Below are 57,671 nucleotides of genomic sequence, written 5' to 3'. Positions count from 1 at the left end.
GTCGCAGGCCATAAAAAAGGCCGCAAATGCGGCCTTCACTTTTAACGCTCCTTCCCCACAGCGCTATACCAGTTACTGTCTGGGTAGCGCTTGAGCCGCTTCTCGACTTCACTGCGGATCTTCTTCTCCAGCTTCACACTTTGCTCGCTGGGGTAATTCCCCACATAGGCCAGCACTGGCTCCTCAATCATTTCGAGAGCCTTGCGCGACCCTGAAGCTTCAATGCCGTCCAGCAACGCATTGATCAGCGCCTGCCAATATCTGGCAAAAGCAGCTGGGAACCGATGCTCAACGCTAGCGTTTTTTTACCGTAAAAAATGTTCCCACTCGCTGCCGATATTCGTCATACCTTGGCCCGATACTCTGACGAAGATCTTTCTCCTCAAAGTAAACACCGATGGCGATATACACCGTCAAACCCACCGCCAGCATCAACGCAGACGCCGTCATCATGGGCGTGAACCAGAGTCCAACCAACACACCCAGCATGATGGGGTGGCGGCTATAGCGATACATCCAGTTTTCCTTGAACGGCACAGGCGTGTACTCCTGGCCATGGGCGGCCAACCAGGCCTGACGCAGGCCAAACAGGTCAAAATGATTGATCGCAAAGGTCGCTGCCAACAGGTAGCTCCACCCCGCAAGGAACATCAGCCAGAACGGCACCGCAAGCCCACCCTGAACATGCCAGGCTATCCCGCTCAACGGCTGCCAGAGAAGCACAACCAAAAGCAGGGCCACACCGCTCATCAACACATAATTACTGCGCTCAAGTGCCACGGGGAAATGCCGATTTAGCTTCGACTTGAACGCGGGCCTCGCCATGATGGAATGCTGCAGCCCCCACACGCCGAGCAGCAGCACATTCAGCAAGGCCGCCACCAGATTACTGCCTGTGACGGGAGCAACATTGCCAAGCGGCAACAGCCCCGCCATGGCGAATACCAAAGCCGCCAGCCCTGTGACTCCAACGACATAGGCAAAGGCGCTATAGATGATTAACCCATAGGCATGGGAATGATGTTCATTGATATCTGACTGCTTGGCACTGGTCGCCATGACAAAGCCCTCCATGGTATGTCCTGACTATGAGTGTGTGCCTATCACGCAAGTGCATCCCGGAACAGGTCGACAAAACCAACCAGAGGCCAAAACAGCAGACTTCAGGCCTTTTCATACTTTCGACAAGTAAATCAGAGCCTTGCCCAGGAAGGCGTCAGTCAACGGCAAATCCCGGTGCCATTTGTAATTATGCCAAAGCTGGCTATATTCATTCCTGCAACGGAACGACTCTAAAAGGAAAAGGTGGGGAGATTCACCGAATCTGCCCATCATTATCACAAGGACAACAGGATGAAATGCCCCAAATGCGGCCATGAGCAGGAGGGCACTGAAAAGTGTGATGCCTGCGATATTTACTTCGCCAAGTACCAAGCGATTCAGGAGCGCCTGAAAAACCCGCCGCCCTCCAACCGGCGCAAACCACGAGAGCGTGAGCCCGAAAGCAGCTCAAAACTGCCTTTGGTAGCAGCAGCGGCATTGATCATCGGGGGAGGTGTGTACTTCCTTGGTGACGATGAGCCGGTAGAACAGGTTCCCACGGCAACAAATGAGGAAGCCCCACCCCCGGCTCCGCATGGCATCATGGCCCAGCTGGCAGAATCTCACCCTCCCGGCAATGCGATTGAAGCCGCACGTAATGCTACTGTCTTCATTGAAACGCCATGGGGATCTCTGGGCTCAGGGTTTATCGTCCGCAGCGATTGCACCATTGTGACCAACCGCCATGTCGTCGATTTCAACGAAGACCTCTATCGTGCGGCCATTTACAGTAACCAGTCACTACAACAGACAGTTCGCAGTGAAGCCATGGAGAGGCAGGCAAGGTTCTACGAATTGTCGCGCATCCATTCAGCCATGCTAGCTTCTGGCGCCCCACGGGAGGACATCGAGGCAGTGCGCGATGAGCTTAGCGCCCTCGGCGACAGTCTTAACTCACTTCCAGGTGAGTTGACTGACGCTGTTGATGAACAAGTACAAGACATGGCCATACAAGCCAGGACCCAGCCGATTGTGGCATCTCTTGTAGACGGTACCGAATTCGAGATACACCAGGTTCGCCGCTCCGAGACTCTGGATCTCGCCAGCTTCCAACTGCCGGCAGAAAACTGCCCTTTCATCACTTTGGCAACATCCAGCGACCTCAGACAGGGCGACAGGCTATACACCATCGGCAGCCCTTCAGGGCTGACCTACACAGTTACCTCGGGTATTTTTTCCGGCAACAGGGATATGGAAAGCTTTACCGCCCTGCAAACCGATGCGCCCATCAACCCAGGAAACAGTGGCGGCCCACTGATTCGGGAAGATGGCTCGGTCATTGGCATCAATACCGCCATTTTGAGGGGCACTTCTGGAATCGGGTTTGCCATTCCCATTGAGCTCGCGAAGGATGAGTTCAACTTGTAGTTGTTGATCCAGAACACCTTGCCATCTGATGGACGGCCCACTGCTTCTGCCTAACCTGGCGAAATCCTGCCTGTAAGGTGAAGCATGGTGCCGTCCTCCTCAGTCCCCGACTTGGGTACTGATTCCCTGTTGTCACAACCTGAGGATTTTGACGACAGGGACAATCGAAACCATATGGCGGATTGGTGCGCAACAGCGGCAGCCTCATTCTCCCCCGCCGCCACCGGCCCGCTAGAAGATATTCACCCGGGTCATGTAATCCACCTCCCGGGCATCCGCCCTTTCCAGCGGCCCTTCGGTACCTGGCGCGGTGGTATTACGGCCTTCACCGGCCGCAACGTTGCTGGTCGGGCATGCCATGCCGAGGCCACACTGGTCTATCCGGCTCAGATATAACGCGGCTTCGAGAAAACTGTACTTCTTGTCTTTGTAGATAATTCGGAGTTCTTGAATTCTGCCCGTCTGGTTGGGCAGGATGACAAACCGGACTTTCTCCAGAATATCGAACATGAACTCCTTGTGGGGTTCCGTTTCCGGCGTCACCTTTAAAATCTTCTGGCAGGCTAAAGTTCGCGCCCCCACCAGCCGGGATAACTTTGCTTGATTGACTTATCCTATGATAAAACTCTTGCAGCAACAGACAAGATGCCTCCTCTCAACAAATTCACCCGCTGTCGCTGAACGGCCAAAAACCTTTGGCAGAACGAAGAGCTTATTATTATTGTCAAAGCTGGTTAATCTTAGAACTCACCCGATACTGCTTGAGGCAATACGACCTTTGATCGTCAGACATGGATTGTTCGCCACGATAGTGGGACTTCTGCTCACCACGTTGATCATTGCACCCACACAAGACATATTTCGGTCTCTTACGTGGATGGATCAACAACGCATCTTTCAGATTCTATCGCTTCTGCTGTCAGCCATTGGACTATTTATAATTGGCAGGAGTGCACCTCTCCCACCTATTGACAAAAAACTTGAGCGAATTCTAATCATTCTGCTTCTTCTAGGAGTGCTCAGCAGTCTCACCGCATCGTCAGGAGAGTGGGCATTCATTGAATTAGCATTATGGGTCGGACTCTGGGGCTTGATGCAATTTTCTGCGCTAAGCTGCCTTCGCGAACCCAAGGTCATGATTTTGTATCATGTATCTGCCGTAATCGTTGCCGGGTTACTACTTGTTAACTTCTTTCTATCCCTCATGTCTGCTTTTGTATCAGGAAAAGATCTTATTGCAAAAGATCTGCTCAGCGGATTCGAGAATCTCCGCTGGCTTGGTCAGTTTCAGGCTCTCAGCATTCCCATGATTGGCGGCACATGGATGATCACCCAAAAGCCCCTATGGCGGCGGCTGATCTATGTTTTGCTAGTTTTCTGGTGGACCACTATTTGGGTCGGCGAGAGCCGCGGAGCATGGCTCGCGCTAACCGCGGCATTAGGCTTTTCACTGGTTCTCAGACTGGGCCCTCGCCAGTATTACCAAGTGCTTGGCAGTTCGGCTATCTTGGGACTTATCATCTACGTAGGCCTGTTCCATTGGCTTGCACCCTGGCTTGGCATGAACAATGATGCCCGCACGCTTGAAAATCTAGCCTCCAGTTCGTCACTGAGAGGCGAAATGTGGCTGGCAACCCTCACGCACATCCCAGATCACCCATGGTTGGGCTGGGGGGGAATGGCCTTTGCCGGGTCTGAGAGCTTTATCTCAGGACACCCGCATAATGCCTTTCTCCAAATTGCCTATGAATGGGGCCTTCCCGCATTGGCATGCATTTTGGCGGTAATAGTCGCGGCATCCAGCAAACTTTGGCCAATAATCCGACAACTCAGGTTTGAATATCCGGAACAGCTGCTGACGCTATCGACGCTGCAAAGCCTCGCAGTTATGCTTGCGCATTCAATGGTCAGCGGTGTCATCGTAATGCCCTACACCCAAGTTTGGCTTGCATTGATGGCCGGTGCTGCATGGTCGATCGCCGCCAAGAGCGCCTCCCTACCTCGCTCTATTTCACGTATTCCCATGACGCTAGCGACTTATTTGATGGTTCTAATAGCGAGCACCTGGCTAGTCAACGTAGCAATTCGGGACTACCCAAGACTGACTCATTTCGAGGAGAGAGAAGGTTATGGCCATGATGCGCCTCGATTCTGGTTACGTGGCGGCATCAAACTGACGACAGATGAATCGCCTTAGCGCTGTCGGAATTTGCTCAGGACCCCGCCTTCCAACCCTTCCCATTCTCACCGAGAATGCAAGCAAGCACTTTCCATCATGCTGCCCGTTGGGGGCACCAGCCTGGCAGGGATACGGTCATGAAATTCCATAAGCAAAGCACCTATCCATACCCTTTAGATATTGTTCTCAAACTCTTTTCCGACAAGGATTACTTCCTCGAAAAGTACGCTCTCACGGGAGCCCAGCACATTACCCTGCTGGATTATCACTGCGACAAAAATACGAGCAGGATAACCGTTAGCCGCGACGTTTCCCTGGAGATCCCCCTGCCCCATTTCGCCCGCAAGTTCCTCTCCGATAACGTCACCCTGATTCAGACCGACATCTGGGATCTGGACAACAGGACAGGTCGCCTGGACATCAAGATGAAAGGCTCACCAGCCCATGTCACCTGCGATATGCGGCTGAGTGAGCAGTCCGGTCAGACCTTACTGGATCTCGACTTCGACATTGAAGTGAACGTGCCCATTGTGGGCCAGAAAATCGCCGCACTGATGGCACGGGATCTGGACAAGAAGTTTGTCCGCGATGACGAAAAGGGAAAAACCGTGATGGCACGACTGGCCTCGCGCCACGAGGCCGCCAAATCATAAAGCGCTCACGCAGTGAACCGGGAGGTCGCAGAAGCAGAAACCACGGAGACCCCGTTAAGGTCTCCGTCTCGATGGTTCAGGGTGCTACAGGTTTCAGAAGCCCTTTTCTCAGGGTCATCCCATCACCGAATTTTTCAGCAAACTCTTTTCGGGCCTGAGTGTATTCATCCAGCACATCTATAGCGGTAATTTCGTAGAAATCATTTCGGCGATAGCGGATGGTACCGAGGTAAACCGCCTGGTCCTCAGCAGTGACGCTGAACTGCAACCCGCCCGGAAAATATATCTGCTCCATATCCTCAAGGAAAATCGTCGCCCCGGAGATTTGCCCCTTGTCGAAGGGCGCGATCGTAAAAAATGACGCCCCCAACGGCGCCTTGATGGCTTTCTGGTAATGCCCATAGCGGACATTATTGGGATCAATCATGACTTCCCGGTCGCTGGTAAACAGGTTAATCAGATTCTCCTGTGAGCCCCAGGACACGTTCTGCTCACCTTCCTGAAGCGGCGGATCAAGCACCACCTTTCCAACCAGAACCACCTCTCCGGGATAGACATCATGCGGGGAGTCCACCATCGGCAAGCCATACTGGCAGCCCACCAGCAATGCCATCAGTGTAAGCAGCAGGATTCGTATCATCATCACCGTTACCCCTGCTCACCCAGAACGGATTCCAGGCGCTGCATCTGATCCGGAAAACGGTACTGCAGCTTTTCATGGATCGCTTTCAGCATGGCCTCCTGTGAAGGCGGATCCTTATCTTCTTCAATTTCGAATTTCCCCGCCTCGAAGAAGCCGGTTTTGACGCGCTTGTACTTCAGCGCCCCCAGGTAATAGGCTCCGGACTTGCCCACCACAATACCTCCAGTGCTGCCCTGCCTCGGCATGTCGTAGATAGTGCCGGCATCGCACATAAAGAAGGGATTAATCAGGCAACTGTGCCCGGTAAAATTGGACAGCTTGAAGGTGCCCTCGGGCATACCGATATGGTAAACGATGTAGCCTTTTTCCTGCCGGATAATCCCCATTGTGTAATATTTTTTCTTGGTCACCGGTTTGAGCTGTTCGAAAACCACCCGATCAAGCCGGTCACCGGATTCGCTCATGTCCAGCCAGCCAAACACGATGGAGCGATCATCATAGTTGGCGATTTTCTTGCCGCCACTATCCTTGAAGACCAACGAGCAACCGGAAGCCATGCCCGCTACCAGCACCAGAAAAAACAGTCGTATCATCTGTCGGCACGCCATGATCAGCACACCTCCGTGACAGCAACAGGGACAACCCGTGCCTCACCATCACGGGTACCCGCATCTTTACCCCCCACATAGAAGGTGCAGCCCGATAGCAAAGCCACAACGCCAAACAACAGGCAAGCCTTACCGCCCCGCTGAAACGCAGCGATGAAATTTTGAACAGACATGAAACCCCCGGCTCTTGTTAACAATCATCAGAAAACGCAGACAGGCAGGATGCCCGCAACATCAGACACACTGATGATGCCGCTGCTGGGCACAAGACGGACCTGCCCCATGGCGCCCAGCCTCCGGCAAACAGCAGCCCTCCCCCTTCTACGTAATTTTTCGTATCATTCTAAAAAAATAAAGAAGTACCAAATACCTGCATTTATGCCAACATCTTCGTATTAGCGAGGCATATTATGTGACGCAAGTCACGCTGCAGACTTGGCAATACCGGAGCCCCGGGGCTGGTATGGCCAACCCATAGCGCCCCGCAGGACAGCGGGTTGACCGGCAGACCGGACAGATAATTAGCCGGAATTGATGCTAGTCTGACTTATCACAACAACGAATAAATGATTCATCATGCAACTACTCACTGGCTTCAGTCTTGGCTGTCTTGCTGTCGTTTTTCTTGTTGTGCTGCGCGACTTCAGGCAGCTGCTGGTCGGCAAGGTTTTTCTCTGGGTACTCATTGCCGCTGCGGCATTTCTGCTAAGCCGTGTCGTCGGCCAGGAATATCAATGGCTACTCGGCGATGTGATGACCACTCTGCCTGCGGCGTTCTGGCTTCTGTGCATGCTCGCGTTTTCCCCCAAGCCCAGAGCAAATCCGATCTGGATCGCCATCGCGCTATACAGCTTTGTTCCTCCCGCCTTGAGCCGTCCGTTTGGCGGCGCCGATCCTGAGGCCGCCTGGTGGCTCCACGGGCTGGGGTTCAAGATCCCCCAGTATGCCGAGTACATGCTGATCGTCAGCGGATTATGGATTACGGCAGTCCACTGGCGTGATGACCTTGTTGAAGGTCGGAGAAAGCTGAGGGTCGCCTTGCTGGTGTCCTTGGGCGCCACCATGCTGTGTGTGACCATTTCCCTGAATCATGGACTGGACACACGCCAGTTGGTGGCCGGGATGGTAGGCATCACCACCCTGCTGGTCGGATTTCTACTGCTCAGAGGGCAGGAGGGCGTATTGCTTGATGTGCAGCAACCGTCCCCGGTATCCAGGGACAACGATGTGGAGCCTCAGCCTGCCATTATCGAAATCGAGCAGACACCAGACGAAACTTCTGAGATCGAGGCCCAGCTCAGACACCTGATGAAAGAAGAACACTTCTATCGCACCGAAAAGTTAACGCTGAAAAAACTGGCGGCCAGAATGTCTCTCCCCGAGTATCGGGTGCGAGCCATCATCAACGTGACCTTCAACTATCGCAACTTCAACGACTATGTGAATCAGATGCGAATCGAGGAGGCCTGTGACCGGCTGGTCAACGAACCCGAGACCCCGATTCAGAACATCGCACTGGATATCGGCTACCGCACACTGAGTTCGTTCAATCGCGCCTTCAAAGAAATCAAACAGCAAACCCCTACCGAGTACCGTCAATCCAGCCAAGCGGACTGACAACGCTTCTCAATGCCTTGAACTCGCCCTGCCCTCGTTCCCCCCCTGATGCAGCCGCTACAGGTGTGGCACACCGGCCACACCGCAGCCCCTCCTTGGCAAAACCAATAAACACCTAAAAATCAGTAGGTTGAAGGATTTAACCAGTCCCATTTCAGCTTTTGCACAGCGCCTTTGAGGTATTGCACAGCGCTTTTCAGGTTTGCACAGCGCTTCTCTTTGAGTCTCTCTCCGCAGGTCTTGTAGGTTGTTTTTTCTAGTACTAAAGCCTTAGCGCCGTCCACGGCTATCAGGCTTGAAAACAACAACAACTCGGGAGAGAACACCATGAAGAAGAACCGGATAAGCCGTAAAACATTACCGGCATTCGCGCTCGGTCTGTTATCCAGCTCACTGATACTGTCGGGCTGTGTTGAAGTGAACGATGGTGACGAAGTTACCTATACAAAGAGCAGTGGAAGTTCTCCAAGCTCGGGAAACTCCGGCACAAGCGAGACCTGTGACGCCGGCGCAAGCACCTCCGGCTATGTGTTCCCCTGCGACGCCATCTTCGTCGCGCCCGATGCACAAAATGGTGACGACATCACCGAAGCACTACTGGTGGCGTTGTTCGAGTTGCCGGAAAACGCTGTTGTGGTCTTGCCCCAAGGCGAGTTTACGGTGTCGGAAACCATCACCGTCACCAGCGCCAGCGGCGTAGTGCTGACTGGTTATGGCATCAACGACACCAAGCTGGACTTCAGCAACTCCACCGGCGACGACTCCATCCGCTTTGAAGGTGGCACCAACCTGACCATCCGCGATTTTGGCGTGTATGAGTCCAACAAGAACGCCATCAAGGTCACCAACGCCAGCGGCGTGCACTTCGCCTACACCGCCACCGTATGGGAAGGACCGCTGGAATCGGACAATGGCGCCTATGGTCTCTATCCACTGCAATCCCAGAATGTACTGCTGGAGCACAACTATGCGGCGGGCTCTGCGGACGCCGGCATTTATGTGGGGCAGTCTCGCAATGTGGTAATCCGTGACAATGTGGCGGTGCGGAATGTGGCGGGCATCGAAGTCGAAAACACCCTGAATGCGGATGTCTATAACAACATGGCCACCGGCAATACGGCGGGCATTCTGGTTTTTGACCTGCCGGGCCTGACCAATGCCTATGGCGGCAACATTCGGGTCTTCAGCAACCGGGCCTACGCCAACAATGCCCCGAACGTGGGCGCTGGCGCGGTCGGCATTGCGCCCCCGGGCACCGGCATCCTCGTGTTCGCCACCAGCGACGTGGAAATCTACAACAACGACATCACCGATAACGAAACCACCGCCCTGGCGATTGCCAGTTATCTGCTGGCTGACGATGACCTGGCCAACTACCCCAGCAAATACGGCCAGGCCATGACCAACGGCTGGACCCCGCTGGTTCGCAACGTCTACGCGCACAATAACTTTATCGCCCGTAACGGTAGCAACCCTCAAGGCACCCTGCTGGTTGATATCATCAACGGCTATACTTCCCCGTACAACGACAGCGGCATGCCGCAGGTATTCCCCGCCATTCTCTATGATGGTGTCGGTGAACTGCTGGCCAACGCGGGCCTGCTGGCTGACTTCCAGGCGTTCATTCCCGAGGGCTCTCAGGCGGAAGCGGACGGGGTGAGCTACCTGCCCTATGGCCAGGAAGACCAGATCTGCGCCAACAACAATGTCAACGGCAACCCATCCCCGAGCTACGACGATGTCAACACGGGACAGGTTTACGGCACTGATGCCAACGATCCGGAAAACTGGAATGCTGACTTCACCGCTCCGGCACCCCGCTTGCTGATCGAACCCATGATTGGCTCCTCACTCTTGAACTGTGCGCACAATCGTCTCCCGCCATCCACTGCCAGCATCAATGGCGTGGCTTTCGGATGTACTGGCGATGATCTGTCCGAAGCGGCATGCGCCCTTTAATCGAGTTGGCATGTACAAGAGGCGAACCACTGTTCGCCTTTCACCACCCCAACATGCCGCAACAAGAATTCATCGAGTGAGTGGTTATCATGAACAACTCAACATTTAGCAAGCTTGCGCTCAACAGCTCGTTATTGGCGTTAGCAATGTCAGCGCTCACGGCCTGTGACATCGACCTGGGCAAAGACGGGCTCACGATTAATAAAGATGACAAAGTGGAGGTGAACTATACCTCCGACAACACCGGTCGCCCCGCAGAAACAGACGATTGCGGTGGCACGACATCTGGTGTGAACTGGGGCGCGCTGCTCAACGAAAATTGCCCAAAGCTGTCGGATTACAATTTGTTTGCTGACCGCACCGACCCCACCCGCAACCCGAACTCTGGCGGGATACCCTACGACCTGTCTACACAGTTATTCACCGACTACGCCTCCAAATATCGGTTTGTTTTTATCCCGGAAGGCGAGAAAGCCACTTACAGCGAGCACGAAGTACTCGAGTTTCCCGTTGGCTCAGTGCTGGTAAAGACGTTTGCCATGCCGGCAGACACGGCCAATCGTGGCCAGAACGAGCTGCTCATCGAAACGCGTCTGCTGATCCATCGCGAAGACGGCTGGGTCGCACGTCCGTATTACTGGGACACGGAAGCGGACGCCACACTGGCCATTGCCGGCAAAAGCATTGATAACATGACAACGATGCATGATGGTCAAACGCTCACCTTTACCTATGCTGTCCCCAAAGCATCGTCTTGCACATCCTGTCACTCGGTTGTCCCTCTGTTGCAGGGCCCCGAGGATCAACGTCAGCCGATCTTCAAGCCCATTGGGCCGAAAGCGCGCTTCCTGAATAAAGATTTCAACTATGAAGGTTATACCAGGAATCAGCTGAGTTACTGGGAAGAACAGGGGGTGTTGGCAGGATTGCCTGACGCACTGAGCGACGTGTCAAAAGCGCCTGTTTTCAATGACGCGGTTGATCCGGCAATGCTGACGCCTGCTGAGCTGCATGATTCAGCCAAAGCCTACCTGGATATCAACTGTGCGCATTGCCACCGATCCGAGCTGACACTGCCAGAGCCGATGTATGCTGGCCCTGCAGGCAGCAGCGGCCTACAGGTTGAATACAACCGGAATTACGAAGATGACCCGACCCGATTCGGCACCTGCAAAACGCCGGTGGCCGGTGGCAGCCCGGATTACCCATTAGGCGATGTGGTTCCCGGTGCGGCAGACATGTCTTACCTGGTGTTCCGGATGAGCACCACCGACCCACGCCACAAGATGCCGGAACTCGGACGAAGCACAGTCCATGCAGAAGGCGTTGCCTTGATCAGTGAATGGATCAATCAACTGCCTGACGCATCGTGTTCGCCGTGAGCATCCAAGAGAGGACGCGCCTTGCGCGTCCTCGCTTTCATATCTCAAGAGACGGGTCAAAAAAGCAGACGGATGTCAGGCTGCCACCAGGCATCTTTGCAGTACAGCACCTGGTCGAAGCGTGTCGCCAGCGAATTACCCCTTGAATGTACTCATTCCATAATCGCCAAACGGTTCATCTCGCTGTCGCACCGCCTCCTTGAACCCTTCTCTCATGGCAAGCTGCTGGAAGTCATAACCTTCCTGGGTATGACGTGTAATGCCATCCAGAATCGTGCCCAGCATTTGGGTGGTGTTAAGGCCCTGATTCAAGAGGGTTTGATTGGTCAGCAACTTCATCATCACCAGCTGATTTACCGGCATCCGCGCAATACGTTCCAGCAAGCACTCAAATCGCTCATCCAGCGATGATGCCGGAGCGGATTCAACAGCCAGGCCCCACTCCACCGCTTCCTTGCCACTGAGGCAATCGCCGGTAAACAGCAGGCGCTTGGCTTTCTCGATGCCAAGCCGGTATACCCACATCGACGTGGTCGGTGATCCCCATACCCGCGCCGGCGGATAACCAATTTTGGCGTCATCCGCGATCACAAGCAGATCAGAGCAAAGCGCCATATCGGTCCCTCCTGCCACACAAAACCCATGCACCTTGCAGACAACGGGTTTTTCGCTGTGAAACAGACTCATAAAGCCCTTCACATTGCGACTCATCATCGCGTAATCGACCATGGGGTCCCAATTGCTATTGGGTTGGTGGTTCTTCATTTGCACTAGCGGGTCCAACACGGTGCCAGCGGGCCTGCGGGGGTCTTCGCCGCCCTCCATCAACGCCTCTGCGCTCTCGACAAGATCATAGCCACCGCAAAATCCGGAGCCGTTACCCGAAAGGGCGATGACGTGGACGGACTGATCCTGATTGGCTCTTTCTACACACGCTTTTAGCTCAATGGGCAGATCCATCGTTATGCCGTTCCCACGACTGGGTCTATTCAGGGTGATCCTGGCAATGCGGCCAGTTACTTCGTAGGTCATCGTTGAAAGGGTATTCACAGGACGGGCTCTCCACTCGATCATTACACAATATTAAATATATTGACTTCATGTGTTATATTACACATATAATTACCTGTCGACATTTTATGTAATGTTTACTGGTTGGCACCAAACCCGATCCTGACAAGCAAGGCACGCGAATCTGCAGGCGAAGCTGAGCCACCCAATTGGCGTTAAAGAACTGTTTTTATGCGCTCAATATCCGCTCGTGCTGCCTATGAGCGATCATCATTCCCTTACCAGATAGTGTGAAATTGATTATGACGTCACGTAATGCGCTAAAGCCCAAGCGGCTAATACTGAATTTTTTTATGGCGTTTATGCAGTCGATCAGTGTCAAGGAAATGATCGAGGCCTGCGCCCTCTTTGGCATTAAAGAGACCACCGTCCGGGTCACCCTGGCCCGCCTCTCCGCAGAAGGGCTCATTCAAGCGTGCGGCCGAGGGCAGTACGAACTCAGCCATCAAGCCAGCGAACTGGCATACGGGATCAGCAAGTGGCGTACCGTAGAACAACGCCTCAAAGCCTGGGATGGTCATTGGCTCGCCGTGCATTGCGCCGGGTTAGGCCGCTCTGATCGCGCCGCATTACGGCTTCGCGAACGGGCTCTGGCCATGAATGGTTTTCGCGAGCTTGAAAAAGATCTGTTCATTCGCCCCAACAACCTGAATGAAACGGGCAATGCATTACGCCAGCGTCTCTATTCTCAGGGACTTGAAGCAGAAGCTCCGGTCTTTGAAATCAGCAGCCTTGATGATGAACGAGACCAGCGGGCACGCCGCCTCTGGAGCGGCGAAGCGTTGACTGAAATGTATCGGGATACTCGCCTGCGGCTGGAGGAATGGCTATCGCGACACAAGGAACTGGACATCGAGGAAGCCGCCCGGGAGTCGTTCGTGATTGGCGATGCGGCCATTCGAAAACTGGTGTTCGATCCACTGTTACCCGACGAGCTGGTCGACAGCCTTGAGCGGCATAAATTCATTGAATCCGTTCTTCAATTTGACCAGGCCGGGCAAGCCATTTGGCTATCTCTATATAAACAGGTCAGAAACGACAGTGCCTCAAATGGCGAAGAGACGAGGGCGCATTAAGATGAGCAAGACCATGCACGAAATCAATAGCGATGCTGTTTATCAAAACAGTCCTGAAACCCGCCAGAAAGTGACCGACATCTTTTCCCGTCAGGAAATTGCCATGCTGACAAAACGGTCTGACCTGATGGGTGCCTGGGCTATTGTCATGACCTGGGGCGGAGTTGCTCTGATATTCACCTTGATGGCCTGGGTCAGCCAACAATCAATATGGCTTGCTGTACCCGGCATCATTGTCGGCATGCTGTTTCTGGCGGGACGTCAGCTGTCGTTGTCGATCATCGTGCATGATGCATCCCACGGCACCCTGTTTAAAACCAAGTGGCTTAACCAACGCCTTACAGATTGGCTTTGCGCTCGCCCGCTTTGGAATGATCTCTCCAAGTATCGTGATTACCATTTTATTCATCACACCCGTACCGGTACGGATGATGACCCCGACCTGATTCTGCGTAATGGCTACCCTACCTCACCTCAATCCCTGGCCCGCAAATTCGCCCGTGACTTGAGTGGCCTGATCGGAATCAAGTTTCTGCTGGGCCGGGTTCTGATGGACGCAGGAATACTGAACTGGACCGTGACCGGTGAAGTGAAGTGGCTGCCTCAAAACGAACGGCGCTGGTATCAGCCCATCATCAGCCTTATCACGGAATCCACACCGATGCTGCTCACCAATATTCTGTTATTCGGTGCTTTATACCTGGCTGGGCATGCTTGGCTATACCTGTGTTGGGTGGTGGCCCATCTCACCTTTTTCATGGCGTTTATGCGCATTCGCTCCATGGCAGAGCATGCTGCCTGCGCCCGCAACCTGAACATGTTCGAGAATACCCGAACGGTAAAAGCCGGCTGGCTGGCGCGCGCGCTGGTTGCACCGATTGGCGTCAACTATCACATGGAGCACCACATCGTCGCGTCCTGTCCGTGGTTTCGCCTTGCTACCGCCCACAAGATGCTGCAAGAACGGGGAGCCGTCCCTGTTCCTCCCACGTATTGGCAAGTACTGAAAATCATGGGCAGTGGCGCCCAGCGCCCTTCGGTGAATCCTGCCTGAAAGGACTTGCGGAGATAACGACATGAACAATGATGCGGTTTATAAGCACAGTCCGGAGACCCGGAGAAAAATCACCGACATACTGAACCGGGATGAAATACGCCTACTGACAGCGCGCTCAGATCTGACTGGCGCCTGGGCCATCATATCCACCTGGGTATTGATTGCGAGTTCCTTTGCGTTGATCGGTTGGGCCATGGCTCAACCGTTACCCCTGGCTATTCCGATGATCATCGCAGGGATTGCCCTGCTCGGCGGTCGACAACTTGCGCTTGCGATCATTACCCACGAAGCAACCCACAAAACCCTGTTCAAAACCCAGTGGGCCAACAACGGACTAACCGACTGGCTATGCGCACGGCCCATTGGACTGGACCTTGCCAAATATCGCGCGCACCACTTTATCCACCACACTCGCACCGGTACGGATGAAGACAGCGATATTTCGCTGATCACAGGGCTGCCCACCACGCGGGCCTCCCTGCTGAGAAAACTCCTGCGTGACATGTGCGGAATGACCGGGCTGAAATTCCTGACGGGGCGCCTGCTGATGGATGCCGGCATCCTGAAATGGACCGTCGCCACCAATGTGGAACGCCTGCCCTATCAAGGCCAGCCTTTTCATCTGGCCCTGTTGGTCCGCAATGCTTCGCCGACCATTATCACCAATCTGGTGTTATTCGCCGTGCTTGCTCTATGTGGCTACCCGGAACTGTATCTGGCCTGGCTGGTTGCCTATCTGATTCCTTACCCACTGTTTATCCGCATTCGCGCCCTGGCCGAACACGCCTGTACTGAACACAGCACCGATATGTTCAAAAACACCCGAACCACCCGGGCGGGCTGGATCGCCAGAACCTTTGTGGCGCCTTTGAACGTGAACTACCACATTGAGCATCACGCCATGGCATCAGTGCCGTGGTTCCGCTTGAAAACCATGCATCACATGTTGCGAGAACGGCAGGTAGCGCCCGCCCCACCCAGTTATTGGCAGGTAATGCGCATTGTTTCTTCTGCTTAAAGAAGAACTTACGAAAACGGAATGCCGAAATGAACAACATTGAGACCGAAACACCGCAAATTCGCGGCCACCGTGTGACCGACTTCCTGAATCGTGAGGAACTCAAGCACTTTACCGCTCGCTCTGATCTGCGAGGCCTCTGGGCTATCGTGTCGGTCTGGTCTGTCATCGCTCTGGCCTTCGCCGCTATGGCGCTAGCCAGCACGCTTCCTTTGTACGCAGGCCTGCCTCTGTTCCTGATTGGGTTCATTGTCCTTGGCGGTCGTCACCTGGCTCTAGCCATCCTTATGCATGAGGCAGCACACAACACGTTGTTTAAGTCTCGCTGGGGAAACGATGTTCTGACTGACTGGCTAGCAGCAAAACCGATATGGAATTCGGTAGCAAAATTTCGAGCGCACCATATGGTTCACCATACAAACACCACCGCAGATTATGATCCGGATCGCCCCCTATACAGCGCTTATCCAGTTACTCCGGGTTCACTGGCACGGAAATTCCTGCGCGACATTCTTGGCATTACCGGTATCAAATTCATGTTGGGTCGGGTACTGATGAGCGCTGGCGTGCTGAAATGGTCCGACGCTATCGGCGAGCCTGAGCCACAATCCAGGAGCCTGCGCTGGTGGGAATTTGTGGTGCGATTTTTTAAAGATTCCTGGGCAACGATACTTACCAACGCGCTTCTGTACCTGGCACTGGCTGCCTCCGGCTATGGCTGGCTCTACGCGTGCTGGGTGTTTGCCTACATGAGCCCTTTCTCAGTAATCGTTCGCTTGCGCGCAATGGCCGAACATGCCTGTTTGCAAGACGTTCCCGACACAGTGAAAAATACCCGGACGACCTATGCCGGCCTACTCGGGCGGTTAACGGTGGCACCACTGCGCGTCAACTATCATCTTGAACATCACCTGATCGCCAGCACGCCTTACTACCGCTTACCCGCCCTGCACTCCCACTTGCTCAAACAAGCCAAGGTGCCCCCCGGCTGGACATACGGCGGCGTAATCAGAGCCTGTTCGCAACTCGATAAATAAAAGCCAACCTTGCCATAACAAAAGAGGGAATCGCATGAGCGCTCTGCAACTGCTACACCTGTCGGCAGTCATGTTCTGGATCGGCTGCGTAGCAACAGAAATAATTGTGGAGCAATACGGTGGGCGTCACCCGCGTTGGAAACTGGCCGTGCCCGACCTGCATCGCATGATTGACCGCTGGGTCGAAATCCCCGCGTTCGTCACCGTTCTGATCACGGGAGCATTACTGTTCGACCATCAACGTTTTTTGACCGAAGGGTTGTACCAATTAAAGATAAGCGCAGGGCTGGCCGCCGTGTTCGCCAACCTTTTCTGCCTGTATCCGGTACGGCAGCGTTACCTCGCAACAGAAGCCGGGCAGGAGCAGTCTGCCAGGCGCTACGGACACTGGATCGATGCCAGTGCCCTACTTGGGATGCCATTCGGTGCTATCGCCCTGGGCATCGGTATCTACTGGTTACTGCAACACTAATCGTTACTTTACCGGGAGTATCATGAAGCAATAGCATTCACAAATTGATGCGTGCCCCCGATTATTTGCACGTTTATTCTTTTAAAAATGGCTCTACGTCATTTTTTATGAACAGATCAATTTTTTCGATGTCACGCATATTTTTATAGCGTTTTAACACCTCCCATCCTTGCGCTTTAGCTTTTTCTGTCAACCCTTCCATTTTGTATATCTGATATTTGGCAACGCAGTCTTCATCTGAAAGCTTATCAGCATAGATCTCAGGAGAAACCACCGAATCTAAAAATGGAATAATTTCAGACTCTAAAACCTGTACAAACTTATTCAAGAATGAAGGGTCTTTCTTCACTAAAAACACTGGAAACTCCCTCACCCGGTCAGACAAACTCGCACCGGTGTAGAATTTGGCCAGCAATGCACCATCTGGCGGTGCCGACAAGTCAGCATCCGCATCATTGAAAGGGTAGTTAACCCCGACTATGACCCTGAACTTAGCATCAAATGGATCGAAAGATATCAAATCTCTAAAAACACCAGACCTTTCTCTATAGAAATCACCTTCATTCCAAGAGAAACCATAACCTGACATCACCTCTGAAAGTGCCGTATAAACATAGCTAAAAAAATCAGATCCCTTCATAAAAATCATTTAACCTAAATCTCTTCTATATCCGGAAGCCCGAATCTAACTCTCAAATCGTTGAGGGGTAAACTTGGGGAAACTTGGTGACACGCATAAATTCAACCAGCCATAACAAAAGCTTACCACCCAACCAGGCTTTGTCCCGAGATCCACTTCCTACCAGTCACTTCAGCGTATTCTTTCAGCTTATGCACTGCTCCCAGAGCAACAGGTCTTCGCCGTTTCGTTGGCCTCATATGTGCCAACCAGGTCTTCTCATCGATACCTAATCGACCCAGCACCCCCACCGCCTGAACGGAAATCGCGCCACGCTTATCGTCCCGAACAACTCGCCCCGTGCTATCAACCAGCTCTAGATAGTCCATCAGCCTGAATCGGCAAATCGTGTCTTCATGCTCACTATTGATGGTATCGGCATCAACCAAGGCGAGTAACTTGGGCTGGTTGGTTTTCTCCAGCTTTTTCTGTGTCTTCAGCGCGCGTTGCTGAATCGAGGTGTAATCGGATTGTTCAGGTGTAGCTGCCATATCTGCCCTGACCGGATTCAGGTCAACATAGGCCATGCACTGCAGCACGGCCTGCTCATCCAGCAAGGCCTGACACTTGTAGCGGCTTTCCCAGAAGCGCCCTTTGCAGCAATCCTCTTCATTGGCCTGTCTGGCAAGGTGCTCATTCAGGCATTTCATGAACCAGCCCAGATCATAAAGCCTCTCACGCCATTGAGAGACGATCTCCTCTGCTTTGAGGGATTCCGCATCCTCGGCCTCCCCTTTCAGCCAGCGCTTGACGATCAGAGGGCCGCTGAAAAGCTGCATCCAGCGCTTAGCCACTTCTCGATCCGACCAGGACAAGGCTTTCTGCTGGTGGATACGAAGCACAAGGTGGTAGTGATTGGACATCACCGCATAGGCACACAGATCAATGGCAAAGACCTCCGCCAACACTGCCAGCCGATCCACTACTCACTGGCGACGGTGCTCATAATCCTGCCCGGAATAGTGATCATTGCCACAAAGAAAGGCCCGCCGCACACAGCGGCAGACACAGTGATAGTAAGGGGTCGAATCCAGGGATACCTGAGTATAACGAGCGCGAGTCATGGTCAGCCTCCTTGCCTATCCATGACCTAATAATACTGATCAAAAGAACAGCAAAGTATCAGAATGTGACGATTCTTCGCGTAAGATTTTGTCCAATTTATGGGTGTCCCAGATTAGGGGAGGAATGGACCATGATTCCCACTCCCAATCGCTATATCATGGCCGACTTGATCTGAAATCCGTTGAATCCCCCGGAGGTAAAGTGAGCGCGGACCTGAGCCAACATACGCCGATGATGCATGGGTGTGCTTATGGCTTATTTACTGGCGCTTCTAGAAGATGGTGCAGGCTGGCTACACCAAAACCTATACAATAGTGATGGATGTCAAAGGACACTGGCGGACTTTAATGGAATTCGCTTTGGCAGCGACGGACACGGAGGAACCTACTGGGACGTTCTTGCGCTGCAGGCCAGGACAGCGTCCCGGCCTACATTGGGTCACTAGGGGTAGAGATCAGCTACACAGCCGCCAGGTTTCCCATTCCAGCTCAGTCCGGCCTCCGTTACTCACGTCGTAAAGCTTGAAGGAGTAGCCGTCGCGGTTCTTGATGTAGTCGACTTCATAGTAGCGCGAGGGCTGGGGGATGAAGTACACGCGGTTTTCCCGGTTGACAGGATTGCTCAGGATGCCACTGCGATAATACCCCACGGATAAATACAACGGCTGCCCCGGTGGAACCTTCGCGCCTGCGTCGTCCTCTTCAATAGTACCGTTATAGGCAAAGCCACACTCCCCTTCCCGCTGGTAGACATCAACATCCACCTCATGGGAGGCGAGGAAGCCTGCGGAGTTCAGGGTGGTTTTCAGGGTAACCACCGCGGCATCTTTGCGTGCCTCATCCTTGTAGGGGTAGACCGTGGAACAGCCCACGCAAGAGACGGCAAGCACAGCCAGAGCACAAACTCTTAACATGCTCAAAACTCCGGACACTGGGTATGCTCACCCGACGCCCAGGACTTCACCGCGTCGAACACATGATCATAGCCCCTGGAGCCGCCATAAATATCGACATGCGAGCCAGCACTCATGGGAGAAACGTCGGCTACCATCACGATATAGCCCTTGTCTTTCATCTCCTCGGTGAGCATCGCCTTGGTGAAAATCGACTGATTCTCATCCTTGCGGCGCAACACCATCTGACCCCCGCCGGATTCCTGAACGGACACCTCGGGAATAAGGTGGTAGGTCTCCCGGACATGGATCATCCCACCCATGCCGTTACCCTGAGTGGTGGTGAACGTCACCGACCGCTCCAGACACATCTTTGATTGCTTATCCAGCAGTGACACTACCTTGGAAGCCGAAATATTGGAGTCGACCGCCTCTGACTGCGAGCCAAAGCCGCCGCCTTTTACGTAATCTCGGTAACCCTCAGGCGTCGCTAACTGCGCACTCGCACAACCACCCAGCAAAACAGTGAATGCCAGCGCAATACCACCTTTCGTTTTCATGTTATCCATCACATCCCTTCTTTTTTATTCTGGCCATGAATTCGTAGCGCGACATGGCCTCCTTCCAAGAGAACTCCATTTCTGCCGGTATTCAAAATTCAGGCACATTAATAATGGGAGTAAACAATCCGAGGGCATAGCAGCCATAGATCATGAACAACCTCATTACCTGTCCAATCCGTAACAAGGACCAACTAAGGGAGCAGTTGCATATCAGCTATCGCTACGCACCTTGTAGGAGATCCCCCAACTGGTGCATGTCCCGTTTACTGGCGACCCAACAAGGTGGGCACTACCAATGCGTGATCTCGGAGCTCAATACCAAGCCTGCACATTCCCATGTCAACGCTTAGCCTCTACCCTTGCGAGCAGCGCCCCATGACTCGGAGCTTCGACCGGGCGCCCCCCTTACCGAACAGCGGACTTTCACCGCTTGATTGATCGCCAGCTTTACCCGGCACTCTGCGCGCCCCCGTTTACTCTTCTTATAAACCTTGTAGGAGATCACCCAATACATGGGTGTCACCGATCATGCTTTCTTCGGCGCGGCACCAATTGTACTGATTATTGCCTTTCATTTCGAAAGAGCATCATTTTTAGCATCTTCCAACAATTTTTTATATTTGCTCAAAATTTTCCCAAAATTGTTTTTTTCTTCATTATTGCAGTAGAGATCGAGAGGGTAGGACAACTCGATACTCTCCAATTCATCTCCAGAAAATTCATACCCATACAGAGAAACAGAAAGATTTAATGGTATAAATTTATCCACGTAAAACCTTCCATCCATGGGATCAAACTCTCCCCACCCATAATAATCATACCCGCTAACAGCCGTCCTTTCAGGATCTCCGTAGTAAGCAAAGCAGTCCGTCAACCTTTTCTCGTCTTGAGAATCCTCAACAAGAACATAAATTTTATTATTCTTAACTATAAGCCTTAAATTAACTGCTTCAAGATTCGATATTTCATAGTTTTTAAATTCACCATCTTTATGCAGGGAATAAATTGACTCCCTCAAATCTATCTTATTACCCCCCTCTCGAATCAACTCTCTCCTCAACTCTTTATAAACCAGACCATCACCCTCAACGACCAAATATTGTTCGACTTTAATCGTTTTCTTATCAATCCACGATTCGCCATATGCAGAAATATTGGTCTCAGAAGACAGATTAGATTCGTCAACTTTAACAACCCCGCATGAGGCCATAAGAGAAACACCAACCAGCATAATTATGCGAAAGTCAATACTCATCTTGCTTTCCTGTCACAATACGCTTTAGCTTTGACAAACCCAAGAGGCCATACTCTTCATTTGAACTTGTAATCCCAAAAGTGTTTTTCATATAGTTTTTTTGATCGACAGGGCTTTCTAATTTCGTAACCCCTTCGATCATTGCTTTAAAATCTTCCCTTGAGTATTTTGCCTTTCCGGTTATCGCGACATTGCTGTCATACGCATCCATCGACATTCTAATAAAAGCTTCTGGGTTTTGGTAAGGATCATCGGGATCTGTACCAAACCCAATCATGCCAAGTATGCTCTCAAAAAAATGGCCTATTACAGGTATAAAATGACGTTTTGTTAGGCCGCTCACATGCGCATATGAATCACCGTATCTATGCAATTTTCTCTCATCATCTTTTCCAACAGTAGCCCCAGAAATTATTCTACCAACGACACCCTCGTATTCTTTTCTGGCTGAGACCTGCGGTTCTTTAGCAGACCCCGCATCCAGTAAGTGATAGCTATTCTGACTGCCAAAAAACCCCATTATCAAGCTTGTTAAACTCATCGCATTTCGGCTATCTGTATCAGGTGCCCAGGCACCTCTTCCAAGCTTCTGCGCATCGGCATACTTCAACCCAGCCGCAATCCCGGCAGCAAATATTGCATCATGATGCCCAACACTTCCCCACATCCCATTAGGATCGTTGAACCTCAGAGGGTTGTTAAATGCATAACTATATCCAGCAATGTTAGCTGAATTGTAAAAGCCCTGATTGATTTTCCCATCTAAATAGCTTCCGGTTACTGGATCCACACTCCCCCAAACACTCGTCCGCGGATCATAGTACCGAGCCCCAAAGTAATAGAGCCCCGTCTCCTCATCCAGTTCCTTACCCGTAAACAGATAAGGCGTCCGCTGCTTGTTCGAGTGCTCCTCCACCCAGGTCTCACCAAACGGGAAGTACTCCAGATGCTGATACACCTGCCCATTGGTATGGGTGATATAGCTTGTGGTGCCGAGATGATCCGGATGGAAGTAGTACTGATCCTTCTCGTAAACGATGCGTGCCTTGCCGTTACCGTTTCCGTTGCTGTCAGTATTGTTCTCCGAATTCCGTTTGCTATTCGGCCTGTCCTGCTTCACTAGCTTGGAAACAACACGGGTGGTACCGGCAAACACATGCTTGGTACCCACTTCCCCATTACGCAGTGTCATCCACTGGTTGATATACCCGGTTTCCCCCTGCGGGCCGCGCTTGGTCATGCGCTGGCCTGAGGCATCGTAGGTATAGCTGAAGGTATGGCCGTTATCCTGAATCGCCTGGATGCGGTTTTCTTCATCCCAGGTGATGGTGCGACGGGTACCATTCTTGTCATGGGTCCACCCCAGCTGGTTGCCGTTAGCATCGTAGCTGAAGGCACGTTCACCAATGTGGGTGGGTGCATGGGGCTGCGGGCCATCGTATTTATAGCCCTGAACACCACTCCAGTCGTAGGAGGTCTTTTTCTGGGTAATGGCCTTGCCAGAACGGTTCTTCAGGGTGTGATGCTGCACCTTACTGGTGATGTTGTGCACCGTGTCATAGGCCATATCCAGCGTGTAGGCATGTTGCTTGTCCGGCTGGGTATCGAAGGTGCCATCGCTGTAAGTCAGGCGATACAGGTCATCGTACCGGTAGTTGAAGTGTGTAACCCCGCCCATCTGGCTAGGGCTGTTCACCGGCGCGCGGTTACTCAACGTAGTGATGTTGCCCACATCGTCATAACCGTACTCCAGCTGCATGAAGTTGTTGCCATCACCCTTCCCTGCGGTGAGATGCGACATGCGGCGGTTATTTCGATTGTAGGTATAGCGGTTTTCGGTGTTATTGCCGTAGTGCAACCAGGTGCGCTGCTCGAACTTGTCGTAGTGCAGGGCCTGGACATAGGGATAGTCGTACTTGCCCTTCTTGCCGTGCACTGCACGCATCTGACCACCCTTGTTGTACTCATAGGTGAGCACTTCGCTATCTGGGTAGATCAGTTGCTTCAGCCGGTTCCAGGTATCGTACTGGTACTGGGTGGTATAGCTTTCCGCAGGACCAGCAGACCACTTGATGTTACGGGTGCTTTCTACCAGCTCACCCAGCGGGCCGTACTGGCGGGTTTCCCAACCGGCCTGATCCGTCACCCTGATGATGCGATTGGCACCGTTGTGCGGGTCTCCGGGCTTACCGTATTCGTAGCTAATGTTATTGCCCGTGAATTCGGGGTACTCGATGGCCGCCAGACGGTTGTAGTCATAGCGGTAATCGATGCTCTGCCCTTGCGCCCGCAGGTTCGGGGTGATCTTGTGGATCAGGTTCCCTGCCGGATCGTAGACCATTTCCACCTTGCCCGTGTCCGGGTTGTCCAGCACGGTACGGCGACCAAGCAGATCATACTCGGCGGTGGTCAGGTTCTGCTGGGCATCAAGCACATCGGTAATCTGCTTGAGCGGATCATACTGGTAGCTGGTCCAGATCACCTCGCTGCCGCCCTTGTTGTATTCCTTTACGGCAGTGATCAACTGGCGAACGTCGCGGAAGCTGTCCTTGCTGACGCCGTTGGCATCGGTCACACGGGTGCGGAACTGGGTTTTGCCATCCCGGTCGGTACCAAAGCCATAATCGAAGGTGGTGCTGGTGGTGTCCGGAATCGTGACCTTGAGCGGACGATCCAACACGTCGTACTCGGTGATCGTCGGTGCCACCAGATCAAAGGCGGGGTTAAACAACCCGGCTGATCCCAGGGCCTCGGTGTTGGGGTAGTACTGCTTCACGCTACGCCCCACATGATCGAAGATCACGCGTCCAGAGACCACCATGACGTCTTCCGGCTCACCGTTGCCATTACCCACCGTGCCGTCTTTCTTGGTTTGCAGCACGCGCTTGAGACCATCGGTAAACAATGCCGTTTCGATCCGGTCGGAGGGGTGTTCGGGATCATAGTGGCGAGTCAGCGCCCAGTTAAGGAGGTCCCCTTCGGACAACGACGGGTAGTACTCGAAGCTGATGGTGGGTTGCCCAATGGCATGCTCATAGGGGCCAGTGATGGTCCGGGTCCGGCCCACCCCATCGAACGTGTAGCGAATGGTCTGATTGTTGATGCTGGTGGTCTCTTTGGGCTGCCCCCAGCGATAATCCGGCTTGGCCGTGGACACATAGCCAAAACTGTCTTCCAAACGTACTACATGGGTGTGGACCTGGGAGTCATAGCCATACTCCATGGCATAACGCTGCCCTTGGGTGTTGGCCGGGCCGGTGACGGTTTCCACGTTACCATAGTCGTCATAGGTGAAGTCATAGCGCGCTATGCCGTCTTCATAGTACTGACGGATATCGCTGACATTACCAGTGCCCGGCTCAATGGTGGTTTCGCGGTGGCGCAGCAGCTGGCCATTGCCATAGACCTTGATGGATTCAGCGGCGCCCATGATCCAGGCAGCATCGTCATAGAAGTAGGTAATTCTGGCTTCCACGTCATCGGCCGTTCCGCTATCGGCATAATCAATGAAGTGCGTGACGTTGCCGACGGCATCGTATTCAAGATATTCCTTGCGGGTCTGCTTGCCCGGCTGCTGCTCGCCTTCGTAGAAACGGGAGATCTCTTCTGCCACTTGTGGGAAGAGCCGCGAAGTAATTTGCCCCGGCAAGGCCGTCGCAGGCACCTCATTGCCTGAGTCAACATTGACAAAGCGGTAGCCTTTCTCGCTTTCGGTATACGGATTGCCAAAGCCGTCGGTCATGCGTGTGGCAGCAAGCAAGCCGCGCTCGTAGACACTGCCATTCAGCCAGGTCTGGGTCACGGAGCGGTAAACCGGTGCGTCGGCCTCACTGATATCATGCTCATTGATTGTGACCGTTTCGAAGCCCATAAAGTCCCGCTCACGGCGGTCATAATAACCATCTGCATATTCCACAGTGGTTAGCTGGGTATCGACACCATCGCCTTCGTAGCCGTCGTGAACGGTCACCTTACTCATGACCCACTTGCTCTGGGGCATCTTATAAGTGTTGCCAGTGCGTTCGTAATCAACTTCGAAGGAGGCACCAAGCGGACACTGTACCGATTTCAACAGGTTGGTTCGGCCGTTTGTGTTCAGCTGAACGTTCAACTCACCATCTTTGCGTGATTTAAGGTAATCCGGGTAACCATCGCCATTGATGTCATTGAAGGCTACTTCGGTGCTGCTGACACTCTTACTCCAGTCTTTACCTGGGTTGGTGAGAATCGTCAGTACCGTCGGGAACGGCGGCGGCAAAATCGGAATGGGGATGGTGAAGTACACCCCTGCACCCTGATCAATATTCCGGCTTTTGCTGACATGATTAATCTGTGCCCAGGTAACCCACGGCAGGAAGCCACTGCCGGAGTTAAACCCGACCAAAAGACTGCCGTATTCGATTTTGACGCGATCAGGTAAACCATCACCGTTAACGTCGATCAAGCCTTCAGAGGAAATGTTTTCGGTATTGGAGACGTTCACCCCACCACCAAAGCTGAAGGAATCCACGTTGTAACCGAAATTCAGGGCTTTACCGTCAGAGCTGGAGTCACCAAGCTGGTATGCAGGCCATTGCTCTGCGCCTGTGAATTTGTAACCCAAATTCAACGAGACTCGACCTCCATCATGAACACGGTCTGGCAAACCATCGCCATTCATGTCTCTCAAATCAAAATCAGGTTTCGAGTCACCCTCGGAAACGTTGCCTCCAAAGCCGATAGGAGGCATTTGCTGAGCAATTTTGCTGTCTTTACCGGCGAGTTTCGCCGCAACCGTAGCGAAGTTGCCGCTAATCCCCAAAGAGACTGATTTTGAGTCGCTGGCACGTACATCACCAATAACCAAAGGCTTGTTTTGTGCCTCCAACCCTCCATCAGGAGCGGTGAATTGGACTCGACTGCTGGCAAGCACATCGGGGTAGCGATCCCCATTCATATCCATGAAATCAACGAGGGATCTTACGCGGGCATCACTTTGGGATGCGCCCGCGATAAACCCGACGGAGAAAGCATCATTCCTGGTCAGGGATAGACGCTGAACACCACGACGGCCAGCAAACCCTTCCACGGTGGGCACTTCAATGTAGTCTTCACCTAAACGTGAGGTGCTGGTTGTGGCTGACGCGACCCAAATGTCATCGTCCAAGCCTGACCAACGTTGTTTTCCTGGTTCAGGATAGAGCGGAATGGCCGTTAACTTTGATATATCAAGCGGGGAGTCAAGCTCTTCGGGGTCGCCAGAAGTGGGGATATCACCCGGCTTGATATCCGGCATGACCAGAAGCTCTTCATCGATAGCGACGGTGGCTCGGTCACGATTTCCGTTGTAAGCAAAGTAAGACCAGCCTCGGTACTCTCGGCCGTAGAGCAAGTCTTGATTCTGCGTGAACAATTCACTGGAAAGCGCCAGCTTGTTGCGGTTATCCGGCTGGTCATCTTCTGGCTTGGGACCATCATAGGTAACCAGGAGTGACGCGGTCTCTATCCGCTCAGCCAATGCTGGGTTTCGAGTAAAGTATTCAAAATGGTATTTCCGTTCACTTTGCCCTTCAGCAAAAGAGACCGGAATAGGAAACTCCTCAGGTAGAACACTATATTCTGGCTCGCCAGTCACAGGATCTAGTTCAACTACGACCTGCACATCCTGTTTGGCAATAAGCTGCCCTTCGCTTTTGACCGTCAGGAACAGTCTGCGCTCATCAATCGCTGCACCATCAGTGGTTACTTGAGGGATCACGGTCAGTGTGCCCTCCTCGGTAGCCACCCAAGGGGCTACCGGTGCCACACCATCAAATCGGCTATAAATATCAGTATCGATGACCGGGGCATAAACGAAGAGAAGGTTACCCGCTGGGTCCTTCATATCAGCGATACCAAGAGGGTTGCCGTCCTCATCAACCACATCGCCGATATTAATCGGGTTACCTTCTTCATCGGTTCCGATTTCAACGGAAGGCAACGATACATAGGCAACCTTGGGCTCCCACTGAATTTTGCCCAGATCGACCCTGGAATCCGCTGAGAGCTCGAAGTAAAGACGATCAAAACGAGCCACATCAGTTTCGAAATCGATACCCACCGTTTCCAGGGCATCCCAACTCAGTGTCTTCTCGAACAACACGAAGTTCTTGCGAAGAATCCGCACTCGGACACTGTCAGTGGTGATTTCAGGCTTCTCGAAGTCTCCCGTAATTCTTACTCGCCCATTCTCTGGCATGGTGGTTCGAGCATGAATCGAGCCCGTGGTGACGAAATCCTGCTCTGCTGAGAAGCGGTACAGGTTACGACCTGAGGAATCGACGCCCTCCATTGCAAGCCACTCTGTCTGCGGCTCAACTTCGCCTGTCTCCCCTTCCTCTGCGTTCTCAGCATTCGCGTCAGTCTCGACAGGGACTTCATGCACATACTGAATAACAGGTGACCAGGAAATCAGATCATAAGCTCCGTCATCCACAGACTGGACCCTGAAATACAAGCTATCTCCTTTAGCAACCGGGATCTGACTAACGCCGGTTGGAGTAACGCTTTGTGTGGCTTCAGGGGTAATCGTTTCGGACCAAAGTTCTTCGGAATTCAATTGAATCGCAACTCTGACGCCATCAGCGGTTTGGTAGCGCGACTCTTCAATCAACTCTTTGCTAATCAGCGATGCATCACCCATTACATCGATGACACCGTCATAGGGTACCTTCCAGCGACGGACAGCATCATGCAATGGCGCACTGTCTATGGCTTCCTCATAGTCAGCGGCAAAGCTTTCAAAGAGCTGTGTTGCGTCAACGCTACCACCGCCCACTGGGTTTGGCGTATTCAGGCTATTGGTTGAGAAAAGAATCTCACCTGTCGGGTCACCGTTTTCATCAAGAACAGCTCGACTGAAACGTACCGTGCCATGATCAACGATATCGAGAAGCCCATCTCCGTTAACATCGGAGACATACATCTTACTGGTAGTGGTGGTTTTGGCTTTGTTGTAACCCGCCATGACACCGCTGAAATACACCTCGAGGCCTTTCGAGCGCATGGAGGTTTTATCTGCAGAGAAACCACTGATGCCAATGGGGATTGGCGCGCCGAAAACTGGCGTTCCTCCTGGTCCAGACAAGTTTGGACGGTAAAAAACACCTCCTTTCTTATAGACCTTGTCAGGAAGACCGTCACCATTGATATCCGCCAGCATCATGCGGCCATCAGATTCGCTATGGTTCGAACCTACCTTGACACCAAGGCTGCCGCTTTTGGTTGGTGTCCAACCAATGCCCGTGCCCGCATAAATGTGTGAGCCACGCCCGGAGCCATATCCACCACCAAGGACACTAATGTCGCCTTTACCTGCGTAAAGGTCGCCCCTTACACCATCATTTGGCATCGTCCATGGTGAGTTGCTGTAGCCAGCGTATGCTCCATTCCCATCGAGTACGTCATCGAAATAATCAAAAGTATGGGCATTAAAAGGACGGCCCTGGGTGTCCAACTGCCGCACGGTGTGAAGCAATGTCTTACCGTAGGCACCGTCACGATAATCAAATTCGTAACTGCGTACCGGCTCACTCTCATAGGTGACCGAAATACGTTTGAGCAGGTCGGCAGTTACCTGTTTGAGTCCCAGACGACCATCAATGCTTACGTCCGTGCGACGATCCGCACTGCGATTGAAACCTGGTAAATCCCTGTCTCGCTCAAATACCACCTCATAGCTACCGGCTTCGCCTTTATAGCCAGTGTAGGTAATGCTCGACAAATAGACCTGCTGGCCCATCTCGGTGCCGTTGCCTGCACCTGATCCTGAACCATTACCCAAGCCTGTATCCAGCTGCTTGGTATAGTGGTAGCGCATCTCATTGCCGTTGGTATCGCGCACCAGTACCAGGGCCCACTTGCCAATACCCGGAGCACCGGACGTGGTTGCAAGAATCGCCTCAGACTGAGGCTCCTGGCTTACGTCATCGCTGCCATAAAAGTAGGTAGTACCGCTCTTGTCAGTGACTTCCCACCAGTAATTTTCAGGTTTATCGCCATGGCGAATGATGCGCTGGAAGGCACCCTCTACACGGGGATGAAATTGCTTGTCGGCAGTACGAGGTATTGTCTCCTCGCGATGAATCAACGGCAGCAACTGCTCACCGTTCAGCAAGTACGTTTCTGTTTCATTCGTGGCGCTATACCGCGGCACCCCCCAACGGGTATCCACCGTAATCGACGGGACACTCAGGTCCCAGCCCTGCCCCATCCAGCCATTACCGCCCCCGGAGCTGTACTGCACTGCCAGCTGCGGCTGCATGCCACGGCGGCCCGGCGGCACTTCGATGGGATAGCTGAGGCGCGCATCGCCCATGTTGTTGGCTTGCGGCGGTTCGATCAGGTTGATCTTGGCACCAGGATCGGCGGCCTTGATGTCCTTGATCTGGGTCGGGTTGAACTGGGTGTTCTGCGGGGAATCCGGTACCTGGATCACCGCGTTGATCATATCGGTGAAGTGGTCAGTGAGGGCGACCACTTCTTTTTTGCCTTTATCGATACTCTTGCGTTCCAGCTCTTTCCACTTGCCCGCCTGGTCATCGAAATAGAAGGTCTTGATGTCGTCTTCGCTGAAGCCCGGCGGTAGCAGGCTGGGCTGGTATTTGATGCGCACTTCGATCTTCTTGTTGAAGTGCTTGCCGTGGGGCAGGAAGCGGTAGCCGTTGTTGGGCCCGGTGACGTTGGTCATCCAGGTATCGAGAGCCGCCAGGTCAATGTCATTGAGGGGCATCATGGTGATGTCCAGATCCTCATTGACTGCTCCTTCGCCTACCACAATACCGGCGCCGGGAATGCCGCCAGTCACACCTCCGGGCGGAATCACCACCGGAGTCACCGGGGCCAGATCCGCTTCGGCATCGCCCAGCGGGCCCTTGTTCGCAAACAGCGGCACGCGGGTGCTGGTGCGGCTGCCATCCGGGTAGACGGCTTCAGCGTCCACGAACCAGGCCACGTCATCGGCCTGGCTTTCCGGGCCCACATCATCCTTGCTGATGAGCGTCTGGAATTCGCCATTGACGTGATTCACCGGCTTGCCGCCGATAAACAGCTGGGCTTCACCGCTGGCATTACGCAGCCCTTGCAGGAAACCACGCACATACGCTTCACGACCATAGAACTGGCCGGCATCGGGATAGGTCACGACCACTTCCGGTGGCAGCCAGGCGCCACCGATACCGGAACCGCGCACGGTGAGCTCGCGTATTTCACCGCCGCTGCCTTCGCCGCCGGTGAAGATCAGGCGTACACCCTGCACCTTGTTACCACTGGCCACAGGGATTTCATTCCAGCCCGTTTTCAGGGCCTGGGCGGAGACAGATTTGCTGCCGCCCAGCTGCCAGTTGCCGTCATGGAACAACGCCACATCGATCTTGCCGGCCAATTTGCCGCGCAGGTAGAAGCCCACGGACTCCAGTTCCACGCCGCGATCAAAACCCATTTCCAGGGTGCTGGCATCAGCATTGGCAGGATCACCCTGCAGAGCTTGTTTCCACGGTGCCTTGCCCTTGATCCAGCCCAGATGCAAGCCGTTTCCCGGGTTGTTGATCAGCCCTGGGGGAATGGTCACGTTGCTGTCGCTGGTATTGAAGGTGCCAATGCTGTCGCCGCTGTACACCACCATGCCGGTGTCGGCATTGCCGTCGTACAGGCGATCAATAACGGTGCTGTCTTCGGTGCTGCTGGCACCAATGTAGTTGACGAAATTGGCGCCGTTATCCAGCTCCACTATCAAGCGCACATTGCGCACCTGATACTGGTAGTCGTTTTCGCCGGTGGTGGTGAAGCGAATGCGGTTGGTGCCTTTTTTCAGCCATACCGGGCTGATGCGCTCAATCTGTTCACTCCAGGCGTCGTTGGCCTCAATCACCACGCCGCCGAGCGCAGGCTGATCATTGATCACGCGGACTGCGCTGGCCCAGTGACCCACACCAATGGCGTCGTACACCAGCCAGGCGTATTTCACCTGACTGGCAGGGACGTCCAGTTCCAGGCTGAAGGTGTTGTCGGTGGGATCATCCAGCACGGTTTCATCAATGCTGCCGGTGGTGCCACTGGCCGGGCTGGCGATGGCCAGCAGGGCCTGATCCTGCATGTCGTTGTTCTGCAGCAGGGCCAGCAGTTGGCTGCCCGTTTCTACCGGGATGTGCTCACCTTCGGACCAGAATTCAATTTCCTTGAGACCAGATGCGCTGGATGCAGCGGGCGTGAGCACCAGTCGCAGCTTGCCGGTCTTGACGGCATTGTTGGTGGAGAAGGTATGCCAGGTGTCCGGGAGTTGGGTGAGGTCCAATCCTTTGAGCCCCTGAATGTCGCGCCAGCCGTTGGTTGTCTTCTCCTGCACAGAGAGCTGATAGGGCGCGGCACCGAACACGCGCAAGGCCGTCACCTTGCGTTCTTCCGGTAGATTCACATCTACCGATTGCGCTTCAAACGCGGTGTACTCCGATTGCGTATCGCGGTCGAACAGTTGGCTGAGCGTGGCCGATTCCATGGCCTGCACATCCACCGGCAAATTCGGCGACGAGTGAACCTCCAGCGCACTGGGCGAGGTTCTCACCATGTCGATGCCGAGGCCGGCGGCTTGAATCAGAGAAGGATAAAGCAGAGCAAAAAGAGCAAAAAAAGCCATCAAACGGCGGTGCAGGCGCCAGAAATCCATTCGAGTTCCCCAAGATTGTATTTTGAGTCCGCTTCCGTGCGGTGCGCCCTCCCCCGAGGGAGCAGCCTTACACTTCTTGCATTTTTTTGATTACACGAAAGTTATATAGCGACAGCTTTATAAGCCAATCTTCTTATTAAAAATTGTGAATAGCGTCATGCTTTTTCACGACAACGTTGTTCGGTCTGCACTCACGTACCAGGCACAAAAACAAACTGCCAATCGCGATAGGTCGACGCGGCTTCGAAGACTTCCAGACCGGCAGGAAAGTGGCCGGTTTTGAGTGGCGTTTCGTTGCTGGCGCTGGCAATACCGGCAATGCCACCGCCCGGTGCCTGTATCAACAACCAGTCTTCCGCACTGACTGGATCAGCGTAGGCCTGACGTAAATGACGCCGCATGGGGAAACGGGGATCGCGCAGTAAATCCTCAATCGAGGCGGGGTATTGAGGTGCGCCCGGGAGCGCGTAGTAATAAGACTGGATCGCTTGCCGATAGGCCTGACCGCGAAACAGCAATTCGCTTTCGCGCTCACGCTGGGCCTGCGTTGACGACAGGGGCACTGCGGTCATGGCCTGCAGGCTCATCACCATGAGCGCGATGAGCACCACGGGATAGGTCAGGCCTGCGGCATGACGTCTGCTCGCCCTCCCCTTACCAGCTATCAAACCGCGAACCATCATCAGCCAGCGCTTGCGAGCTGCTACGAATGTCCCTGACACCGCGGCTGCCGTCGGCGTATTCCACGTAACTCAACGTCCACTTGGCCTCAGTCTCATCAAGCACCGGATCCTGCGGGATAAAGCGCACGTAGCGCCGGGTGACCAGCTCTTGCAGTGTCTGCGGATAACGGCCGGTGTCCGCCAGATAATCATCCAGTGCCTTGCGCATCACTTGCAGGTTTTCTTTCAGGGCCGATTCACGGGCCATCTCCACCGAATGCGACACCACAGGCACCACCATGGCCGCCATCAGCGAGATCAGCATGACGACCACCAGGATTTCGATCAGGGTAAAGCCCTTACTCGATGCCGTGGTGCGTTTACCAATCACAGTAGCAACTCCCATCCAATGCGCTCTCTTCAATGGCAACGCGAATATCGTAAACATCCTGCCGTCCCCAACGGGAATTGTCTGGCTCATCCTGATAGCTACGCAGTTGCCACTGCTCAAGATTCGGCAAGGTCGGATCAGCAAAGGGATTGCGGGGCACACGACGCAGGTAATAACGGCGTCCACCCTCCAGTGTGCCAGCGTCCACACCGTTCACCAGCACTGCCAGCGACACCGGGTAGCCATTCTCACTGGCCAGGCCACCCGGCGGAATCCGACCCTGCTTCCAGTCTTCATGGAAAGCATCAATAGCCGTACGCACGGTGCGTAACGCCTCGCGCAGGTCCTGTTCCTTTTCGCGACGCACCTGATTCTGGTACTGCGGCAACGCCACCACCGCGAGAATGCCGAGGATCATGACCGAGACCAGCATCTCCACCAGGGAAAACCCGCGCACCGCCATACTCAGTTCACCAGTACCCGGGACATGACGCTATCCAGTGGCAACGTATCGCCCTTGGCCGTTTCCAGCACGGCGGGCTTGGACATGAAATAGGAAATCCCCGCCTGCTTGCCCTTGAGGGTGATCTTCACCAGATCTCCGCTGGCGCTGCCTGGGGTGCCCGACAGCATCAGCGAGGTCATGCCCGGTTTCTGCCCTTCGCTTTCACTCACCGACAAGGTACCGCCGGCTAGCGGCTCGGCTTTGACGAATTCCAGCATAGCCGGGTTATACATGAACTGCAGTGGCAGGGCTTTGATGCTGCTGAGTGACTGCGCGCGCATGACCACACTGACTTCCTGGCCCGGTGCCGTCTGGTACTTGCTGTCGGTAAACAGCAAGCGGGTCCCGGACGGCGGCAGTGCCGAATCTTCCGCCAGCACCTTTCCTTGTGGAGCGTCTGGCAGTGCATCGCTGCGCTGCTGTTGGCGCTGACCGCTGTAGGCATCGCCGATGCGAATGGTGTTATTGGTGGGCATGTAGGCGAGCCCATAGCTTGCGCTGAGCCGGTTGCCACTGCCCGCATAGAACTCACGCACGGAATGCGGCGGCAACGCCTGGGCGCGAACGATGCGCGGGGTGATGGTGAGCATGACATCGGTGCGACGCTTTTCATCGCTGGAATTGGTGAACAAACGCCCCAGACCGGGAATCTCTCCGAGCCCTACGGGTCTGGCCTTGTTGTTGCCCTCCATGCTCTGGATCAGCCCCCCGATCACTGCGGTTTCGCCGTCCTTGAGGAGCATGCCGGTTTCCACATGGCGGGTCAGGATGCTGATGGCCGGCTCATCCGGAGTACCCACATTGGAGCCCAGCGCGCTCACTTCCACTTTCACATTGGCCGTCACCGAGCCATCCAGATGGATGTCCGGCACCACTTCCAGCTTGATACCCACATCGCGGTATTCAAAGGTGGTGCGGGTCTGACCGGTGGCATCGAGGATGGTGGAAGAGCGCAGCGGCACGCGCTCACCGATGTGCAGCCGCGCTTCCTGATTATCCACTGCCCGCAATGAAGGGCTGGCCAGGATGGTGGCGTCCACGTCTTTCTTCAGATAGTTGAACGTGATGGTGGGAATGGTCACCACGCCCTTGCGCAGCACGGAATCACGGAAGGAATCTGACACGGTGTACTGGGGGTAATCCAGCGTTACCTGTTCACCCAGATTCAGACCCAACTGCTCGGTCTTGGTGCGATCCACCTCCAGCACTTCCACATCGAGGATCACTTCCCCGGCGGGCTGGTCATTGGCGATGACCAGGTTCTCCACCAGCGGCAGCATGTCCTCGGTCTCGCGCACACTGAGGGTATTCATATGCTCATTGACGACCACCGTGTCCAGGCTAAGGCTGGCCTTGAGAATCTCTGCCATCTCAGCGGCCTTGATGGTATTCAAGCTGTAGGTGCGCAGCAGGCGGTCCTGATACTCGGCCCGCTTTTCTTCGGTATCCGGTGCCACCAGCAGGGTGTTGGAACCGATCTGTTTGATCTGGGTTTTAGACGCTCTCAATAACAGATCCACGGCCTGTTTCAGGGTGACTTTTTCTGCCCGAATGGTGACCGGCTGCCCGCTGATCTCATTGTCGAAAATCACGTTGAGCTTGTAGGCCTCCGCCAGGTACATGAACACATCACGCACGTCGGTGTTGTTGAAACTCAGAGAAATCTTTTCCTGTGAGGTAAAGACAGAGCGGCGCTCACGCAGATTGGCTTTGCGGTTTTTCAGATAGCTGAGGCGCTCGCGAGCTTGCTCATGATGGGGGTTGAGGTCCAGTGCATCCTCAAGGCGTTCCTCTGCCTCATTAAAGCGATCCAGCTGGATGAAGGAAACTGCCTGCTGATACAGGCTCTGCGCTTCCTTGGCTGCCAGGGCTGTGCCCATGGCATGCTTGAGCCGCTCGCCATTGGGGCGAGCAATCAGGCCGCTACGGTACTCGGCAATCGCTTCATCCATATTGCCTTCGGCTAGCTGCTGATTCCCCAGCGCCAGATAATGCTCCGCCGCAGACTGCTCGACTTTTTCCAGCTTGATCCGCGCGTAGCTATCCTCGGGAGAGGCATTGACTGCGGCACGGTGATCCATGACCACCTGCAGCCAGTCATCCGGGTTTTCCAGTGGCGGTTCCATCTCCACATGGGCCAGACACCCCGCCACCAGCAGGCAGACAACAGGAACTAACAACCTCAACATTCGACTTCCCAATCATTGTGTCCGGCTTGGGCCGGATCTATGTTGTCACTACTGCGTTATCAGCAATGCCTCAGGGCATGACGTAATAACGCCGACTCTTCCCCCACAGGTTGGACACCAAGACACTTTCCTCGTCGATGGCGGCCACCGTGAATCCATCTACAATTTCTTCTCCCTCGGCGACGGCTCGCCGGTGGGATTCATAACGTACAAACGCCTGCTTGCCAGAACGCCTCAACAACACGCCTTCCACCGCCAGCATGGGAAAATTCATGCTGGCCTGGTGCTCGGCACTGATGGGCTGATCAAACTCGCCTTCCTCACTCACCGGGGCATAACGGAACGGGTTGCGAGGCTCCGCAGTTTCATGATCAGAGATGCTTGCGTCCACTGCGAACACCGCAAAGCTGGACGCATCCAGCGTCGTCACTGAGACAGTCAGCGCAGGCGCGGACGACGTGTTGATCACCAGCAGCACTAACAACACGGCTAATGCTGCCAACGCGCCCCCCCAGGCAATGACGTCCTTCATTCGCGCACCTCCACAAAGGCGGTGAGCTCAAGGGTAACGGCGAGCTGATCGCCTGAGGGCTTGAGTACCAGGCGTGATGGCACCACCAGCATCTCCAGGGCAGCCACTTCGCTCAGAAAGGATTTCACCGTGTCATAGTCCGCATCGAAGTTAAGCACCTTGGAATAGACCTGCGCGCCGTCCCGGGTGCGGCTGGCATTGAGCTCTTTCTGCAACACCACGCCCGCCCGGGTACCCGCATCCAGTACCGCACGCGAAAATTCCGCAGACGATCCCTGCCACTGCTGTTTCTCCACCAGCGCGGGCAATTGCTCCTGCAGTCGCAGGATCTCCTCCCGTTCACCCTCAAGCTTCTGGTACAAGGCATAGCTGGTGGACTGACTGGCCTTGGCCGCCTGGTTGGCAACCAACTGCTCACGCAGCGGCAACACAATGGCCAACATCACGATCAGTGCCAGCGCCAATACCAGCACATTCAGCCACCACAACGTGCGATACCGGGGGCGGCGCAGTTCAGCAGATACCCACTCCCTCATCGTGCAGCCTCCGCTGTCAGCAGGATTTCATAACGATTGAGCGCCTCGGCCGTCTCATCTTTTTGCTGGCGTGCCACCACCACCTGATCAAACAGAGGCATGGCTTCCAGATTGCTGACAAAGTCTGACAGGTTAATGGTGCTCGGCGATGCCGCCTCCAATGTGGCGCTGCCGTTAGCGGCGCTATATTCGAATCGGTCAATCCGTACATTCACCAGCAAGGACCGTTCCACAGCCTGTAGCACTGCGCCGACCGGCTCACCCTTGTGAGCAATCAAGGTGTTCAGTTGGCGCGCCTGATCCCGCAGGGTTTCGAGATCCGCCACGGCCATGGCCTCTTCCCCCATGGCCGCCTTCTGCCTGGCCATGGCCTGGCGCATATCCGCATTTTCCTGCTCCAGCAGGAAGCCTTGCACTACGGCGGCTATCAGGCCCACGACGGCAGCCGCCAGCAAAGTCGGCAACAGTATCTGCAGGGCTTTACGAAGCTGGAGAACGGGTTGTTGAAAATTCAACGCATTCATACGCGTCCCTCCGCAAACCAGACCGCCAGTTGTGTCAGTGCAGGAGCACCCTGCTTGTCAGCTTGGGTGATAGGAAGGTAGTCCAGCTCTCCTTCCGGCAGTGCAGCGACAAACTGTTGATTTGCCCGCTCGGCTTTGTCGTTCGCCTGCTCAAAAGACACCAGCTGCACGCGGCTCACCCCTTCCACATTCAGAGAGCGTGCGATCTCACGCTCCAGTGCCTGATCATCCAGACCAAACCAGCGACAACGGATCTGGCTGACCCTCCCGTTTTCACTGTGGCGGGCCAGCCAGTAATCATCACTGATCACCAGCTGCAGCCCCTTATCAACGTCATGCATGGCAGGGCGGTTCAGGCCAATGGCCTGGGATGTCAGTAACAACACCGGCCAATGGCACTGACGGAAACTCGAGACCATGGCCTCGCGCATCGGTTCAGGGAGCGCCATGACCTGCAGCGCGACGCCCTCCCCTTCCGTCTGTGGGAACCGTTTCCACACCACACAAAGATCATCCTGATCCAGACTGGCTTCCTCTTTGAGGCGCCAGCGCACCAATTCTTCCTGGGCTCGCCGTGAAGCTGGCCAGGCCTCCAGTGACAGCACATGGTGTGTCAGCAGAGGATCAGCCACATAAACTGACACCTCGAGGAACTGGCGACCCACCTGCTCTGCCAGCCAGGTCTGTGCTTCTGCCATCAGCGACGCGATGCCTTCAAGCTGCACCGGGCTTACGGGTTCTGACGCCGGGAAGAACGCAGAAGCCTGCACCTCCGAGTCTTTGCCTGGCTGGAGTGCGACGGCCACGCCAGTGCGTCCCAGACACACGGACGCCTTGTAGGATTTAGTCGGCCACATCAGAGCATCCCCCTCTGGGTAGTGCGCTCCACTTCCACCAATGTGGTCTCACCGGCTGCGACGCGCTTTAACGCTTCGGTTCGCATTGACGAAAAAGCCTGTTTCTCCAGTTCGGCTGTGATCTCCCTAAAGGGGGCCTGATCAATGAACATCTGCTTTAGCTCAGGGGTGAAATAAATAAATTCGGCCACCGCAAAGCGCCCCTTGTAGCCAGTGTGCTCACAATGCTCACACCCCACGGCAACCGGCAGTTGCGCTGGCGGTGTGAGCCGTTGGGAATCAAACAGTTGCCGTTCACGGGGCTGTGGCCCCTGACTGCTCGCGCAATGCGAACACAATTTGCGCAATAAGCGCTGCCCAAGAATGCATTTAAGGGACGAGACGAAGTTGTATCGATCCACGCCCATGTGGTGAATACGACCCACCACATCCAGGGTGGTGTTGGCATGCACAGTAGAAAACACCAGATGGCCGGTTAACGCCGCCTGCACCGCGATTTCAGCGGTTTCCGCATCCCGGATCTCACCAATCATGATTTTGTCCGGGTCATGGCGAAGAATGGCGCGTAGACCACGGGCAAAGGTGAGCCCTTTCTTTTCGTTGACCGGAATCTGCACGATGCCAGGCAGCTGATATTCCACCGGATCTTCTACGGTGATGATTTTTTCCAATCCGGTATTGGTTTCATTCAGCGCGGCATACAAGGATGTAGTCTTGCCACTGCCAGTGGGACCGGTAAGCAGAATCAGCCCGAACGGTTCATGAATACTTTCTCGATATCGGTTGAGCACCGCATCGCTCAACCCCAGCCCTTCCAGAGAAAGGGTCTGGTCTTTCCCGGCCAGGGCATGCTGATCCAGCAGACGCATGACCACGTCTTCACCATGGCTGGTGGGCACCACCGACACACGCACATCCACTTCTGCGCTACCGTCCTTGAGGCGAAAGCGACCATCCTGCGGTTTCTGTTTTTCCGAAATATCCAGATCGGCCATGACCTTGATGCGGGACACCAGCTGATCGGCGTAACGGTCACCCACAGTGAGCTCGGAAGGTAACAGCACACCGTCCACACGATACTTGATGCCGATACCTGCAGGCTCAGACTCCACATGGATATCGCTGCACTGGCGGCGAGTCGCATCGCCCAGAATCTGGTTTAACAGTTTAACCACCGGGTCGTCATGGTCGTCGGCCAGGTCCACGATCCCGCTTCGATCTGGCCCATCGCCAGCAACAGACTTCAGCCCCACAGAAGCATCACGGAGAATCTGGCGATCCAGATTACTGCGTTTGAGTACTCCCTGAATCTGCTCGCGATCACACAGGGCCAGCTTCACCGGCGCTCCGGTTTTGGCGTGAATTATGTCTTCGATGCCCGCGTCATAGGGGTAAGCGAGTGCGACCCGGATAACACCGCCTTCATCCGAAACCGGCACGCATTGGTGCTGCTTGATGGTTTCGGCAGAGAGCTCGTTCAAAAGCGCCTCTGGAATCCTGAAATCCACCGGCAACTCGATGTAATCCAGATGCAGCAACTCTGCCAGAGTCTCCAGCCGCACCTTCTCGCTCACGAACCCTTCGGAGACCAGATGATGGCCGCTGTCCCCGGCGATACCTATCAGCCCTTCCGTTTCCCCTTTCAAAGCCCCTTTGCGAATCAAGGCCGCGACCAGGGGGCGGGTAATCTTGTCCGTACTCATTGCAGCCCCTGTGACATGGAAAAGATGGGCAGGTAAACCGCCACCATGACAAACCCCACCACCACGCCGATCACCAGCATGAGTACCGGCTCTGCCAGAGTAGAGAAACGCTGAATGGCCACATCCAGGCTGCCCTTATAAAATGCAGAGATACGCTGCAGGATGGTTTGCAGTTCGCCGCTATGCTCACCGGCTTCCAGCATTTGCAGCGCGGACTCAGGCAACAGCGCGAACCGTGAAAAACTCTCGGTAACGCCGTTGCCTTTTTCCACAACAGCAGAAGCGGACTGGTAGCGTTGTTCCAGGTCGGCATCGCTTTCCATCCGCGCCATTTGCGCTAATGAGTCATGCACATGAAGACCGGATTTGAGTAACAGAGCCAGGGTCGCAGTGAAGTTCACCGTCAACATATCCGAGCGAATGGCCCCCAGTAGCGGGAGCCTGGAAAGAATGCGATTTTTCATTCGCGCACGCTGAAGCGCAGACAGTCGGAATCGGTAAACCAGTATCGCCAGCGTAACAAGCACCACCACCAACAACGCCAACCAGGGCGTCGCCAGACTAATCCCCATGAGCAAGCGCGTCGCCAGGGGTAATTCTGTCCCCATGCTCGCGTACCCCGCCGTTAGCTTGGGAACCACTACCGTCACCAGCACACCCACTACCACCACGATCAGACTCATGACCAGAATCGGATAGGTCACTGCTGATACGGTTTTGCGCTTGAGCGTCAGAGAGCGATCCAGATGTTCTTCATAAGCCCCGATGGCCTGTGCCAGCTCACCAGAGGATTCGCCCGCTTTTAAAGCGGCAATCCACAGCGGCCCGAAGAGGTGAACATCCCGGGAGAACGCCTGGGAAGGCTGGTGACCTGCGCGGATATCAGTAATCGCCCGACCAACCGACTCCGCCAGCGGACCGGCTTTCATGCGCTGATGAGCAATGGTAAGGGCAGGCAGAAATTCACTGCCGGTCTGTAGAAGCGTATGAAGAGACTGGGAAAACAACAGTAATTCGGCGCTACCGCCAGAACGGGCGGCGAACAGCTTGCGGCTGACCTGACGCGGCAACAGCGACTGGGCAACCAGACGCTCACGCGCTTCCCCAGGGGTTGCTGCCAGGATTTCACCCGCCACTAACCTCCCCTGCGCATTGATCGCACGGTAGCGATAAACAGACACTCTGCCCCCAGATCCTTGTCCTTTAGCCGCCCCAAACGGCTAATATTATTTTCCTAATGGTGGGCGCAAGGTATATCAAAACAGTCGAGCTTTATGCAAGAATTTGGATCAGTGTGACGCGCGTCACACAACCCCGAATCCCCCTCGCTCATACCAACTTAACGCTGAGCATGCTCACCCAGACATTTTCCCGCCCGTCCCGACAATCTTTCAACCGATCCTCGACGTGAGTCCGCTCCCATACTGAAGAACGTTCGAGACCAATACACTCTTCGGGTGATGCGCTGAATTCTTGGCCCTCTTCATTCATGACCACACATTGCTCCGGATACTGGATGTCCTGCCTGAAATTTCGGATATAGCCTTCCAGATGATTCTCCAGCGACACAGACCCCAGCTTTTCCCAGCGGCGTAACGCTGACCTGTGAACAACAACGGAAAAAGCGATGTCATGGCTGATGATCAGGCCCAGGTCATTCTCAAGGCGTTGTGTGAAAAAGTCGTAGAAGGCCACTCCATGTTCACGGATGCGTCCATAAGCAAAACCTCGATCATCAAGCGGTACGCCAACCACATCACCAGGCACCCAGCTGTGTGACTTCTTTCCAGACATTTCTTTTCCACTCCCATCCAGGTAAGGACAAACGAGCCTGCCCATAAGCAACATCACAGGACGTCCAACTCCAACAGTAAAGACGCCTTCCGGCAACTTCCCCTATTCTCTTTCTCCCCCCATGATTCCTTCCCCCAATCCCTATATCATCCCTCCTTTGATTTCTGTCACTGAAACCCCGGAGGAAGCGTGAGCGCGGACCTGAGCCAACATACGCCGATGATGCAGCAATTCCTTGCCATCAAGGCTGAACACCCGGATCAGCTTCTGTTCTATCGCATGGGGGATTTCTATGAGCTGTTCTTTGGCGATGCCCAGAAGGCCTCGCGGCTGCTGGATATTACTCTGACCCAGCGCGGCCAGAGTGCCGGCAAGCCGATTCCCATGGCGGGGATCCCTTATCACGCGGCGGAGGGTTATCTGGCCCGATTGGTGAAGCTGGGTGAATCCGTGGCCATTGCAGAACAGATTGGCGACCCGGCGCTGGCCAAAGGGCCGGTGGAGCGCAAGGTAGTACGCATCGTCACCCCAGGCACGGTCAGTGACGAAGCGCTTTTGGAAGAACGCCGCGACAATCTGTTGTGCGCGCTTTATGAAGACAGGGGCCTGTATGGCTGCGCCAGTCTGGATGTGGCAGCCGGCCGTTTTGTAGTAACGCAGGTAGAGGGTAGCGAGCAACTGCAGGCGTTGCTGGAGCGCTGGTCCCCAGCCGAGCTGCTTTACAGTGAAGACCGCACCTTGCCTGGTCGTTGGGCGGACAAAACCGGTAGTCGCAAGCGTCCGGACTGGGAGTTCGATGAAGAATCCGCCCGCCGCCAGCTGTGCCAGCAGTTTCAGGTGCAGGATCTGGCCGGCTTGGGCGAACCCACACAGGTAGCCGTCGCTGCTGCTGGTGCGCTGCTGGGCTATGCCAAGGAAACCCAGCGTGGTGAACTTCCCCATGTCACCGGGCTGACGGTGGAAAGCTTTGATGACACCGTGGCCATGGACGCCGCCACCCGTCGCAACCTGGAACTCACCGAAACCCTGGATGGCCAGGAGCAACACACGCTGGCGTGGGTACTGGACAGCACCAAGACCGCCATGGGCGCTCGCCAGCTGAAGCGCTGGGTGCATCAGCCCATGCGTAACCGCACGACGCTCCATCAGCGTCAGGACCAGATCGAAGCGCTGCGCCAGGGATGGTGTTTTGAATCCACCCGCGAGGTGCTCAACGACATCGGCGACATGGAACGGATCCTGGGCAGGGTGGCACTGCGCTCTGCCCGCCCCCGTGATCTGACTCGCCTGCACGCCAGCCTGAAATCGCTGCCAGCCCTGGTCGGCACTCTGCCCGCTTGCGATGCTTTTTATGAGTTGATCGAACGGATTGGCCAGTTCCCGGAACAGGTAGAACTTCTCGGCCGGGCGGTGATCGAGAATCCGCCCATGCTGATCCGCGACGGCGGTGTGATTGCCCCCGGCTACAGCCCGGAGCTAGATGAGCTGCGCTCCATTAGCGAGAACGCGGGTCAGATCTTGGTGGATATCGAAACCCGTGAACGCGAGCGCACCGGTTTCTCGACCCTGCGGGTGAAGTACAACAAGGTTCATGGCTACTACATCGAGCTGTCCCGCCGGGAAGCGGACGATGCGCCCGTGGATTACCAGCGTCGCCAGACCCTGAAAAATGCCGAGCGTTTCATCACGCCGGAACTGAAGGAATTCGAGGATAAGGCCCTGTCCGCGTCCAGCAAGGCGCTGACACTGGAGAAACGGCTCTATGAGGAGCTGTTGGAAAAAGTGGCCGCCGACCTGCATCCGCTGCAGCGCTGCGCCGCTGCCGTGGCCGAGCTGGATGTGCTGGCCGCCCTGGCCGAGCGTGCAGAGGCCCTCAACTGGGTGCGCCCCCAGCTGGTGGACGAGGAGGCCATTATCGAGATCGTGGATGGTCGCCACCCGGTAGTGGAACAGGTACTGGACGATGCTTTCGTGCCCAACAGCCTGCACCTGGATGATGCCCGCCGCATGGTCATCATTACCGGCCCGAACATGGGGGGTAAATCCACCTACATGCGCCAGACCGCCCTGATTGCCCTGCTCGCCCACCTGGGCAGCTGCGTCCCGGCGGCCAGCGCACGTATCGGCAACCTGGACCGCATTTTTACCCGTATTGGCTCCTCCGATGATCTCGCCGGTGGTCGGTCCACCTTCATGGTAGAGATGTCGGAAACCGCTAACATCCTCAATAACGCCACCGCCAAGAGCCTGGTGCTGATGGATGAAATTGGCCGCGGCACCAGCACCTTCGATGGCCTGAGTCTGGCCTGGGCGGCGGCAGAGCACCTGGCCCGCAACCTCAAGGCCTTCACCCTGTTCGCCACCCACTATTTCGAGCTAACCCAGCTGCCGGAGCAGCTGCCCGGCATCTATAACGCCCACCTCACCGCCAGCGAACATGACAACCGTATCGTGTTCCTGCATCGGGTACAGGAAGGACCGGCAAGCCGCAGCTATGGTCTGCAGGTGGCCCAGCTGGCCGGGGTGCCGGCGGGCGTAATTCAGCAAGCCGGTGAAAAGCTGCGCGAGCTGGAAGCGGGTCAGACCCTGACCGTGAACGATGCGCCGCCCACGGTGATCCCCGCTGCCCGCTCCCCGGCAGTAGCGCCAGCACAGGCGAGCCTGTTTGCCGAACCCAGCGCCGCCGAGCAGGCGCTGGCCGAGCTGGACCCGGATGATCTGACTCCGAAGCAGGCGCTGGAAGCGCTCTACACGTTGAAGGGGCTGGTCTAATACCGGCTCCCTTTCTGCGGGGCCCGGCTCGATTGGGCGGCCCCCGCGCAGGGAGAATAGCCCGGCTACGGTGTGCTTTACGGACAGGCCGGGCTATAACCTTATATCAAGTCTTCGTTTGCCTGCCTCAGGCCATACCGCTAGACTAGCGCCACCCCGAGTGAGACCGCATAAAAGCTGCTATTATCAGTGGCTTGATGCTGTACAAAACAAGACACCTGGCGAGGACAGGCTATGACGTTCGTAGTAGGTGAAAACTGCATTAACTGCAAACACACCGATTGTGTGGAAGTGTGCCCGGTAGACTGTTTCTACGAAGGCCCGAACTTCCTGGTTATCCACCCGGACGAGTGTATCGACTGTGCACTGTGTGAGCCGGAGTGTCCGGTTAACGCAATCTTTTCCGAGGATGAGCTGCCCGACGGTGAGCAGGAGTTCCTGGAAATCAATGCGGAACTGGCGGAGAAATGGCCGAACATTACCGAAATGAAAGATGCACCGGACGATGCTGAAGAGTGGGACGGTGTGCCGAACAAGCGAGAGAAGCTGGTTCGGGAGTGGGAAGGCTGAGGCCTTCCTTCTGTCAGTCTGCGTCTTGAGTTAACTCAGGCGCAGCACTCTGCAGCTTTTCTGCAGACAAAATAAAAGGGCGGCATCCTGCCGCCCTTTTTGCGTCGAGTCATCCTGACCCTTTTGCGCTCACCGTGACTTCCGTGTCTTGCGTTCCCTGCTTGTCCCTGTGCTCTTGTCCCTGAACACGCTTCCACTATATCAACGCGTTTTTAGCTTTTGGGTAAAAAAAAGATTAAAAGTATGGCGAAAAAATGCCCACCGAACGAAAAGCCATACTTTTCAATTAGTTAAATCTTTCCTTCGGGCAAAATCAGGGCAAATTGACGGGAATTTCCTACAGGTTTGTAAGAGATCTCTTACAAGAAAGAGTGACGTGGTTCCCCCTTCAGCCGCTATAGGCAGGGGTGGCTACACGCAGCCGGTAAAAGGCCGCCAAGTTTTTACAATTTCTCACCCGTTTTTACAGCAGCCCGGACCACTAATCGCTAGCATTAATCCTATGAGCTGAGGGTAACCCCAAGGCTCAGCCAGTATCCCCCCAAGGCGCTAGAAATAGCGCTCACAACCCCCCTCTTCCACCCCACTTTTGGAAGAGGGTTTTTTTTGTCCAGGTTGTTTCAAGCAGGGGCTAGCTCAAACGCTCTTGAGCGCCTCAGAAGCCTTCAGGAATGCGGACTCCAGCTTTTCCATCTCGGCGGGTGCCGCAGCCAGCTCCCCCCTGGAGGCCAGGGTCTCCAACGCCAGGCAGTAATCTCGCACCTGGAGAGCTCCCAGGTTACTGCTACTGCCCTTGAAAGAATGCGCTTGCGCTCTCAAGGCCTCCTGATCCTGACCGTCCAGGGCCACCTTCATGACCTGCAGGCGTTGCTGACCATCGCGTATAAACGATTCAACCAGAAGGGAAAAGTCATCGCCCATCACATCTTTCAGCTCTTCGACGATGTCCATATCGATTGTTTGGGTATCTGAGGCCTGCATAGCGTTACCGTCATCCTTTACGACTAGTTATTCTTCCATCTAGGAAATATATCTTATGTGCAGTAGTTCAGGTATTCGCACTTTTGGCTAGGAATCAGGCCCTTTTATCGCTGAATCAGACCTTCATCAAGCGCGCGAGCCAGATCGTCAGGCTCATCTACATCCCAAAGTGCCGGGAGAATTGCCACATCAGAGGTACGACCCAGCAGCGCCTCTCGACTGTCTGCCAGTGCATACTCCGTACCCCATTGGACCGCCTGGAATGGATTCCGTTTCCAGATCAGTGAGTGGGCACTGCCCAGCAGCACGTAGCCACCATCCTCACTGGCACCGAACACCACGTCATGGTGACGCAGGGCTCTCAACGCAGTGTCGAAATACTGGCGATCCAGCAACGGGCAATCGCTGCCCACCAGCAACACGCGCCGGTAATGCGCCAGGCCCTGACTGATCGCCCGAGACATGCGCTCGCCCAGATCATGCCCCTGCTGCACCCTGTAATCCCAGCCTCGACGGCGAGCCATGGCCGCCAGGGTAACGTCCGGTTGATCAGTCCACAGTTCAACATCACCGGGGAATGTCCGGGCCGCCTTCAGGGTACTCTCGAGCAGCTGACGATACACCCTCAGCGCCCCTTGCTCACCCGTGGCAGGTATCAGCCGGGTTTTCACCTTGCCCGGCCTCAGGGCTCGGGCAAACACAATGAGCAGGTCCTGTGTCGGCTCAGCCATGCTCAGCGCCCATAGTAATCCTGATGGAGTCTGGACGGATCTTCACCTCGCCAGTAACGCCAGCGAAGACGCCACATAAGCCAGACGGTGGTCCAGACGCCCCGCTGTTGCCAACGACGACTACTGGTGACCAATCGGGGGCGCAGGCAGCAGGGGCGAGCCTGCTTGCGCAGAGCGGTACTAAGGGCAATGTCTTCCATCAATGGCTGCGACGGGAAACCGCCCAAAGCCTGAAACACATCATGGCGAACGAAAATGCCCTGATCCCCGGTGGCAATGCCAGTGAGGCGGGAGCGGATATTCATCAGCCCTGCAATAATGGTGAACATGAATTGCTGGCCGGAAAGACGCACGTCAAAGCGCCCCCAGCGGGCGTTAGCTGGCAAGCTTTCCAGGGCCTTGCGGTGTGATGGCAACAGCTCGCTGTCCGCATGAACAAACCAAAGCCAGTTGCCGTTAGCCGCCTCTGCTCCCGCATTCATTTGCACCGCCCTGCCCGGCGGGGAATGCAGCACCACAGACGCAAATCGCGTGGCGATATCCGCACTGCCATCAGTGCTGCCGCCATCCACCACAATTAATTCGTCTACGTCTTTCAGTGCCCGGCGAACACTGGCCAGTACATCCGCCAGCTGGTGGGCCTCATTCAGGACCGGCACGATCACACTGACAGTGGTCACCCCAGCGCACCACCGCAACTGCTTCCGGCACCGGCTGTGCAGCCAAAGCAGTGATCTGCCACATACACTGATTCGCCTTCGAGATCCGCGTCCAGCAACGAGGAAAGATGCGGGTGCCGGGCATGGTTGCCCTGGGGCATGTGCAACATCTGGTTGAAGTCGCAGTCATACAGGTAGCCGCGATAATCCACGCTGATGGTGCTTCGACACATGACCGCGGGCAACGTCTGCTGATTGAAGTTGTCGCGCAGCAGCTGCATGTAGTCGTTGAACTGTTCATGGGCCAGGAGCACTGCGCCAAAACGACTGATTGGCATATTCGTGATCGTCAGCAGGCTGTTGAAACGCAGCCCGAAACGCTCGGCCAGTTCGCGCTTGTAGTCTGCCTCCAGTGCAGCCTGTGGCGGCGGCAGGGAGGGTCCGGTCGGGTTGTACACCAGGTCCAGTGTCAGGGTATCGCCATAGCCCAGGGCATTGAGTCGGCGAATGGCTTCCATGCTGCCCTGATACACGCCCTTGCCACGCTGCTTGTTGACGTTGTCTTCGAGATAACAGGGCAATGACGCGACGATATGAACTTGCTGCCCGGCAAGAAAATCAGCCATATCCTCGTAACCATCCTCAAGCAGCACGGTCAGATTACAGCGGTCGATCACTTCCACGCCGAGCTTGCGGGCTTCACTCACCAGATAGCGAAAATGGGGGTTCATCTCCGGCGCACCGCCGGTGAGATCCAGCACCTGAATACCCCGTTGACGAATCACCGCCAGCACCAGGTCTACGGTTTCCCGGTCCATCAACTCGGTGCGGGTTGGTCCTGCATTCACATGACAATGCACGCAACTGAGGTTGCACAGATACCCCAGGTTGACCTGCAGTATCGAGGTGGCTTGTCGGCGCAGTGCCGGGAAGTCGGTGCTGCTGCGCACCAAAAGATCATGGGTGTCCTGCATATCTCACCTACCAGAGTTTCCGCAATGCTACCAATTGGATGCGCAGATGTCGCAAAGGTTACGTGAAGGAGGAAGCGGGTTTCGCGTTTCGACAAAATGAAGACAGGCACGAAATAAAGCATGACGACTTTACTGAGGTGCCGGGGGATTGCGCTTGTGCTGCGAGCTGCCAACACAATTCTGTCGAAAAAATAGTCACCCGAGCCCCGAACGCTGGCACCATTGGCGAAAGTCCTTACAATCAGCACCCATGCCCCGGTAGCTCAGCTGGATAGAGCAAGCGCCTCCTAAGCGCTAGGTCGGATGTTCGAATCATCTTCGGGGCGCCATTTTCCCTTTCCCTCCCATACCCAAGCCGCCCCGATCAGGATGTCGGGATTTACCCACTTCTGCGGCTGGTCTACATTGGTAACGTCAAAAACCGGAGGAAAGGACGCATGAAACTACTGGGATTGTTACAGCTGGCCCTGGTGATCTATGCCATCGTCATGATCATTCAGTCATCCGCAGAAACAGGGGCAAAAGTGCTCTGGGGGCTGCTGGTACTCATCGTGCCGCTGATTGGCCTGATTATCTGGGCGTTGATGGGCCCGGGCTCTCCGCTGAAACGTTAGCCACGGACGCATCTTCAGCCTCGATCCAGCTTTTGGGCACTTCATAATAGCCGGTGTCCACGCCCTGGAATCGAGGCTGGTTGATGACACGGCGCAGGCGCTTGAGAGAGAAGTACGGAATATCACGCAGAATGATATTGGCAATCCAGGCAGGTATGGCGCCACCGGGATCCAGGATCACTTCGATGGTGACTTCCACTTCACCTGGTGCCACTGGCGAAAAGCGGTAATAGCCCTGCATCTGCGGCATGCGGACATAGCCCTTCTGCTCAGGCATACCCGGATTGAGTTCGATGGGCATCACCAGATCGTATGTCTCCGGCTCCTGATAGAACGACACGCGTAACGGTGCGTCACGGTCGCTGACGGGCCAGGGCAAACGGGTGGTGATATAAACGTCACGCTTGTCGTGGGCATAACGCTTTACATCACGGATCTCGGACACCATGTGCATGAAATCTGCGACTGCGGCGTAATCATCCATCAGCACACCAATGGCCTTGAAGTCATCCACTTTCATGCGGGCGATACCCCGAAAGGTTTTCAGCCGTGTGCTGTTCTCATCCTGCCGGAAGACCTTTACGCCATCGCGATCCGTTACCAGGATCCACGCCGGTTCCTCAGCGGCTGCGCTGGCATGTGCCATTACCGTCATTACTGACAGCAGGATAAGTGTGATGATTTTTTTCATTATTCGATCCGGTGCCCCTCGTCCATTCCCCCGAGCGGGAAGAGAACCTGCACGCACTCTAGCGAGACAGCCAGCGCGACGGAATACCATAGCGGCTGTAGCGTGACAGGCACCACAATAATCATGGCAAAGTGCCATGTATACCCTAAAGGTAGGGTTCCATCATGTGTGCCAGGGCATTACGCACCCGCCGCCAGGGGGCGATTTGCCTGAACCCTTCCACATCCAGGGGGGAGGCCACCATAATACGGCGGTCCACAAACTGGTCTACCCGCTCACAGAGTGAGTCGCTGTAGCACTCCAGATCAAATTCGAAATTCAGGCGCAGGCTGCGCGCATCCCAGTTACCCGAGCCCAGCATCACCCAGTGGCTATCCACCGTCATGACCTTGCTGTGATCGAAAGGGGCTGCGGACAGGTACAGCTGCGCCCCCTCTTTCACCAACCAGCTCAGGGCATGCAGGCTGGCCCAGTGCACCATGCGCAGGTTGTTCTTGCGGGGAATCACGATCTGCACCTCCACCCCCTTGAGGATGGCCAGTTGCAAGGTGGCCAACAGGGTCAGATCGGGCACGAAATAGGGCGTGACAATGCGGATGCGCTTCTCGGCACTGCCAATGGCCGCCAGCAACGTCAGGCGACGCTTGTCAAAGTCCGCGTCCGGCCCGGCACTGATACCCCGGGCCTGCACGTCTCCGCGCCGGGCCAGGCCGCTGTAGCTTGTCTCCAGCACCTCACCGCAGGTGAACACCCAATCCGCCGCAAAACTCCGCAGTAGTTGACCCACCACCGGACCTTCCACCCGGGCATGCAGATCCGTAATGGTGGGCGGAGACTGAATATAGCCCGCGCGTATATTCATGCCCCCGGTGAACGCCTGACGACGATCCACCACCATAAACTTGCGATGATTGCGCAGATTGATATAGGGCATCCGCCAGGGTGCCAGAGAATAGAGGAACCGTTGCACGAACACGCCGCGCCGCCGCAGTCGCCAGAACACCGACGGCAGGGAATACAAGGCCCCGACACCATCAATCAATACGCGTACTTTCACCCCACGCTGTACAGCACGCTCAAGCGCTTCACAAAGAGGCTTGCCCGCCGCGTCGTTGCCAAAAATGTAGGTCGCGAAATAGACGCTTTCCGTGGCGCTGTCGATGGCACTGAGCATGGCCCGCCAGGCTTCCGGCGCATCCATGGGCTCCACATGATTGCCATCCACCAACGGCAGATGGGTGAGACGCCCCACCAATCGGCTGAGTTCCTGCAAGTGGCCACAGGTTGGCACTGGCTCTGCGGCTACCCGCCAGCCATCCTCGCTATCAATCAAACCACCGGTAAGCTGCCTGGCCCGGCGGCGTATACGGTTAACGCCGAGAATGAAATACAGAATCGCCCCCAGCACCGGCACCAGCCATACCAGGCCGGTCCAGGCAGCGGCAGCACGAGCGTCACGCTTGTTCTGGGTCACGTGAACCGTGACAGTAATGGCCAGACCAATGCTGATGGCAGCAGCAATATGAGGCCAGAACGGCTCCAGCCGATCTACCCAATCATTCCACCCCTGATGCCAGTCGCTGATCCAGACGCCCATCTCACTCCAGTCCCTGATCCCTGCCAAGCACGGCCTCTTTGGCGGGCCGGCATTCCAGCCAACATAGCACAGAAGCCCGGCGAAACGGGAAACCGAACCCCATGAAATTTCTAGGTTTTTTGCGAATCAGGTCGCCATTCAGTAGAATGCGACCTCTTTGGGTAAAGCGTGGCCTTCAAACTGGCCGTGATCGATGTCCCCTATGGCTGGACATCGTTGTTACCCAAATCCTTCGCGTCCCCCGTTGGCGCGCGCATGAGCCCAGCGCTCTTTTTCAGCGGCTGCCGCCGCTGGCCATCTGCATTTCCCAATAATCTTGCTGGTTTAGGCAGCCAGTGTTCCGGTGTTGTGGCGTTGCTATCAACGTTCCAGAGCCCGCATCGGCACATGAGGAGGAACATCACAATGCCCGAGACCAATACGGTTATCCCCCTGCATCAGGTTGAGGCGCAGCCATTTGATGAGCCACGCCGCTTCAAGGTGTACACCGCTCGGCAACTCGACAAGATCGAGCCGCTTGCCCGTCTTGATGAAGAGACACGCTTCGCCATGGAGGTAGTCGCCAATGTGCTGCCGTTCCGGGTGAATGAATATGTGATTGATGAACTGATCGATTGGGACAGGGTCCCGGATGATCCGATCTACCAGCTCACCTTCCCCCAGAAAGACATGCTCGCACCTGAACACTTCGAACGGGTCGCTACCGCCATGCGCGGGGGGGTCAAAGCCGACATCAAGGCGGTGGTCAGGGAGGTACGCGAAGCCCTTAACCCCCACCCCGCAGGCCAGCTGGAACACAACATGCCAGAAGTAGACGGCGAGAAAATCGATGGCATCCAGCACAAGTACAACGAAACCGTACTGTTCTTCCCCAGCCAGGGCCAGGTCTGCCACAGTTACTGCACTTTCTGTTTTCGCTGGGCTCAATTCATTGGCGACAACGATCTTAAAATCGCCGCCAGGGAAGCCGGGCAACTAAAGAAGTATATTCAGGCCCACCCGGAAATTACCGATGTCCTGATCACCGGTGGCGACCCGCTGGTGATGAAAACCAGAAACCTGCGTGCACATATTGAACCGCTGCTACAGCTGGAGCAGGTTCGCACCATCCGTATCGGCTCAAAAGCACTGACATTCTGGCCCTACCGGTTTGTTTCCGATGATGACGCCAAGGATCTTCTCGACCTGTTTGACGATGTCCGTGCCAGCGGCAAGCATCTTGCCCTGATGGCGCATTACAACCACTGGCAGGAACTGGAAACCGATATCGCCAAAGAAGCGATTCGTCGGGTGCGTGCCAGCGGCGCGGTCATTCGCTCACAAGGCCCGCTGCTTGCCCACATCAACGACAATGCCGATGACTGGGCACGCCTCTGGCAAACCCAGGTGGAGCTGGGCATTGTTCCCTACTACATGTTTGTGGAGCGGGATACCGGGGCACGACATTACTTTGAAGTCCCGCTGGCCAAAGCCTGGACGATCTACCGCGATGCCATGAAGCAAGTTTCCGGAATTGCACGAACCGCCCGCGGCCCGGGCATGTCCAGCCACCCGGGCAAGGTGGAAATTCAGGGAGTGACTGAAATTAACGGCGAGAAAGTGTTCGCTCTGCGGTTTATTCAGGGCCGAAACCACGATTGGGTTCAGCGTCCCTTCTTTGCCAAATACAACCCGGACGCCACTTGGCTCAACCATCTGGAGCCAGCCTTTGGCGAAGACCAGTTTTTCTTCGAAAAAGAATTAGCCGAACTGGAAAAGCAGTAACACGCCTTTTGCAGCAACGCCCCGCAATATGGGGCGTTTTTGTTGATACATCCTTCACGGTTTTTCATCACTCTGGATGGAACTTTTTCAGCCAGTGAGCTATTACTAAAGAGCCTTTGCTGTCTTGCCCGGTGAAGGCACCCTATTTTCTGAGGAGAAGACCATGAAGAAAGTATTTACCAGCGCGGCCTGTGCCATGATGCTGACCGGCTGTCTTGGCCAGAATGCCCTGTTTGATACCGTACAGGACTGGAACGCCACCGCCACTGGCAACAAGTTTGTGAATCAGGGGATTTCCTTCGTTTTCTGGTGGCTGCCCGTGTATGGCCTGACCCTGTTGGGCGATATCGTGATCTTCAACTCCATCGAGTTCTGGACAGGCACCAACCCGATCAGCAAGGAAGGCGCCAAGGTAGCAGGCACCACCGAAACCGTAACCGACGGTCTTGGCAACCAGGCTGAACTGACCTACAACGCCGATGGCTCTATTTCGGTAGTAGCCACCAGCGAAGGTGTCGAAGAAAGCTATACCCTGATCAAGGAAGACGGCAAAGTCATCAAGATCCAGGATGACCAGCGCGAAGTACTGGGCACCATGCTGCTGTAAGCAAAAATCAGCTAGCGAGTTGCGAGTTGCGAGTTGCGAAAAGCAAAATCCTTGCGGGCTTCCCGGCTGAAGGTTTTGACTTTCGAAACTCGTCACTCAAAACTCGCTTCTGACTCCTCACAACAACCTCGACAGCGTGATCAGCGCCTGCTCCACCCCGTTGTCCCACTTCACAGCGCAATTCATTCGCAAACAGTTGGCAAACTTTCCTGACGCGGAAAACAGAGCGCCCGGTGCAAAGCTGACACCCGCATCCAGGGCTTTTTCCAGCAGGCTGGTGGTATCAATCTCCCCCGGCAGCTCCACCCACAGCACAAAGCCACCGGCGGGACGACTGACCCGGGACTCCATCGGGAATAGTTGCGTTACCCGCTCTGTCATGCGTGCGACTCCACGGGCATGCTCTGCACACAACTGACGCAGAAAGTGTTCGTAGCGGCCTTTTTCCAGGTAGCGAGCCAGCGCCAGCTGAGCCGGCGTGTTGACCGATACCGTATTGATGAACTGGAGATATTCCGCCCGCTCCTGTCGCGAAGACGGTGGTACCAGCCAGCCCACCCGCATACCCGCAGACAAGGTTTTGGACGACGACGAACAGTAGTAAACCAGCCCCTGGGTGTCCCAGCTTTTCAGTGGCCGCGGCCTGGGTCCTGAAAGGGGCAGGTCGCCATAGATGTCATCCTCCACCAGCGGCACCTTGTGCTTGCCCAACAGTGCCAGCAGCGCCTGCTTTTTCTCATCGGTCAGGCACACTCCCAGCGGGTTGGAAAAATTGCTGACCACCACACAGGCAGACACATCCCACTTGTCCAGCGCCAGCTTCAATGCATCCAGCGAAATGCCCTGTTCCGGATCCGTGGGGATTTCCAGCGCCTTCAAACCGAGGGACTCAATCACCTGCAGCAGGCCATAGTAGGTGGGCGACTCGATCGCCACCGTATCACCGGGCGACGTTATGAGTTTCAGTGCGATGGAGACCGACTCCTGGCAGCTGTTGGTGATCAGCACTTCATCCGGCGACACATCACATTGCAGGCTCGCCAGTCGTCTCGCGATCTGGGTGCGCAACTCTGGCGCCCCCGGCGGAAACTCGTAACCCACGCAACGACGGCGCTCCTCGCGCAGTACCGAGTGATACACCCGCTCCATGGCTGCCACAGGCATGAACTCCGGAGCGGGAACCGCTGCACCAAGGTTCACCACACCGGGATCCTTTACCGACTGCAGGATTTGCAACACCCGTTCCTGACCAGTGATGCGTCTCGGCTTGTATCCTGCTCTGGCCACCCGGGGCGGCTTCCTTGCCAGGGCAGGCTGGCGCACGTAGTAACCGGAGCGGGGGCGAGCCTCCAGCACACCGCGCTGCTCCAACTCCCGGCACGCATTCACCGCCGTGGAAACGCTCACGTCATGCTGTTCACTGAGCAACCTGACACCCGGAAGACGGCTGCCAACGGGGTAGACCTGGTCACGAATCAATCCCTGCAGTCGATCTGCCAGTGCCTGATAAAGCGTCATGCCATGTCCCACAGTACAGTTTCTGAAAAGAACAGCAGTACAGATTCCAAAAACGCTCATCTGTGCTGCATCAATTTCGTTTTTTTATATCTGTATTGCCTCACCCTGTCCACCTACTCTTGATGTTCTCTCCCGCCATCACAGGAAACGCAGCATGAGCACGGAACAGTTCCTGGCCTTGATCGGATTCGTCACCGTCATGACCGCCACCCCAGGCCCCAACAACCTGATGCTGATGGCCTCTGGTGCCAACGCAGGGTTTCGGCGCTCCCTGCCGCATATTTTCGGGATTGCTATTGGCTGTCAGGTCATTCTGGTCTGTGTGGCCCTGGGGCTGGGCCAATTGCTGAGCCAGTTCCCCCAAGCCATCAATGTGCTTCGGGCCGGAGGGGCTGCGTATTTGCTCTACTTGTCCTGGCAGCTGCTGCGCAGCGACGGCATTCAGAGCAACAACGCACAAGCGAAACCCTTCACTTTTTTCCAGGCTGCCCTGTTTCAATGGGTTAACCCAAAAGCCTGGATGATGATCCTCACCGGTGTGGCCACCTTCACAGATCCCACGGACTTCAGCATCAGCGTGGCAATAGTGGCCGGCGCCTTTCTGTTGATTGGCCTGCCACTGATCAGTAGTTGGAGCCTGTTTGGTGCCCTGCTCAAGCAATGGCTAAACGAAGGCTCACGATTGGCCCTGTTCAATCGCACCATGGCCTTGTTGCTGGTGGCCTCATTGATACCCACCTTTGGATTGCAAGCCAACGAAGCACGCCTTCAGGACGAACCTGCCGCAGAGACTATCAAGACACCCACGCAGCAAACGCAACGGGAGCCCTGGTGGCTGAGTGTGATGTAGCGGTAGTGAGTGAGCTGCGAGTCATTGGGAGCCAGTTTCGATAGGCGATAAACACTGCCAGCGTCGGGCTGGCGTGGCTTATCGCCACCGACCACTGATCACCCGCCTCTTGCAACGAAGCAGCACGACAAAAACTGTCTCACCGGGCGTTTAGCCTGACCACAATTGCGTCAGGAAGCGCCCCTTGCGGTGGCGTCCAGAGCCCTTCTCGCTTAGGCTAGATCCTTTCGTTTAAACCCAATTCCATGCCAAGGATGACCCATGCAAAACGGGCTGATGGTGCTGCACAGCAACCGTCTGGAAACGCTCACGAAGCTGGTGGCTGACTGGCTGCAACGCCAGCCTCTTTCACCTCTGGAAACCGAAACCTTTCTGGTGCAATCCAATGGCATGGCGCAATGGCTGAAACTGCAACTCGCTGACGCGCTGGGTATCAGTGCCGGCTTCCGTTTCCAGATGCCCGCCCGTTTTCTGTGGAGTGCCTATCGCACGGTCCTCGGCGAGCACAAAGTGCCGCGCACCTCACCGTTCGACAAGTCCCGTTTGCTGTGGCGACTCTATCGTTTGCTTCCCTCTCTGCTGGATAAAGAGCACTTCGGCCCATTGCGCCACTTTCTGGCCGATGATCAGGATGGCCGCAAGCGCCATCAGCTGGCCGAGCGACTGGCCGACCTCTACGATGCCTATCAAGTGTACCGCGCCGACTGGCTGACCGATTGGCAGGCGGGCCATGACCAGCTGCGCAAGGCCGAAGACCGCACGGCCTTTGATGACTTCCCTGCCAGCCAGCTCTGGCAAGCCCACCTGTGGCGCGCACTGCTCGCCGATATGGACAGTGACAAACGAGCACTGAGCCGCAGCGCCATTCATGACGACTTTATCAATACCCTGAAGAACGGAGAGGTGCCGGCCGGGCTGCCACGTCGACTGATCATCTTTGGCATCAGCGCCCTGCCCCAGCAGTCTCTGGAAGCCCTGGCCGCACTGAGCCAGCATTGCCAGATCCTGATGCTGGTGCAGAACCCCTGTCAGCATTACTGGGCAGACATTGTTGAAGATCGCCATCTGCTCAAGCGGCAATTGGAGGATCGCAAGCGTCATCGGGATTTGTTGCCGGAAAACCGGGTTAACCCTTTGCTGGCCGCATGGGGCAAACAGGGCCGGGACTTTATTGGTCTGCTCTACGATCATGATGACCCGGACCATTACCGCAGTGCCTTCCAGAATCAGATTGACCTGTTTGAAACGATTGAGCCGACCACGCTGTTGAAGCAGCT

Annotated in this window: 50 protein-coding genes and 1 tRNA gene (1 of these 51 only partly in view); 19 read left to right on the top strand and 32 right to left on the bottom strand. The window is 55.2% G+C overall.

Translation table 11 applies throughout. From position 1 onward, the window contains the following. Positions 1–41 precede the first annotated feature (41 nt). Both GFN93_RS08585 and GFN93_RS08580 read right to left on the bottom strand, forming a co-directional pair. Entirely contained in the window at positions 42–191 is a 150-nt protein-coding gene (locus tag GFN93_RS08585) for a hypothetical protein (protein WP_153500565.1), read from the bottom strand. Between the two features lie 103 nt (positions 192–294). Next, positions 295–1,074 carry a methyltransferase family protein gene (locus GFN93_RS08580; RefSeq protein WP_153500563.1) on the bottom strand — a complete coding sequence of 260 codons (780 nt, stop codon included), beginning with the start codon at positions 1,072–1,074 and terminating at the stop codon, positions 295–297. A 279-nt stretch (positions 1,075–1,353) separates the two neighbouring features. On the opposite strand from GFN93_RS08580, the gene GFN93_RS08575 reads away from it, so the two are divergent. After that, a complete protein-coding gene (locus GFN93_RS08575; RefSeq protein ID WP_153500561.1) occupies positions 1,354–2,469 on the top strand; it encodes a S1C family serine protease in 1,116 nt (371 codons plus the stop codon). A gap of 231 nt (positions 2,470–2,700) precedes the next feature. On the opposite strand, the gene GFN93_RS08570 is transcribed toward GFN93_RS08575, so the two are convergent. Further along, the gene (locus tag GFN93_RS08570) at positions 2,701–3,012 is read right to left on the bottom strand and encodes a hypothetical protein (RefSeq protein ID WP_153500559.1); all 312 of its coding nucleotides are present in this window, start codon (positions 3,010–3,012) and stop codon (positions 2,701–2,703) included. 334 nt (positions 3,013–3,346) lie between these two features. Between GFN93_RS08570 and GFN93_RS08565 the strand changes: the two genes are divergently transcribed. Both GFN93_RS08565 and GFN93_RS08560 read left to right on the top strand, forming a co-directional pair. Further along, positions 3,347–4,666 carry an O-antigen ligase family protein gene (locus GFN93_RS08565; RefSeq protein ID WP_194285777.1) on the top strand — a complete coding sequence of 440 codons (1,320 nt, stop codon included), beginning with the start codon at positions 3,347–3,349 and terminating at the stop codon, positions 4,664–4,666. Between the two features lie 119 nt (positions 4,667–4,785). Further along, positions 4,786–5,301, top strand: a complete 516-nt coding sequence (locus GFN93_RS08560; protein ID WP_194285776.1) for a DUF2505 domain-containing protein — start codon at positions 4,786–4,788, stop codon at positions 5,299–5,301. Between the two features lie 76 nt (positions 5,302–5,377). Here GFN93_RS08560 and GFN93_RS08555 read toward each other — a convergent pair whose 3' ends face one another. The 3 genes from GFN93_RS08555 to GFN93_RS08545 are packed head-to-tail and all read right to left on the bottom strand — an operon-like array spanning position 5,378 to position 6,725. Beyond that, complete coding sequence (locus GFN93_RS08555; protein WP_153500553.1) at positions 5,378–5,944, bottom strand: hypothetical protein; 567 nt, start codon at positions 5,942–5,944, stop codon at positions 5,378–5,380. A 5-nt stretch (positions 5,945–5,949) separates the two neighbouring features. Beyond that, the gene (locus GFN93_RS08550; RefSeq protein ID WP_153500551.1) at positions 5,950–6,537 is read right to left on the bottom strand and encodes a hypothetical protein; all 588 of its coding nucleotides are present in this window, start codon (positions 6,535–6,537) and stop codon (positions 5,950–5,952) included. Between the two features lie 17 nt (positions 6,538–6,554). Then, complete coding sequence (locus GFN93_RS08545; protein ID WP_153500550.1) at positions 6,555–6,725, bottom strand: hypothetical protein; 171 nt, start codon at positions 6,723–6,725, stop codon at positions 6,555–6,557. A 403-nt stretch (positions 6,726–7,128) separates the two neighbouring features. Between GFN93_RS08545 and GFN93_RS08540 the strand changes: the two genes are divergently transcribed. The 3 genes from GFN93_RS08540 to GFN93_RS08530 all read left to right on the top strand — a co-directional run bounded on the left by GFN93_RS08540 (position 7,129) and on the right by GFN93_RS08530 (position 11,510). Continuing rightward, a complete protein-coding gene (locus tag GFN93_RS08540; protein WP_153500548.1) occupies positions 7,129–8,169 on the top strand; it encodes a helix-turn-helix domain-containing protein in 1,041 nt (346 codons plus the stop codon). Between the two features lie 327 nt (positions 8,170–8,496). Next, positions 8,497–10,128: a parallel beta-helix domain-containing protein gene (locus GFN93_RS08535; protein ID WP_153500547.1), complete on the top strand. Its 1,632-nt coding sequence runs from the start codon at positions 8,497–8,499 to the stop codon at positions 10,126–10,128. Between the two features lie 146 nt (positions 10,129–10,274). Continuing rightward, positions 10,275–11,510 carry an SO2930 family diheme c-type cytochrome gene (locus GFN93_RS08530; protein ID WP_153500545.1) on the top strand — a complete coding sequence of 412 codons (1,236 nt, stop codon included), beginning with the start codon at positions 10,275–10,277 and terminating at the stop codon, positions 11,508–11,510. A 135-nt stretch (positions 11,511–11,645) separates the two neighbouring features. Here GFN93_RS08530 and GFN93_RS08525 read toward each other — a convergent pair whose 3' ends face one another. Beyond that, a complete protein-coding gene (locus GFN93_RS08525; protein ID WP_208993730.1) occupies positions 11,646–12,560 on the bottom strand; it encodes a crotonase/enoyl-CoA hydratase family protein in 915 nt (304 codons plus the stop codon). A gap of 251 nt (positions 12,561–12,811) precedes the next feature. Here GFN93_RS08525 and GFN93_RS08520 point away from each other — a divergent pair, with 251 nt between their 5' ends. Genes GFN93_RS08520 through GFN93_RS08500 form a run of 5 tightly spaced genes read left to right on the top strand, consistent with a single transcriptional unit; the run spans position 12,812 to position 17,241 of the window. Beyond that, positions 12,812–13,657 (top strand): PaaX family transcriptional regulator C-terminal domain-containing protein, encoded by an 846-nt coding sequence (locus tag GFN93_RS08520; protein WP_328594420.1) that lies wholly within the window; start codon positions 12,812–12,814, stop codon positions 13,655–13,657. 1 nt (position 13,658) lies between these two features. After that, positions 13,659–14,711 (top strand): fatty acid desaturase family protein, encoded by a 1,053-nt coding sequence (locus GFN93_RS08515; RefSeq protein WP_235901748.1) that lies wholly within the window; start codon positions 13,659–13,661, stop codon positions 14,709–14,711. A 22-nt stretch (positions 14,712–14,733) separates the two neighbouring features. Continuing rightward, complete coding sequence (locus tag GFN93_RS08510) at positions 14,734–15,732, top strand: fatty acid desaturase family protein (RefSeq protein WP_153500542.1); 999 nt, start codon at positions 14,734–14,736, stop codon at positions 15,730–15,732. Then, a complete protein-coding gene (locus GFN93_RS08505; RefSeq protein ID WP_208993729.1) occupies positions 15,630–16,769 on the top strand; it encodes a fatty acid desaturase family protein in 1,140 nt (379 codons plus the stop codon). The genes GFN93_RS08510 and GFN93_RS08505 overlap by 103 nt, the downstream gene beginning before the upstream one ends. A gap of 34 nt (positions 16,770–16,803) precedes the next feature. After that, positions 16,804–17,241, top strand: coding sequence for a hypothetical protein (locus tag GFN93_RS08500; protein ID WP_153500539.1), 438 nt, complete (start codon positions 16,804–16,806; stop codon positions 17,239–17,241). 73 nt (positions 17,242–17,314) lie between these two features. On the opposite strand, the gene GFN93_RS08495 is transcribed toward GFN93_RS08500, so the two are convergent. The 18 genes from GFN93_RS08495 to GFN93_RS08415 form a co-directional block, all read right to left on the bottom strand. Continuing rightward, positions 17,315–17,890, bottom strand: a complete 576-nt coding sequence (locus GFN93_RS08495) for a hypothetical protein (protein ID WP_153500537.1) — start codon at positions 17,888–17,890, stop codon at positions 17,315–17,317. A gap of 113 nt (positions 17,891–18,003) precedes the next feature. Then, on the bottom strand, positions 18,004–18,843 hold the full coding sequence (locus GFN93_RS08490; RefSeq protein WP_235901746.1) for a transposase: 840 nt from the start codon (positions 18,841–18,843) through the stop codon (positions 18,004–18,006). Between the two features lie 3 nt (positions 18,844–18,846). Then, a complete protein-coding gene (locus tag GFN93_RS17330; protein WP_235901744.1) occupies positions 18,847–18,984 on the bottom strand; it encodes a hypothetical protein in 138 nt (45 codons plus the stop codon). 455 nt (positions 18,985–19,439) lie between these two features. Continuing rightward, the gene (locus tag GFN93_RS08485) at positions 19,440–19,898 is read right to left on the bottom strand and encodes a hypothetical protein (protein WP_153500535.1); all 459 of its coding nucleotides are present in this window, start codon (positions 19,896–19,898) and stop codon (positions 19,440–19,442) included. Between the two features lie 2 nt (positions 19,899–19,900). Next, complete coding sequence (locus tag GFN93_RS08480) at positions 19,901–20,446, bottom strand: hypothetical protein (RefSeq protein ID WP_153500533.1); 546 nt, start codon at positions 20,444–20,446, stop codon at positions 19,901–19,903. A gap of 565 nt (positions 20,447–21,011) precedes the next feature. Beyond that, a complete protein-coding gene (locus GFN93_RS08475) occupies positions 21,012–21,695 on the bottom strand; it encodes a hypothetical protein (RefSeq protein WP_153500531.1) in 684 nt (227 codons plus the stop codon). Next, positions 21,685–32,373, bottom strand: a complete 10,689-nt coding sequence (locus GFN93_RS08470; protein ID WP_153500529.1) for a SpvB/TcaC N-terminal domain-containing protein — start codon at positions 32,371–32,373, stop codon at positions 21,685–21,687. The genes GFN93_RS08475 and GFN93_RS08470 overlap by 11 nt, the downstream gene beginning before the upstream one ends. Positions 32,374–32,564: 191 nt before the next feature. Beyond that, positions 32,565–33,056 carry a type II secretion system GspH family protein gene (locus GFN93_RS08465; RefSeq protein WP_208993728.1) on the bottom strand — a complete coding sequence of 164 codons (492 nt, stop codon included), beginning with the start codon at positions 33,054–33,056 and terminating at the stop codon, positions 32,565–32,567. Continuing rightward, complete coding sequence (locus GFN93_RS08460; RefSeq protein WP_153500527.1) at positions 33,028–33,441, bottom strand: type II secretion system protein; 414 nt, start codon at positions 33,439–33,441, stop codon at positions 33,028–33,030. Before GFN93_RS08460 ends, GFN93_RS08465 begins: the two co-directional genes overlap by 29 nt. Further along, positions 33,416–33,889 (bottom strand): type IV pilin protein, encoded by a 474-nt coding sequence (locus GFN93_RS08455; protein WP_153500525.1) that lies wholly within the window; start codon positions 33,887–33,889, stop codon positions 33,416–33,418. The genes GFN93_RS08460 and GFN93_RS08455 overlap by 26 nt, the downstream gene beginning before the upstream one ends. Positions 33,890–33,891: 2 nt before the next feature. Beyond that, entirely contained in the window at positions 33,892–36,120 is a 2,229-nt protein-coding gene (locus GFN93_RS08450) for a hypothetical protein (RefSeq protein WP_153500523.1), read from the bottom strand. 70 nt (positions 36,121–36,190) lie between these two features. After that, a complete protein-coding gene (locus tag GFN93_RS08445; RefSeq protein WP_153500521.1) occupies positions 36,191–36,652 on the bottom strand; it encodes a hypothetical protein in 462 nt (153 codons plus the stop codon). Beyond that, on the bottom strand, positions 36,649–37,188 hold the full coding sequence (locus tag GFN93_RS08440; RefSeq protein ID WP_153500520.1) for a hypothetical protein: 540 nt from the start codon (positions 37,186–37,188) through the stop codon (positions 36,649–36,651). Before GFN93_RS08440 ends, GFN93_RS08445 begins: the two co-directional genes overlap by 4 nt. After that, entirely contained in the window at positions 37,185–37,712 is a 528-nt protein-coding gene (locus GFN93_RS08435; RefSeq protein WP_153500518.1) for a hypothetical protein, read from the bottom strand. The genes GFN93_RS08440 and GFN93_RS08435 overlap by 4 nt, the downstream gene beginning before the upstream one ends. Further along, positions 37,709–38,569 (bottom strand): hypothetical protein, encoded by an 861-nt coding sequence (locus GFN93_RS08430; protein ID WP_153500516.1) that lies wholly within the window; start codon positions 38,567–38,569, stop codon positions 37,709–37,711. Before GFN93_RS08430 ends, GFN93_RS08435 begins: the two co-directional genes overlap by 4 nt. Beyond that, on the bottom strand, positions 38,569–40,272 hold the full coding sequence (locus GFN93_RS08425) for a GspE/PulE family protein (protein WP_153500514.1): 1,704 nt from the start codon (positions 40,270–40,272) through the stop codon (positions 38,569–38,571). Before GFN93_RS08425 ends, GFN93_RS08430 begins: the two co-directional genes overlap by 1 nt. Next, the gene (locus GFN93_RS08420) at positions 40,269–41,453 is read right to left on the bottom strand and encodes a type II secretion system F family protein (RefSeq protein ID WP_153500512.1); all 1,185 of its coding nucleotides are present in this window, start codon (positions 41,451–41,453) and stop codon (positions 40,269–40,271) included. Before GFN93_RS08420 ends, GFN93_RS08425 begins: the two co-directional genes overlap by 4 nt. 148 nt (positions 41,454–41,601) lie before the next feature. Next, complete coding sequence (locus GFN93_RS08415) at positions 41,602–42,066, bottom strand: Imm26 family immunity protein (RefSeq protein WP_194285775.1); 465 nt, start codon at positions 42,064–42,066, stop codon at positions 41,602–41,604. A gap of 219 nt (positions 42,067–42,285) precedes the next feature. Between GFN93_RS08415 and mutS the strand changes: the two genes are divergently transcribed. Next, positions 42,286–44,838: a DNA mismatch repair protein MutS gene (mutS, locus tag GFN93_RS08410; protein ID WP_153501901.1), complete on the top strand. Its 2,553-nt coding sequence runs from the start codon at positions 42,286–42,288 to the stop codon at positions 44,836–44,838. Between the two features lie 234 nt (positions 44,839–45,072). Next, the gene (gene fdxA, locus GFN93_RS08405; RefSeq protein WP_153500508.1) at positions 45,073–45,408 is read left to right on the top strand and encodes a ferredoxin FdxA; all 336 of its coding nucleotides are present in this window, start codon (positions 45,073–45,075) and stop codon (positions 45,406–45,408) included. Positions 45,409–46,044: 636 nt separating this feature from the next. On the opposite strand, the gene GFN93_RS08400 is transcribed toward fdxA, so the two are convergent. The 4 genes from GFN93_RS08400 to arsS form a co-directional block, all read right to left on the bottom strand. Further along, on the bottom strand, positions 46,045–46,359 hold the full coding sequence (locus tag GFN93_RS08400; RefSeq protein ID WP_235901742.1) for an Hpt domain-containing protein: 315 nt from the start codon (positions 46,357–46,359) through the stop codon (positions 46,045–46,047). 134 nt (positions 46,360–46,493) lie between these two features. Beyond that, on the bottom strand, positions 46,494–47,120 hold the full coding sequence (locus GFN93_RS08395; protein ID WP_153500506.1) for a TIGR04282 family arsenosugar biosynthesis glycosyltransferase: 627 nt from the start codon (positions 47,118–47,120) through the stop codon (positions 46,494–46,496). Between the two features lie 2 nt (positions 47,121–47,122). Continuing rightward, entirely contained in the window at positions 47,123–47,800 is a 678-nt protein-coding gene (locus GFN93_RS08390) for a TIGR04283 family arsenosugar biosynthesis glycosyltransferase (protein WP_328594416.1), read from the bottom strand. Next, positions 47,797–48,753 (bottom strand): arsenosugar biosynthesis radical SAM (seleno)protein ArsS, encoded by a 957-nt coding sequence (gene arsS, locus GFN93_RS08385; RefSeq protein WP_153500502.1) that lies wholly within the window; start codon positions 48,751–48,753, stop codon positions 47,797–47,799. Before arsS ends, GFN93_RS08390 begins: the two co-directional genes overlap by 4 nt. 252 nt (positions 48,754–49,005) lie before the next feature. On the opposite strand from arsS, the gene GFN93_RS08380 reads away from it, so the two are divergent. After that, positions 49,006–49,082: transfer RNA gene (locus tag GFN93_RS08380), tRNA-Arg, on the top strand. A 108-nt stretch (positions 49,083–49,190) separates the two neighbouring features. Next, entirely contained in the window at positions 49,191–49,367 is a 177-nt protein-coding gene (locus GFN93_RS08375; RefSeq protein ID WP_153500500.1) for a PLDc N-terminal domain-containing protein, read from the top strand. Here GFN93_RS08375 and GFN93_RS08370 read toward each other — a convergent pair. Together GFN93_RS08370 and GFN93_RS08365 are read right to left on the bottom strand one after the other, a co-directional pair. Then, on the bottom strand, positions 49,324–50,058 hold the full coding sequence (locus tag GFN93_RS08370) for an START domain-containing protein (RefSeq protein WP_153500498.1): 735 nt from the start codon (positions 50,056–50,058) through the stop codon (positions 49,324–49,326). The genes GFN93_RS08375 and GFN93_RS08370 overlap by 44 nt on opposite strands. Before the next feature lie 145 nt (positions 50,059–50,203). Next, positions 50,204–51,682: a phospholipase D-like domain-containing protein gene (locus tag GFN93_RS08365; RefSeq protein WP_235901740.1), complete on the bottom strand. Its 1,479-nt coding sequence runs from the start codon at positions 51,680–51,682 to the stop codon at positions 50,204–50,206. Between the two features lie 378 nt (positions 51,683–52,060). Between GFN93_RS08365 and GFN93_RS08360 the strand changes: the two genes are divergently transcribed. Both GFN93_RS08360 and GFN93_RS08355 read left to right on the top strand, forming a co-directional pair. After that, complete coding sequence (locus tag GFN93_RS08360) at positions 52,061–53,419, top strand: KamA family radical SAM protein (RefSeq protein WP_153500496.1); 1,359 nt, start codon at positions 52,061–52,063, stop codon at positions 53,417–53,419. A 163-nt stretch (positions 53,420–53,582) separates the two neighbouring features. Continuing rightward, positions 53,583–54,026 carry a DUF3332 family protein gene (locus GFN93_RS08355; protein WP_153500494.1) on the top strand — a complete coding sequence of 148 codons (444 nt, stop codon included), beginning with the start codon at positions 53,583–53,585 and terminating at the stop codon, positions 54,024–54,026. Between the two features lie 117 nt (positions 54,027–54,143). Here GFN93_RS08355 and GFN93_RS08350 read toward each other — a convergent pair whose 3' ends face one another. Next, positions 54,144–55,544 carry an aminotransferase-like domain-containing protein gene (locus GFN93_RS08350; protein WP_153500492.1) on the bottom strand — a complete coding sequence of 467 codons (1,401 nt, stop codon included), beginning with the start codon at positions 55,542–55,544 and terminating at the stop codon, positions 54,144–54,146. Between the two features lie 154 nt (positions 55,545–55,698). Here GFN93_RS08350 and GFN93_RS08345 point away from each other — a divergent pair, with 154 nt between their 5' ends. Next, positions 55,699–56,394, top strand: coding sequence for a LysE family translocator (locus GFN93_RS08345; RefSeq protein ID WP_153500490.1), 696 nt, complete (start codon positions 55,699–55,701; stop codon positions 56,392–56,394). A 261-nt stretch (positions 56,395–56,655) separates the two neighbouring features. Then, positions 56,656–57,671: the start of an exodeoxyribonuclease V subunit gamma gene (gene recC, locus GFN93_RS08340; protein ID WP_153500488.1), read on the top strand. 2,356 nt of this gene lie beyond the right edge of the window; 1,016 of the gene's 3,372 nt are visible here — the first part of the coding sequence; its start codon is at positions 56,656–56,658; the stop codon falls past the right edge of the window.

It is taken from the genome of Alcanivorax sediminis (genome assembly GCF_009601165.1).
Taxonomy (GTDB): domain Bacteria; phylum Pseudomonadota; class Gammaproteobacteria; order Pseudomonadales; family Alcanivoracaceae; genus Alcanivorax; species Alcanivorax sediminis.
This window is presented reverse-complemented; position numbering and strand designations above follow the sequence as displayed.

Coding starts and splice junctions, on each gene's coding strand:
- GFN93_RS08585 (WP_153500565.1), bottom strand. CDS start 191: ATGATTGAGGAGCCAGTGCTGGCCTATGTGGGGAATTACCCCAGCGAG.
- GFN93_RS08580 (WP_153500563.1), bottom strand. CDS start 1,074: ATGGAGGGCTTTGTCATGGCGACCAGTGCCAAGCAGTCAGATATCAAT.
- GFN93_RS08575 (WP_153500561.1), top strand. CDS start 1,354: ATGAAATGCCCCAAATGCGGCCATGAGCAGGAGGGCACTGAAAAGTGT.
- GFN93_RS08565 (WP_194285777.1), top strand. CDS start 3,347: ATGGATCAACAACGCATCTTTCAGATTCTATCGCTTCTGCTGTCAGCC.
- GFN93_RS08560 (WP_194285776.1), top strand. CDS start 4,786: ATGAAATTCCATAAGCAAAGCACCTATCCATACCCTTTAGATATTGTT.
- GFN93_RS08555 (WP_153500553.1), bottom strand. CDS start 5,944: ATGATGATACGAATCCTGCTGCTTACACTGATGGCATTGCTGGTGGGC.
- GFN93_RS08550 (WP_153500551.1), bottom strand. CDS start 6,537: ATGATACGACTGTTTTTTCTGGTGCTGGTAGCGGGCATGGCTTCCGGT.
- GFN93_RS08545 (WP_153500550.1), bottom strand. CDS start 6,725: ATGTCTGTTCAAAATTTCATCGCTGCGTTTCAGCGGGGCGGTAAGGCT.
- GFN93_RS08540 (WP_153500548.1), top strand. CDS start 7,129: ATGCAACTACTCACTGGCTTCAGTCTTGGCTGTCTTGCTGTCGTTTTT.
- GFN93_RS08535 (WP_153500547.1), top strand. CDS start 8,497: ATGAAGAAGAACCGGATAAGCCGTAAAACATTACCGGCATTCGCGCTC.
- GFN93_RS08530 (WP_153500545.1), top strand. CDS start 10,275: ATGTCAGCGCTCACGGCCTGTGACATCGACCTGGGCAAAGACGGGCTC.
- GFN93_RS08515 (WP_235901748.1), top strand. CDS start 13,659: ATGAGCAAGACCATGCACGAAATCAATAGCGATGCTGTTTATCAAAAC.
- GFN93_RS08510 (WP_153500542.1), top strand. CDS start 14,734: ATGAACAATGATGCGGTTTATAAGCACAGTCCGGAGACCCGGAGAAAA.
- GFN93_RS08500 (WP_153500539.1), top strand. CDS start 16,804: ATGAGCGCTCTGCAACTGCTACACCTGTCGGCAGTCATGTTCTGGATC.
- GFN93_RS08495 (WP_153500537.1), bottom strand. CDS start 17,890: ATGATTTTTATGAAGGGATCTGATTTTTTTAGCTATGTTTATACGGCA.
- GFN93_RS17330 (WP_235901744.1), bottom strand. CDS start 18,984: ATGACTCGCGCTCGTTATACTCAGGTATCCCTGGATTCGACCCCTTAC.
- GFN93_RS08485 (WP_153500535.1), bottom strand. CDS start 19,898: ATGTTAAGAGTTTGTGCTCTGGCTGTGCTTGCCGTCTCTTGCGTGGGC.
- GFN93_RS08480 (WP_153500533.1), bottom strand. CDS start 20,446: ATGGATAACATGAAAACGAAAGGTGGTATTGCGCTGGCATTCACTGTT.
- GFN93_RS08475 (WP_153500531.1), bottom strand. CDS start 21,695: ATGAGTATTGACTTTCGCATAATTATGCTGGTTGGTGTTTCTCTTATG.
- GFN93_RS08470 (WP_153500529.1), bottom strand. CDS start 32,373: ATGGATTTCTGGCGCCTGCACCGCCGTTTGATGGCTTTTTTTGCTCTT.
- GFN93_RS08465 (WP_208993728.1), bottom strand. CDS start 33,056: ATGATGGTTCGCGGTTTGATAGCTGGTAAGGGGAGGGCGAGCAGACGT.
- GFN93_RS08460 (WP_153500527.1), bottom strand. CDS start 33,441: ATGGGAGTTGCTACTGTGATTGGTAAACGCACCACGGCATCGAGTAAG.
- GFN93_RS08455 (WP_153500525.1), bottom strand. CDS start 33,889: ATGGCGGTGCGCGGGTTTTCCCTGGTGGAGATGCTGGTCTCGGTCATG.
- GFN93_RS08450 (WP_153500523.1), bottom strand. CDS start 36,120: ATGTTGAGGTTGTTAGTTCCTGTTGTCTGCCTGCTGGTGGCGGGGTGT.
- GFN93_RS08445 (WP_153500521.1), bottom strand. CDS start 36,652: ATGAAGGACGTCATTGCCTGGGGGGGCGCGTTGGCAGCATTAGCCGTG.
- GFN93_RS08440 (WP_153500520.1), bottom strand. CDS start 37,188: ATGAGGGAGTGGGTATCTGCTGAACTGCGCCGCCCCCGGTATCGCACG.
- GFN93_RS08435 (WP_153500518.1), bottom strand. CDS start 37,712: ATGAATGCGTTGAATTTTCAACAACCCGTTCTCCAGCTTCGTAAAGCC.
- GFN93_RS08430 (WP_153500516.1), bottom strand. CDS start 38,569: ATGTGGCCGACTAAATCCTACAAGGCGTCCGTGTGTCTGGGACGCACT.
- GFN93_RS08425 (WP_153500514.1), bottom strand. CDS start 40,272: ATGAGTACGGACAAGATTACCCGCCCCCTGGTCGCGGCCTTGATTCGC.
- GFN93_RS08415 (WP_194285775.1), bottom strand. CDS start 42,066: ATGTCTGGAAAGAAGTCACACAGCTGGGTGCCTGGTGATGTGGTTGGC.
- mutS (WP_153501901.1), top strand. CDS start 42,286: ATGATGCAGCAATTCCTTGCCATCAAGGCTGAACACCCGGATCAGCTT.
- fdxA (WP_153500508.1), top strand. CDS start 45,073: ATGACGTTCGTAGTAGGTGAAAACTGCATTAACTGCAAACACACCGAT.
- GFN93_RS08400 (WP_235901742.1), bottom strand. CDS start 46,359: ATGGACATCGTCGAAGAGCTGAAAGATGTGATGGGCGATGACTTTTCC.
- GFN93_RS08395 (WP_153500506.1), bottom strand. CDS start 47,120: ATGGCTGAGCCGACACAGGACCTGCTCATTGTGTTTGCCCGAGCCCTG.
- arsS (WP_153500502.1), bottom strand. CDS start 48,753: ATGCAGGACACCCATGATCTTTTGGTGCGCAGCAGCACCGACTTCCCG.
- GFN93_RS08375 (WP_153500500.1), top strand. CDS start 49,191: ATGAAACTACTGGGATTGTTACAGCTGGCCCTGGTGATCTATGCCATC.
- GFN93_RS08370 (WP_153500498.1), bottom strand. CDS start 50,058: ATGAAAAAAATCATCACACTTATCCTGCTGTCAGTAATGACGGTAATG.
- GFN93_RS08360 (WP_153500496.1), top strand. CDS start 52,061: ATGCCCGAGACCAATACGGTTATCCCCCTGCATCAGGTTGAGGCGCAG.
- GFN93_RS08355 (WP_153500494.1), top strand. CDS start 53,583: ATGAAGAAAGTATTTACCAGCGCGGCCTGTGCCATGATGCTGACCGGC.
- GFN93_RS08350 (WP_153500492.1), bottom strand. CDS start 55,544: ATGACGCTTTATCAGGCACTGGCAGATCGACTGCAGGGATTGATTCGT.
- GFN93_RS08345 (WP_153500490.1), top strand. CDS start 55,699: ATGAGCACGGAACAGTTCCTGGCCTTGATCGGATTCGTCACCGTCATG.